General features: G+C 64.2%; 50 protein-coding genes and 1 pseudogene (1 of these 51 cut by a window edge). 27 read left to right on the forward strand and 24 right to left on the reverse strand.

The annotated features are described in order from the left end of the window. Together EHH60_RS15015 and EHH60_RS15020 are read right to left on the reverse strand one after the other, a co-directional pair. Positions 1-409, reverse strand: partial view of an HlyD family secretion protein gene (locus EHH60_RS15015; protein ID WP_124160237.1) — the beginning only. It extends 761 nt beyond the left edge of the window; 409 of the gene's 1,170 nt are visible here — the first part of the coding sequence; the start codon lies at positions 407-409; its stop codon lies off the left edge, out of view. Then, positions 402-884: a MarR family winged helix-turn-helix transcriptional regulator gene (locus EHH60_RS15020; RefSeq protein WP_124160238.1), complete on the reverse strand. Its 483-nt coding sequence runs from the start codon at positions 882-884 to the stop codon at positions 402-404. Before EHH60_RS15020 ends, EHH60_RS15015 begins: the two co-directional genes overlap by 8 nt. Before the next feature lie 157 nt (positions 885-1,041). On the opposite strand from EHH60_RS15020, the gene EHH60_RS15025 reads away from it, so the two are divergent. From EHH60_RS15025 to EHH60_RS15045, 5 genes are all read left to right on the forward strand, one after another. Then, positions 1,042-1,536 carry a Fur family transcriptional regulator gene (locus EHH60_RS15025; RefSeq protein WP_124160239.1) on the forward strand — a complete coding sequence of 165 codons (495 nt, stop codon included), beginning with the start codon at positions 1,042-1,044 and terminating at the stop codon, positions 1,534-1,536. 35 nt (positions 1,537-1,571) lie between these two features. After that, a complete protein-coding gene (locus EHH60_RS15030; RefSeq protein WP_124160240.1) occupies positions 1,572-2,525 on the forward strand; it encodes a DMT family transporter in 954 nt (317 codons plus the stop codon). Between the two features lie 12 nt (positions 2,526-2,537). Beyond that, a complete protein-coding gene (gene ispG, locus EHH60_RS15035; protein WP_124160241.1) occupies positions 2,538-3,821 on the forward strand; it encodes a flavodoxin-dependent (E)-4-hydroxy-3-methylbut-2-enyl-diphosphate synthase in 1,284 nt (427 codons plus the stop codon). Between the two features lie 284 nt (positions 3,822-4,105). Beyond that, positions 4,106-5,002: a TauD/TfdA dioxygenase family protein gene (locus EHH60_RS15040; RefSeq protein ID WP_124160242.1), complete on the forward strand. Its 897-nt coding sequence runs from the start codon at positions 4,106-4,108 to the stop codon at positions 5,000-5,002. A gap of 123 nt (positions 5,003-5,125) precedes the next feature. After that, positions 5,126-5,938 carry an N-acetylmuramoyl-L-alanine amidase gene (locus EHH60_RS15045; protein WP_199751474.1) on the forward strand — a complete coding sequence of 271 codons (813 nt, stop codon included), beginning with the start codon at positions 5,126-5,128 and terminating at the stop codon, positions 5,936-5,938. A 35-nt stretch (positions 5,939-5,973) separates the two neighbouring features. Here EHH60_RS15045 and EHH60_RS15050 read toward each other — a convergent pair whose 3' ends face one another. The 3 genes from EHH60_RS15050 to EHH60_RS15060 form a co-directional block, all read right to left on the reverse strand. Further along, positions 5,974-7,581 carry a Na+/H+ antiporter gene (locus tag EHH60_RS15050; protein ID WP_199751475.1) on the reverse strand — a complete coding sequence of 536 codons (1,608 nt, stop codon included), beginning with the start codon at positions 7,579-7,581 and terminating at the stop codon, positions 5,974-5,976. Between the two features lie 49 nt (positions 7,582-7,630). After that, positions 7,631-8,488 carry a class A beta-lactamase gene (bla, locus tag EHH60_RS15055; RefSeq protein WP_124160244.1) on the reverse strand — a complete coding sequence of 286 codons (858 nt, stop codon included), beginning with the start codon at positions 8,486-8,488 and terminating at the stop codon, positions 7,631-7,633. Between the two features lie 186 nt (positions 8,489-8,674). Beyond that, positions 8,675-9,049, reverse strand: a complete 375-nt coding sequence (locus tag EHH60_RS15060) for a nuclear transport factor 2 family protein (RefSeq protein ID WP_124160245.1) — start codon at positions 9,047-9,049, stop codon at positions 8,675-8,677. Positions 9,050-9,141: 92 nt separating this feature from the next. On the opposite strand from EHH60_RS15060, the gene EHH60_RS15065 reads away from it, so the two are divergent. Both EHH60_RS15065 and EHH60_RS15070 read left to right on the forward strand, forming a co-directional pair. Further along, positions 9,142-9,570 carry a GFA family protein gene (locus EHH60_RS15065; protein ID WP_124160339.1) on the forward strand — a complete coding sequence of 143 codons (429 nt, stop codon included), beginning with the start codon at positions 9,142-9,144 and terminating at the stop codon, positions 9,568-9,570. Between the two features lie 33 nt (positions 9,571-9,603). Next, positions 9,604-10,055, forward strand: a pseudogene (locus EHH60_RS15070) (caspase family protein); the annotation flags it as partial. Between the two features lie 77 nt (positions 10,056-10,132). Here EHH60_RS15070 and EHH60_RS15075 read toward each other — a convergent pair. Continuing rightward, positions 10,133-10,825, reverse strand: coding sequence for a DUF1345 domain-containing protein (locus EHH60_RS15075; protein ID WP_124160246.1), 693 nt, complete (start codon positions 10,823-10,825; stop codon positions 10,133-10,135). A gap of 9 nt (positions 10,826-10,834) precedes the next feature. After that, positions 10,835-11,758, reverse strand: coding sequence for a polyprenyl synthetase family protein (locus EHH60_RS15080; protein WP_124160247.1), 924 nt, complete (start codon positions 11,756-11,758; stop codon positions 10,835-10,837). A 161-nt stretch (positions 11,759-11,919) separates the two neighbouring features. On the opposite strand from EHH60_RS15080, the gene mtgA reads away from it, so the two are divergent. The 3 genes from mtgA (at position 11,920) to EHH60_RS15095 (ending at position 13,741) form a co-directional block, all read left to right on the forward strand. After that, positions 11,920-12,594: a monofunctional biosynthetic peptidoglycan transglycosylase gene (gene mtgA / locus EHH60_RS15085; protein ID WP_124160248.1), complete on the forward strand. Its 675-nt coding sequence runs from the start codon at positions 11,920-11,922 to the stop codon at positions 12,592-12,594. Between the two features lie 168 nt (positions 12,595-12,762). Then, the gene (gene rpmF / locus EHH60_RS15090; protein WP_007598106.1) at positions 12,763-12,945 is read left to right on the forward strand and encodes a 50S ribosomal protein L32; all 183 of its coding nucleotides are present in this window, start codon (positions 12,763-12,765) and stop codon (positions 12,943-12,945) included. A 142-nt stretch (positions 12,946-13,087) separates the two neighbouring features. Beyond that, on the forward strand, positions 13,088-13,741 hold the full coding sequence (locus tag EHH60_RS15095; RefSeq protein WP_199751476.1) for a hypothetical protein: 654 nt from the start codon (positions 13,088-13,090) through the stop codon (positions 13,739-13,741). Positions 13,742-13,817: 76 nt separating this feature from the next. Here EHH60_RS15095 and EHH60_RS15100 read toward each other — a convergent pair whose 3' ends face one another. Continuing rightward, complete coding sequence (locus EHH60_RS15100) at positions 13,818-14,078, reverse strand: hypothetical protein (protein ID WP_199751477.1); 261 nt, start codon at positions 14,076-14,078, stop codon at positions 13,818-13,820. Between the two features lie 221 nt (positions 14,079-14,299). On the opposite strand from EHH60_RS15100, the gene EHH60_RS15105 reads away from it, so the two are divergent. Continuing rightward, positions 14,300-15,991, forward strand: coding sequence for a bifunctional diguanylate cyclase/phosphodiesterase (locus tag EHH60_RS15105; protein ID WP_124160251.1), 1,692 nt, complete (start codon positions 14,300-14,302; stop codon positions 15,989-15,991). Between the two features lie 105 nt (positions 15,992-16,096). On the opposite strand, the gene EHH60_RS15110 is transcribed toward EHH60_RS15105, so the two are convergent. From EHH60_RS15110 to EHH60_RS15140, 7 genes are all read right to left on the reverse strand, one after another. Next, positions 16,097-17,605, reverse strand: a complete 1,509-nt coding sequence (locus EHH60_RS15110; protein WP_124160252.1) for a tripartite tricarboxylate transporter permease — start codon at positions 17,603-17,605, stop codon at positions 16,097-16,099. Positions 17,606-17,609: 4 nt separating this feature from the next. After that, the gene (locus tag EHH60_RS15115; RefSeq protein ID WP_124160253.1) at positions 17,610-18,095 is read right to left on the reverse strand and encodes a tripartite tricarboxylate transporter TctB family protein; all 486 of its coding nucleotides are present in this window, start codon (positions 18,093-18,095) and stop codon (positions 17,610-17,612) included. A gap of 175 nt (positions 18,096-18,270) precedes the next feature. Beyond that, on the reverse strand, positions 18,271-19,248 hold the full coding sequence (locus EHH60_RS15120; RefSeq protein WP_124160254.1) for a tripartite tricarboxylate transporter substrate binding protein: 978 nt from the start codon (positions 19,246-19,248) through the stop codon (positions 18,271-18,273). Between the two features lie 201 nt (positions 19,249-19,449). Then, complete coding sequence (locus tag EHH60_RS15125) at positions 19,450-22,317, reverse strand: PAS-domain containing protein (protein ID WP_124160255.1); 2,868 nt, start codon at positions 22,315-22,317, stop codon at positions 19,450-19,452. A 247-nt stretch (positions 22,318-22,564) separates the two neighbouring features. After that, complete coding sequence (locus EHH60_RS15130) at positions 22,565-23,440, reverse strand: GNAT family N-acetyltransferase (protein ID WP_124160256.1); 876 nt, start codon at positions 23,438-23,440, stop codon at positions 22,565-22,567. Positions 23,441-23,481: 41 nt separating this feature from the next. After that, entirely contained in the window at positions 23,482-24,462 is a 981-nt protein-coding gene (locus tag EHH60_RS15135; RefSeq protein WP_124160257.1) for an amino acid--[acyl-carrier-protein] ligase, read from the reverse strand. Between the two features lie 56 nt (positions 24,463-24,518). After that, entirely contained in the window at positions 24,519-25,736 is a 1,218-nt protein-coding gene (locus EHH60_RS15140; RefSeq protein ID WP_124160258.1) for an acyl-CoA dehydrogenase family protein, read from the reverse strand. Positions 25,737-26,092: 356 nt separating this feature from the next. On the opposite strand from EHH60_RS15140, the gene EHH60_RS15145 reads away from it, so the two are divergent. The 3 genes from EHH60_RS15145 (at position 26,093) to mtnA (ending at position 28,660) form a co-directional block, all read left to right on the forward strand. Next, positions 26,093-26,365 carry a phosphopantetheine-binding protein gene (locus EHH60_RS15145; RefSeq protein ID WP_124160259.1) on the forward strand — a complete coding sequence of 91 codons (273 nt, stop codon included), beginning with the start codon at positions 26,093-26,095 and terminating at the stop codon, positions 26,363-26,365. A 283-nt stretch (positions 26,366-26,648) separates the two neighbouring features. Continuing rightward, complete coding sequence (locus tag EHH60_RS15150) at positions 26,649-27,524, forward strand: S-methyl-5'-thioadenosine phosphorylase (protein WP_124160260.1); 876 nt, start codon at positions 26,649-26,651, stop codon at positions 27,522-27,524. Between the two features lie 29 nt (positions 27,525-27,553). Then, positions 27,554-28,660 (forward strand): S-methyl-5-thioribose-1-phosphate isomerase, encoded by a 1,107-nt coding sequence (gene mtnA / locus EHH60_RS15155; protein WP_124160261.1) that lies wholly within the window; start codon positions 27,554-27,556, stop codon positions 28,658-28,660. Between the two features lie 120 nt (positions 28,661-28,780). On the opposite strand, the gene EHH60_RS15165 is transcribed toward mtnA, so the two are convergent. Then, the gene (locus tag EHH60_RS15165; protein WP_199751478.1) at positions 28,781-29,416 is read right to left on the reverse strand and encodes an HAD-IA family hydrolase; all 636 of its coding nucleotides are present in this window, start codon (positions 29,414-29,416) and stop codon (positions 28,781-28,783) included. A 110-nt stretch (positions 29,417-29,526) separates the two neighbouring features. On the opposite strand from EHH60_RS15165, the gene EHH60_RS15170 reads away from it, so the two are divergent. Together EHH60_RS15170 and EHH60_RS15175 are read left to right on the forward strand one after the other, a co-directional pair. Next, positions 29,527-30,285: a S1 family peptidase gene (locus tag EHH60_RS15170; RefSeq protein WP_199751479.1), complete on the forward strand. Its 759-nt coding sequence runs from the start codon at positions 29,527-29,529 to the stop codon at positions 30,283-30,285. Between the two features lie 125 nt (positions 30,286-30,410). After that, positions 30,411-31,913 (forward strand): flavin-containing monooxygenase, encoded by a 1,503-nt coding sequence (locus tag EHH60_RS15175; protein WP_199751480.1) that lies wholly within the window; start codon positions 30,411-30,413, stop codon positions 31,911-31,913. A gap of 129 nt (positions 31,914-32,042) precedes the next feature. Here EHH60_RS15175 and EHH60_RS15180 read toward each other — a convergent pair whose 3' ends face one another. Further along, complete coding sequence (locus EHH60_RS15180; RefSeq protein WP_124160265.1) at positions 32,043-32,963, reverse strand: response regulator; 921 nt, start codon at positions 32,961-32,963, stop codon at positions 32,043-32,045. Then, a complete protein-coding gene (locus tag EHH60_RS15185; RefSeq protein WP_124160266.1) occupies positions 32,953-36,324 on the reverse strand; it encodes a hybrid sensor histidine kinase/response regulator in 3,372 nt (1,123 codons plus the stop codon). The genes EHH60_RS15180 and EHH60_RS15185 overlap by 11 nt, the downstream gene beginning before the upstream one ends. Before the next feature lie 171 nt (positions 36,325-36,495). On the opposite strand from EHH60_RS15185, the gene urtA reads away from it, so the two are divergent. The 9 genes from urtA (at position 36,496) to EHH60_RS15230 (ending at position 45,557) form a co-directional block, all read left to right on the forward strand. Then, positions 36,496-37,755 carry an urea ABC transporter substrate-binding protein gene (gene urtA, locus EHH60_RS15190; RefSeq protein ID WP_124160267.1) on the forward strand — a complete coding sequence of 420 codons (1,260 nt, stop codon included), beginning with the start codon at positions 36,496-36,498 and terminating at the stop codon, positions 37,753-37,755. Between the two features lie 130 nt (positions 37,756-37,885). After that, complete coding sequence (gene urtB, locus EHH60_RS15195; RefSeq protein ID WP_124160268.1) at positions 37,886-38,812, forward strand: urea ABC transporter permease subunit UrtB; 927 nt, start codon at positions 37,886-37,888, stop codon at positions 38,810-38,812. Positions 38,813-38,829: 17 nt separating this feature from the next. After that, on the forward strand, positions 38,830-39,969 hold the full coding sequence (urtC, locus tag EHH60_RS15200) for an urea ABC transporter permease subunit UrtC (protein WP_199751481.1): 1,140 nt from the start codon (positions 38,830-38,832) through the stop codon (positions 39,967-39,969). Between the two features lie 64 nt (positions 39,970-40,033). Beyond that, entirely contained in the window at positions 40,034-40,789 is a 756-nt protein-coding gene (urtD, locus tag EHH60_RS15205; RefSeq protein ID WP_124160269.1) for an urea ABC transporter ATP-binding protein UrtD, read from the forward strand. A gap of 11 nt (positions 40,790-40,800) precedes the next feature. Next, entirely contained in the window at positions 40,801-41,490 is a 690-nt protein-coding gene (urtE, locus tag EHH60_RS15210) for an urea ABC transporter ATP-binding subunit UrtE (RefSeq protein ID WP_124160270.1), read from the forward strand. A gap of 28 nt (positions 41,491-41,518) precedes the next feature. Then, a complete protein-coding gene (fmdA, locus tag EHH60_RS15215; protein ID WP_028133835.1) occupies positions 41,519-42,748 on the forward strand; it encodes a formamidase in 1,230 nt (409 codons plus the stop codon). 92 nt (positions 42,749-42,840) lie between these two features. After that, positions 42,841-43,218: an FmdB family zinc ribbon protein gene (locus EHH60_RS15220; RefSeq protein WP_124160271.1), complete on the forward strand. Its 378-nt coding sequence runs from the start codon at positions 42,841-42,843 to the stop codon at positions 43,216-43,218. A gap of 63 nt (positions 43,219-43,281) precedes the next feature. Then, positions 43,282-44,322: an aliphatic amidase gene (locus EHH60_RS15225; protein WP_124160272.1), complete on the forward strand. Its 1,041-nt coding sequence runs from the start codon at positions 43,282-43,284 to the stop codon at positions 44,320-44,322. Positions 44,323-44,453: 131 nt separating this feature from the next. After that, on the forward strand, positions 44,454-45,557 hold the full coding sequence (locus EHH60_RS15230; RefSeq protein WP_124160273.1) for an ISAs1 family transposase: 1,104 nt from the start codon (positions 44,454-44,456) through the stop codon (positions 45,555-45,557). Positions 45,558-45,589: 32 nt separating this feature from the next. Here the strand turns inward: EHH60_RS15230 and EHH60_RS15235 are convergent, their stop codons facing one another. From EHH60_RS15235 to EHH60_RS15250, 4 genes are all read right to left on the reverse strand, one after another. Continuing rightward, positions 45,590-46,411: an MlaD family protein gene (locus EHH60_RS15235; protein ID WP_124160274.1), complete on the reverse strand. Its 822-nt coding sequence runs from the start codon at positions 46,409-46,411 to the stop codon at positions 45,590-45,592. 182 nt (positions 46,412-46,593) lie between these two features. Beyond that, positions 46,594-48,810 (reverse strand): acetate--CoA ligase family protein, encoded by a 2,217-nt coding sequence (locus tag EHH60_RS15240; protein ID WP_124160275.1) that lies wholly within the window; start codon positions 48,808-48,810, stop codon positions 46,594-46,596. Between the two features lie 140 nt (positions 48,811-48,950). Then, positions 48,951-49,520 (reverse strand): class GN sortase, encoded by a 570-nt coding sequence (locus tag EHH60_RS15245; RefSeq protein ID WP_124160276.1) that lies wholly within the window; start codon positions 49,518-49,520, stop codon positions 48,951-48,953. A 143-nt stretch (positions 49,521-49,663) separates the two neighbouring features. Then, the gene (locus EHH60_RS15250) at positions 49,664-51,925 is read right to left on the reverse strand and encodes a marine proteobacterial sortase target protein (RefSeq protein WP_124160277.1); all 2,262 of its coding nucleotides are present in this window, start codon (positions 51,923-51,925) and stop codon (positions 49,664-49,666) included. Positions 51,926-52,112: 187 nt separating this feature from the next. Between EHH60_RS15250 and EHH60_RS15255 the strand changes: the two genes are divergently transcribed. After that, the gene (locus EHH60_RS15255; RefSeq protein ID WP_199751493.1) at positions 52,113-52,874 is read left to right on the forward strand and encodes a helix-turn-helix transcriptional regulator; all 762 of its coding nucleotides are present in this window, start codon (positions 52,113-52,115) and stop codon (positions 52,872-52,874) included. Positions 52,875-52,946: 72 nt separating this feature from the next. Here the strand turns inward: EHH60_RS15255 and EHH60_RS15260 are convergent, their stop codons facing one another. Beyond that, on the reverse strand, positions 52,947-54,170 hold the full coding sequence (locus tag EHH60_RS15260; RefSeq protein WP_124160279.1) for an ABC transporter substrate-binding protein: 1,224 nt from the start codon (positions 54,168-54,170) through the stop codon (positions 52,947-52,949). Positions 54,171-54,246: 76 nt separating this feature from the next. After that, complete coding sequence (locus EHH60_RS15265) at positions 54,247-55,797, reverse strand: acyl-CoA synthetase (protein ID WP_199751482.1); 1,551 nt, start codon at positions 55,795-55,797, stop codon at positions 54,247-54,249. Positions 55,798-56,061: 264 nt separating this feature from the next. On the opposite strand from EHH60_RS15265, the gene EHH60_RS15270 reads away from it, so the two are divergent. Continuing rightward, positions 56,062-57,198, forward strand: a complete 1,137-nt coding sequence (locus EHH60_RS15270) for an acyl-CoA dehydrogenase family protein (protein WP_124160342.1) — start codon at positions 56,062-56,064, stop codon at positions 57,196-57,198. Positions 57,199-57,293 lie beyond the last annotated feature (95 nt).

Below are 57,293 nucleotides of genomic sequence, written 5' to 3' on the forward strand. Positions count from 1 at the left end.
TGGCGCGGAGATTGTCATAGGTCGTCTGCGCCTGCGTCAGCTGTGCTCTGGCCTCGTCCACCGCGAGGCGGAACGGCACGGGGTCGATCTCGAACAGCACGTCGCCCTGCTTGACGAACTGGCCTTCCTTCACGACGACCTTCTGGATCTTGCCGGAGATGTCGGGCGTCACCAGCACCTTCTGCGCGCCGACATAGGCGTCGTCGGTTCCGACATAGCGTCCGCCATTGAGATAGAAGGTGAGGCCGCCGATGGCGACCACGACCGGCAGCACGACCAGGAGCAGGAAACGGCGATAGCGGCGCAGGCCCGCCACCAGGCGGCGGCGCGGATCGGTGCCCGCTTTCTTCGCCGGCTTGCCGCTCTCGCCCTTCTGCTCGGGCTGGAACTTGAGGACCTGATCAGCCATAGCGCTGCTCCTTACGCGCTTGTTCCGCGCCGCTGGCCTGGATCGCGGTCCGCACGTTTTCCTTGATGGTTTCGAGCTGGGCGAGGAGACGATGGGCATCCGCCGGATTGATGCCGTCGAGTGCGTTGGCGGTGATTTCGGACCTGAGCCCGCTCATCCGGCCGAGCAGCTGCCGGCCGGACTTCTTCAGGTAGAGGCGCTTGACACGGCGGTCCGAGGCGTCGCTGCGCCGTTCGAGCCAGTCATTGTCGCAGAGCTTGTCGATCAGGCGGGTCAGCGTGATCGGTTGCACCTCGAGCAGTTCGGCGAGTTCCGACTGCTTCATGCCCTCGCTGCGCTCGACCTTGGCCAGCACGGCCCATTGCGCGCGGGTGATGCCGAACCGCGAGGCCTCCTTGTCGGCATAGACGCGCAGCAGGCGGTAGAGCTCGGCGAGCGTGAACAGGAAATTCTGGTCGACAGACCCGCGGGTCATGAGCTTGGTCTCCAATAAGCAGGAGATATCATAAGCAAGCTTATGATTATTTCATGGCGGATTAACGGGTGGCTGTCCCGCAATGCCAGCATGGCTGGCAGCCGTTCGCAGCGTCGTGCTTTGGGTTCCCGGGCCAAAATGCTAAAAGATTTATCGCATGACCCTCGCTAAGCCGGCATTTCCCGCGCCAGATCACGATCACCGCCGCTGCGCCGCGGATGCGCTCGCGCATGCCGAGGCGGTCTGCGAGCAGCGTGCGCAGAAGTTCACGCCAATTCGCCGTCAGGTGCTGGGAGCCTTGCTTTCCAGCCACCGCCCGCTCGGTGCCTATGAGGTGATCGACGAACTGGCAAAATCGATGGCGCGGCCGGCGCCGATCACGGTCTATCGTGCCCTCGATTTCCTGATGGCCAACGGCCTCGTGCATCGCATCGAGAGCCGCAATGCCTATCTCGCCTGCGCCGCCCATGATCACGATGCGACCTCGGCTGTCGCGTTCCTGATCTGCGAGCGCTGTGGCCTCGTCGGTGAGATCCCGTCGGCGTCCTTTGCCGGGGATCTCAATGCGGCCGCGCGCTCCTCGGGCTTTGCCCCCAAATTGTCCGTGGTGGAGATCACGGGCGTCTGCACCCATTGTCAGAAGATTGCATAGACCAACGACGGCGCAAAGCCGGTATTCGGGAAGAGATGTCCTCAGCTCAAATCGTACCCTCCGCCGCACGCCCCCTCAGTGCCGGCGCCATCGCCCTCATGCTCATGCTGTGCCTGACCTGGGGGTTCAACCAGATCGCGGTGAAGCTGGTCCTGCCGGACATTCCGCCGATGCTCCAGGCCACGATCCGCTCGATGGGCGCACTGCCGGTGCTGTTCATCATCGGCACCTTTCGTGGCGTCAATTTCTTCGAACGTGACGGCACCTGGAAGCCCGGCCTGATCGCCGGGCTGATGTTCGGCATCGAATTCGTGCTGATCTTCCAGGGGCTGCGTCTCACATCTGCTTCGCGCGCGGTGGTCTTCCTCTATACGGCGCCGTTCTTCGTTGCGCTCGGCTCCTACCAGGTGCTTGGAGAGCGTCTTGGCAGCTCGCAATGGCTGGGCCTGGCCATCAGCTTTGCCGGCGTCGCCCTCGCGATCGGCGTGCCGCAGCCCAATGTCGATTCGCATGTTCTGCTCGGCGATCTCATGATCGTCGGCGGCGCTGCGCTGTGGGCCGCGACGACGCTGGTCGCCAAGGGCACGCGGCTGCGATTCGCCGCGCCCGAGAAGGCGCTGGGCTATCAGGTCGCCACCTCGATCCCGATTCTGGGGATGGCGGCCTGGCTGTTCGGCGAATCCATCACGCACATGCCGGCGCCGCTTTCGCTCGGCCTGATGGCGTTCCAGGCGATCTGGGTGGTGGGAACCACGTTCACGCTTTGGTTCGCGCTGGTGAAGACCTACTCAGCCAGCAAATTGTCCGCTTTTACCTTCATCACCCCTTTGTTTGGCGTGGTGGGTAGCTATTTCATCATGCACGACACCCTGAGCCTGACATTCGGGGCCGCCGCGGTCCTTGTAATTGCTGGGCTTTTCCTGGTTAACCGTCCGAGCCCATCGGCCGCGGCGCCGCGTGATGCATTGCTGAACGTCACCAAAACCTGATATTTGGACCCCATGAACAAGCTCGAAAACCCTCTCGATTCCGACCTCGCAGGCCCGGCGCCCCGGCACCGGACCACCCAGGTCAAGGTCGGCAACGTCGCCGTCGGTGGCGGTGCGCCGATCGTCGTGCAGTCGATGACCAACACCGACACCGCCGATGTCGACGGCACCATCGCCCAGGTCGCAGCGCTTGCGCGCGCCGGCTCCGAAATGGTCCGCATCACCGTGGACCGTGAGGAGGCTGCAGCCGCGGTTCCGCACATCCGCGACGGCCTCGCCAAGCGCGGCATCACCACGCCCCTGATCGGCGACTTCCATTATATCGGCCACAAGCTGCTCGCGGCCTACCCGGCCTGCGCCGAGGCGCTGGCCAAGTATCGCATCAATCCCGGCAATGTCGGCTTCAAGGACAAGCGCGATACCCAGTTCGCCGACATCATCGAGATCGCGAACAAGAACAACAAGCCGGTCCGCATCGGCGCCAATTGGGGCTCGCTCGACCAGGAGCTTTTGACCAGGCTGATGGACGAGAACGCCGCGTCTGCCAATCCGCGCGACGTGCGCGCGGTGACGCGCGAGGCCATGGTGCAATCGGCCCTCTTGTCCGCCGCGCGGGCCGAGGAGCTCGGCATGCCCAAGGACCGCATCATCCTGTCGGCCAAGGTGTCGGCGGTGCAGGATCTGATCGCGGTGTATCAGGATCTCGCGTCTCGTTCCGATTATGCCATCCATCTCGGTCTCACCGAGGCCGGCATGGGCTCGAAAGGCATCGTGGCGTCCTCGGCCGCGCTCGGCATCCTGCTGCAGCAGGGCATCGGCGACACCATCCGTATCTCGCTGACTCCGGAGCCCGGCGGCGACCGCACCCGTGAGGTGCAGGTCGGCCAGGAGCTCTTGCAGACCATGGGCTTCCGCACCTTCGTGCCGCTGGTTGCGGCCTGCCCCGGCTGCGGCCGCACCACCTCGACCACGTTCCAGGAGCTGGCGCGCTCGATCCAGGATTTCATCCGCGACGAGATGCCGACCTGGAAGACGAAATATCCCGGCGTGGAAGAGCTCAACGTCGCGGTGATGGGCTGCATCGTCAACGGCCCGGGCGAGTCCAAGCATGCCAATATCGGCATCTCCTTGCCCGGCACCGGCGAAGCGCCGGCCGCGCCTGTCTTCGTCGACGGCAAGAAGTTCCGCACGCTGCGCGGCCCGACTATCTCCGCCGACTTCAAGGCGCTGGTGATCGACTACATCGACCAGCGCTACGGCCAGGGCGCCAAGGTGCCGGCGCCTGCGGCGGAGTAGTTCTGCTCCGCCAGCGCTCCACACACGTCCGTCGTCCCGGACAAGCGCGCCTCAAGCGCGCGCCGATCCGGAGCCATAAACACAGGACTTTGTGGTTATGACGAGCCGTCACTCCGAGTCTTCGCCAAACCTGATCCTGTGGTTGTGGGTCCTCAGATGCGCAACTGCGCATCATGGCTCGCGCTCCTCGCGCCCCGGAACGACGGCCGTGTTTGCAGCGCAGATTGCGTATCTGCCACCGCGCGCTACGATGTCCCCAATCAACAAAGATCGGGAGACACGCCATGAGCTCACTCGCCGGCAAGCAGGGTCCGCGCTATCGCCACACGATGGACGACGGCGCGCCGTACGAAACTATCGCGGTCGAGAAGCTCACCCCGATCATCGGCGCGGAAATCAGTGGCGTCGATATCGGCAAGCTCGTCGATGGCGACGCGCGCTCCAACCGGCAGATGGACGAGATCCATCGCGCGCTCGCCGAAAACCTCGTCATCTTCTTCCGCGGCCAGCACATCACGCCGCAGCAGCATCTCGCTTTTGGCCGCAAGTTCGGCGAATTGCATGTCCATCCCGCGGCGCCCCACGAGGACGACGATCCGGCGCTGATGAAGATCTACGCCGACAAGAACTCGCCGCGCGCCAATGGCGAGGGCTGGCATTCCGACGTGTCCTGCGATCTCGATCCGCCGATGGGCTCGATCCTTTACATCAGGCAGTGCCCGCCGCGCGGCGGCGATACTCTGTTCGCCAACATGTATGCAGCCTATGAGGCGCTGTCGGACCGCATGAAGGCCTATCTCGATGGGCTCACCGCACTGCACGATGGCGAACCGATCTATCGCGGACTCTACGCCAATTACGGCGTCGCCGACCGTCCCTCGTATCCGCATGCCGAGCATCCCGTCGTGCGTACGCATCCGGTCACCGGCAGAAAGGCGCTCTACGTCAACCGCGGCTTCACCCGCCACATCAACGGCATCCCGCGCGACGAGAGCGATGCGATGCTGGCCTATCTCTACCAGCACGCCGAGAACCCGCTGTTCCAGTGTCGCTTCCGCTGGACCGAGAACGCCATCGCCTTCTGGGACAACCGCTGCACCCAGCACCGCGCGATGTGGGACTACTGGCCGCATACGCGGTCTGGCACGCGCGTGACGGTGAAGGGAGAGCGGCCGATCTGATCTCTCTCGTGCCCGGACACGAGCGTTATCTTGCGTTGACGCACTCCAATTCCCGCGCCAATCTTCCCGAAAACAACTCGCGGGCTTCGTCGCCGCCCGCGGGTCGCGGCAGCGGAGTATCGCTTGGGGCAATCGCGCAGCATCATCGCCGGGCTGGTCGCGTCGATCCTGCTGTCGTCGCTCGCCCTTGTCGATGCCGGCGAGGCTGCTGCCGCACGAAAGATTGCAAGACCCAGGCCGAAGCCGTCGCCACCGGCCAAATGCGAGATGCCGAGATTCAGGATCGTCGTGGACGTCGGGCACACCCCGGACTCCTACGGCGCGCTGAGTGCGCGCAATGATCCTGAGTTCGGCTTCAACTTCCGCCTCGCCAAGCTGATCACGGCGAAGCTCAGGTCCGAAGGCTTCGCCGCAACCCGCCTGCTCGTCACGGATGGCAAGGCACGGCCGAGCCTGTTCAAGCGCATCAGTGCCGCGAACGAAGGCCGCGCCGATCTGTTCCTGTCGGTCCATCATGATTCGGTGCCGGACAAGCTGCTCGAGACCTGGGAATTCGACGGCGCAAAGAGCTATTTCAGCGACCGTTTTTCGGGGCATTCGCTGTTCGTGTCGCGACAGAATCCGCACTTCGCCACCAGCCTGATGCTGGCCCAGATGATCGGCAGTCAGTTGAAGCAGCAGGGCCTGCACTATGCCAGCCAGTACACCTTGCCCTTAATGGGCCGCTACCGGCGCCAGCTGCTCGACAAGGACGTCGGCGTCTATCGCTATGACGGGCTCATTGTGCTGTCGCGGACGAGGAGCGCCGCCGTGCTGATCGAGGCCGGCTCGATCATCAATCGCGACGAGGAGATGGAGATGAACTCGGCGGAGCGGCACGAGGCCGTCGCGGGAGCCGTCGCGGCTGCAATGAGGGAGTTTTGCGACAGGCGCTAGCTTGCCTGGCCGCTTCAAGCGAAGACGATGCGAAGCTACAACGGCGCGCCCCGATACTCCCGGTTCGCCAGGCTCGCCTCCTCCAGGTCGAGATCCCGCTCGATCCGCCGTCGCGTCTCGTCGGTGATCTGGCCCTCGCGCAGGAGGCCGTGGATGAATTTGCGTTCGGCGGCAATCAGCTCGCGGGTCAGCGCGGTACCGGCGGCGGAGACGTCGTGGTGGTTGGGATCGAGCGAGTCGGGGAGCTGGTTGACGCGGATGTCGTGCCTTGCGCGCAGCAGCCGCATCACTTCTTCGGACACTTCCTTCTGCGCGGTCAGCGCGTCGAGCGATTCCAGTGCGGCATCGAGCGCCTGGCGCCGGGCGGCGATCTCGGCCTCGTGCTCCGTGGCATGCTCGTGGCGGCCGGCCTCGGCGACGCCGAGCCAGCGCACGACCGGCGGCAGCGTCAGGCCGACGCCGATCAGCGTCACGAAGATGACGCCGAAGGCGACGAACAGGATCAGGTCGCGATACGGAAAGGCCTCGCCATCCGGCAGCGTGAACGGCAGCGCCAGCGCGGCCGCCAGCGACACGGCGCCACGCACGCCGGTGAAAGCAAGCACGAACGGCCATTGCCATGGCGGCGACGGGTCGCGCTTGCGCAGAGACTTGCTGAGCATCCGCGGCAGGTAGGTCGCGGGGTAGAGCCAGGCGAAGCGCGCGATCACGACGATGACCAGGACCACGGCCGTCGCGATGAGAATGTCGTCGAGCGGGAAGGACTTCGACTTCTCGTAGAGCGCGCGCATCTGGAAGCCGGTGAGCAGGAACAGCATGCCCTCGATCAGGTAGATCACCAGATCCCAGAAGAAGATGCCTTGCAGGCGCGTTGCCGACGAGATCAGCAGCGGCCCGTTCCAGCTCACGTAGAGGCCGCAGGCGACGGTCGCGATCACGCCGGAGCCGCCGACATGTTCGGGCAGCCAGTAGGAGACGTAGGGTGTGATCAGCGACAACGTCAGCTCGACCTGCGGATCACCGGACCATTTGCGGAAGCGCAAGGAGAGCCAGCCGACGCCGATGCCGAAGGCGATCTCGCTGGCGACGATCAGGAGGAACTCGCCGGCCGCGAGCGGCAGCGAGAAATGTCCGACCATGATCGCGGCGAGCGCAAAGCGGTAGAGGATCAGCGCAGTGGCGTCATTGGCCAGCCCTTCACCCTCGAGGATGACCAGGAGCCGGCGCGGCATGTTGAGCCGGCGCGCGATCGCGAGCGGCGCCACCACGTCGGGCGGCGCCACGATGGCTCCCAGCAGGAAGGCGACGGTCCAGGGCAGGCCGATCATGTAGTGCGTGGCGGCCGCCACCATCGCCGCGGTGAAGATCACCGCGCCGACCGCGAGCAGCACGATCGGGCGCAAATTGTTCTTGAACTCGCGCCAGCTCATGGCGACGCTCGCCGAGTAGATCAGCGGCGGCAGCACCATCAAGAGCACCAGCTCCGGCGGCAGCTCGACCGGCGGCATGCCCGGCACGAAGGCCAGGCCGACGCCGGCCAGCATCAGCAGAATGGCCGGGGCGACGTTGAAACGGCGCGCAGCCAGCGCCACGCCGGCCAGAACGGCAAGCAGGATCAGAAAGGTCTGAAATTTCGCTTCCATGATGGTCTGTCTTGACCCTGAAGCGCCCTCAAGGTCAATGCGGCGCTGCTCACGCCAGCTGGCCGGCTACCATCCGTCCAATCCGCGCAAACAAAGCCGCGATCTGCGCCGCATTCGGCGTGCCGCCCTGGGTATAGGCCGCGATCAGGATCGGCGCATCCGGCTTCGGCCAGACGACCGCGATATCGCCCGATGCGTCCTTGCCGTTATTGCCGGTCTTGTCGCCGATCTTCCAGCCTGCCGGCAGTCCGCCGCGCAGCCGGTTCGCACCGGTCTTGCAATTCACCATCCAGTCGGTGAGCTGGAGGCGCGATTGCGCCGACAAGGCTTCGCCCAGCACCAGCCGCCGCAGATTGCCCGCCATTGCCGTGGGTGTCGTGGTGTCCCGGGGATCGCCGGGCGGTGAGCGGTTGAGCTCTGGCTCGTTGTGGTCGAGCCGCGACGTGGTATCACCGAGCGACCGCCAGAATGCGGTCAGCGCGGCGGGCCCGCCGATCCGCGCCAGCAGCAGATTGGCGCAGGTATTGTCGCTGAGCTCGACGATCGCCTTGCACATCTCGCCGACCGACATCTTGCCGGCCGCGAGATTTTGCCTGGCGACCGGTGCGTATTCCAGGAGATCGGCCTGACCGTAAGGGATCATGGCCGCGAGTTGCTCCTCACCGCGATCGACCCGCGCCAGCACGCAGGCGGCAAGCGAAGCCTTGAATGTCGAGCACATGACGAACCGCTCGTCGGCACGCCAGGCGAGTTTTCTGCCAGTCGCGAGATTCTCAGCATGGAGCCCGATGCGCCCGCCACTGTCGCGCTCATAGGCTTCGAGTTCGGCCGGCGCCTCCGCGGCGAGCGCGGGAGAAGCGGCGATCCAGCACAGGGAGGCGAGCAGGGAGCGGCGATCGACAAGCATGGGGACCTTTAGCGTGGGTCAGACGGTGTAGGGATGTAGCGGACGCTTTATCCGCACCGTCATTGCGAACGGAGCGAAGCAATCCAGTCGGCCTCCACGGCGAGATTCTGGATTGCTTCGCTTCGCTCGCTATGACGAATGGAGAACGAGTGCGACAGATTTCGGGCAGCGGAAGATCGGGAGGACTCACTCCCGCAGGTCGTACCTGTACGATTTCGACACGATTTGCCAGCCGTCGGCGAGCTTCATCGCCACGAGATAGTCGGTGAAATAGCGTGGCGGCAGCTGGCAGCGCACCTTGATGAAGGCGGTCTTGTCGTCCGAACGGTCGATGGTGACGATGAAATCCTCGCGCGGCTTGCCTTCGGCCTTGGCTGAGGCGCGCTTGCGGACGCGATCGAGCCAATCGGGTACGGTCAGAACCTGGAGCTCGCCCTTCTCGACCCAGCGCAGATCGGCGGAGGGATGGAAGATGGCGCCGAGTTTTTCGGCGTCGCCCTCATAGAGTCCGTCAAAATAGGATTGCACGACAGTTTCGACGCTCGACCGGTCCTGGTTCATGGGGCATTCCTTTGCGTGATGGCGGAGGCGAACTTAGTCGTACACGTCAAAATGCGCTATGGGTCTGTGAGCCGTTGCGCGAAGGCATCGTCATGACCGGATCAGACAATTCGAACGCTCGTATCCTCACCGGCGAATGCTGTTGCCGCGCTGTGCGCTATGAGGTGGCGGATGCGTTCTCCTATGCGATGAACTGCCACTGTTCGAACTGCCGTCGCACCACCGGAGCCGCCTTCAAGCCGTTCGCGGGCATCGCGCAAGACAAGCTCCGCATCGTCCAGGGAGAGGATCAGCGGATGATTTTCGGCGACGACACCACCCATGATGCGCGTTGCGCCCGCTGCGGCTCGTTGCTCTATTCCCGGGTGCGTGAAGGACAATGGGTCCATGTCGCCATGGGAACCCTGGTCGACGTCCCCACGATTCGGCCGAGCGCCCATATTTTCGTCGGCTCGAAGGCGCCCTGGCACGAGATTACGGACGATCTGCCGCAATATCGGGAGCACATCGGGGTTGTCTGAGGGAACCGGACCTCGCGGCCGTCGGCGAACCGCGACCCCGCTGGCGCGACGAATAAAGGGGGATTTTCGGCCCGTATCGGCCGGGGCCTGGCCCAGGTCGAGCCGCCCAGCCTCAACAGCTGATCGCCTATTAGGTCAAGGCCGGCTTCACGGCGCAGAACGGCGACGGCGCCAACAGCCCGTTCACGGTCGCGCTGTCGAAGCATTTGACGACGCCGGGCCTCGACGTCCGCCGCGCCTTCGGCTTCGTGCGTGACGACGTGCTCAAATCGACGGGCAACAAGCAGGAGCCGTTCGTCTACGGTTCGCTCGGCGGCGAGGACGTGCCGCTGGTGCCGGTCAAGGTGGCGGCCGTCGCGCCAGCGGCGAATCTCCAGGCTGATATCCGCCGTGACTATGAGCGCGCGCTCCAGGTCGGCAACAGGCCGGCGTGGGAAGCGTTCCTCGCCCAGCATCCCGACGGTTTCTATGCGAGCCTCGCCAAGCCTCTGCGACGCCACTGCCGAGGTGTGTTGCTGACCGCTGCTTTCTGGGGCCTCCCAACGAAGGCCGGGACGATAGACTATTTCGAGATCGCGCTCGCCGCGATGTTCACCGTCAGCGCCAGCAACGCCGTGTTGTAGATGAAGGACACGATGCCGTGCGCCGTCGCGGTGCGGCGAATGGCCTTGTCGGTGATGCCGACGTCGGAGACCTGCGCAGTCATGCCGATCACGAACGAGAAATAGACGAAGTCCCAATAGTCGGCGTGGTCTTCCTTGTCGCCGCTCGGAAACTGAAGGCCACCTGCCGTACCGCTGCGATAGTAATCATGCGCGTAGTGCAGCGCGAAGGTCGTGTGCACCGCAGCCCATGACAGTACGATGGTGATGATCGCGATCGTCAGCTCCAGGGTGCCGCGATGCGGCGTGCCCAGCTCGGAGACGATCGCCGCGATGCTGGCGAAGGCACCGGTCGCTGTGACGAGCAGGATCACGAATCGGCCGTCGTCCTGCATCGCGGCGGCGCGACGGATGTGCTGGTGGTTGTTGCAGAGCATCATCGCATAGACCAGCACGAGATAGACCGCGATGAGCGCGTCCCATCCGAACAGGAGCCGTGTCACCAGCCGATGCGTGCCCGACACAAGCAGGCAGACGAGGATGCCGACAGCGAGCGCAATGAACGTCCGCGGCCGTGCATAGAGCAGCCGCATCGGCCGCGACATCTGGCGGAAGCGGACAAGAACTGGATCCTCTTTGCCGCCGGCCGCCATCGGCGCGCGCTAGTTTTTCCGCTCGGCGACGAATCGCGCGGCGGCCTGCAGCACGGCGGCGCGGTCGCCGAAGATCGACACTGCGTTGTCCGCCCGCGCGAGCAAATCGCGCACGCGCTGCTTGGCGCCTTCGATGCCGAGTTGAGTGACGAAGGTGGTCTTGCCAAGGGCTGCATCGGCGCCGGCCGGCTTGCCGAGCGCGGCCGCGTCGCCTTCGACGTCGAGCAGATCGTCGGCGATCTGGAAGGCCTCGCCGAGCGCGCGGCCGTAATCGTCGAGCGCCTGATACTCCTTCTGCGAGGCCTGGCCGAGGATCGCGCCGGCAATGCAGCCGTAGCGCAGCAGCGCACCGGTCTTCATCTGCTGAATGCGGGCGACATCGATCGGCTCGTTGCCGCCGAAACGGCCTTCGCCGGCGAGGTCGAGGATCTGGCCGCCGACCATGCCGCCGATGCCGGCGCAGCGCGCCAAGGCGCGCGTCAGCAGCAGCCGCACATTGGCGTCGCGATGGATCTCGTCGCGCGTGATGATGTCGAAGGCGAGCGTCAGCAGGCCGTCGCCGGCGAGGATCGCGGTCGCGTCGTCGGTCTTCTTGTGCAGGGTGGGGCGGCCGCGGCGCAGGTCCGAATTGTCCATCGCCGGTAGGTCGTCATGGATGAGCGAATAGCAGTGGATGCATTCGAGTGCCGCGCCGGCGAGCAGGGCCGCCTCGCGCAAGACGCCGAACACGGCGGCGCTTTCGACCACCAGGAACGGCCGCAGACGCTTGCCGCCATTCAGGCTCGAATAGCGCATTGCGTCCATCAGTCGCTTGGGCCGGGCGATCTCGTCGTGCAGGATGTCATCCGACAATAGCCGCCCAAGCAGGGCCTCGGTATCATCAGCGGTCTTGTCCAGACGTTTGGCGAAATCGGACGGGGACGTACCGGTCATCAAGAAGGGCTCCAGAACTAAAATTCGGCCGGACAATCCTTTATGCGCCAGCGCCAGTCAATCGTTTGGAAGGGCTAAAAAGTGCCGGAAAAGACCCGAATTATCACAGACTTAATGGCTCAGCCGTGGGCCTCGTTTCATTTTGCGCCGGAAAGGTCGACTTGCGCATCGTCAAAATCCTTCTCCTGGTGCTCGTGGTCGCGGCTCTCGCGCCCTATGTGATCGCGCCATTTTACCGCACGGGCCATCCGGTTTCGACGTTGATGGCTTGGCGTTCGCTCCGGGGCGCGCCGATGCAGCGGACGTGGATCGATCTGGCTGACATGTCGCCTTATCTGCCGCGTGCCGTGGCGGCGGCCGAGGATGCCCATTTCTGTAAGCATCACGGCATCGATTGGGGTGCGTTGCGCGAGGCGATCGACGACGCACAGGAGGATGGCACGCCGTTCCGAGGCGCCTCCACGATCACCCAGCAGGTGGCGAAAAACCTGTTCCTCTGGCAGGGGCGGGATTTCGTTCGCAAGGCGCTGGAATTCCCGCTGGCACTCTGGATCGATCTCGTCCTGCCCAAGCCGCGGATCCTGGAGATTTACCTCAACATCGCCGAGTTCGGTCCGCAGGGCCAGTTTGGCGTCGAGGCGGGCAGCGCCTATGCCTTTGGCAAATCAGCCGCCAGCCTCTCCCCGCGGGAGGCAGCCCTTCTGGCCTCGATCCTGCCGAATCCGGTCAAACGGAGCGCCAGGACGCCGGGGCCGGGCGTCCGGCGACTGGCGGCAACCTACGTGGCGCGGGGGCAGGCGAGCTCGCTTGCGACCTGCTGGCGCGAAAATCGCTGATTTTGGCCCGTTCCGGGCGTATTTTCCGACCCAAGAGCCTAGCTTTACGGCCAGCCTTCCTCTATAAGCGCGGCCATGATCGGCATTCAGCTCGCCTCGTATTGCGGGTGCTGAGCCGTCCCTTCGCGGACGATGCCCTGATGACACCAATCCCTAGAGGATATTGAAATGGCCGTTCCGAGAAGAAAAACCTCGCCGTCGCGTCGTGGCATGCGCCGCTCGGCTGACGCCATCAAGAAGCCGACCTATGTGGAAGACAAGGACTCCGGCGAGCTCCGTCGTCCGCACCATCTCGACCTCAAGACCGGCATGTACAAGGGCCGTCAGGTCCTGAAGAAGAAAGAGTCCTGAAGGCAGGACCTTTCCTCAGGCGGGATAATTGAACCCGCGTGATTTCGGCCAACCCATGAGCTAGACGGTGACGGCGGCGGGGCAAATGCTTCGCCGCTGCATTGCTCTGTCCGGATATCTTGATCGAGAAGGCATCTCGCCGATGGTCGGTTTCCCGCTGCTTCTGATTCCGCTCGCGGTCTACAACATCATCGCCTTCCTGATGCCCAGCGTGTCCTTCTCGGACGTGCTGTTTAATGTGCCGATGATCACGGGCGAGAGCTGGCCGGTCACGCTCGCCGATCTGCTGCTCGCACTCGGTGTGGTGCTGCTGCTGCTCGAAGTGGTCAAGGGCGCGCGGCCGGGCTCGAAATTCCTGATGGATCATTTGCTGTCGCTGATCGTCTTCGGGGCGGCCGCAGCCGAATTCGTGATGTGGCCCAAATTCGGCAACTCTACCTATTTTCTGCTGGTGCTGCTGGCGATGGCCGACTTCCTTGCCGGCATTGCCCAGCGCACGCGTCGCCGCGTCACCTATGTCGCCGAGACGACGGTGCCGGCGCCACGCAAGGCCAAGCGCCGGGGTGAAGTGCCGGCGGATGATGCGGAGGCCGCCTCCAGGTTCGAGCCTGTGATTGCGCCGCAGCCGGCGCCGGTGGCGCCGCCCGCACCCTCAGCGCAATCCGTCGCCGAATCCGTATTGATGGATCATCCTGCGCCAAAACCGATGCAGGGCTCATCCTCCCCGGAAATTTCCTCGCCCCATCTTCAGCCGGGCAACGGCACGCCGTCGTCCCCTGACGCGCCGCCACGCTGACCGAGCGCGTCGACCTCTTCCGCAAGCGGGGAGCGGCGTAGCGCTCGTGAAGCAACCAATTGTCCTTTAAGCTGGGCTACGCCACCTGTCGCGTCCGGGCGCTGACGCTTCCCAAGGGCCGCTTGCTGCCATAGGCCGTCCGCGCATCTTCGGAAGAGACGCGGCGGAGCCGGCTGGTCTGGGACGGATGTTCGGCATTGGCGATGAGCTGGGTGACGAAGCTCGGATCGGGGCGCGGCAGCGGCGCCTTGTGAACCCACTGCAACGTCGGCATCAGCGGCACCAGGGCCGTGCCCATGCCGTTGTCCGCCGCGTCCGATCGATCGGTACTCAACATCGCAATCACCGTTGATCCGGCGAGATTGTCGCGTTTCGGGACGCAGGCGCCGGTGCGAGTCCTGTACTCGCAAGGCCTATGCCGACCGAGCCGGTTTGGTTCCCCACGCCCGGGAAACGTGGTTTCCAAATTGTTTATCAACTTTGCCTAGGGTCGGAGACGAATCTGGCTCTATCCTGTGCCGGATCAGGACTTCTCCACTGTCCCAGAACGAGGCGATCTTGACCCCCACACTGCCGCAAGCCTCCGACATCCTGGCTGCGCTCGGCCAAGCCGTGTTCGCCTGGGACATCGCCAGCGATGCCATCGTCTGGGGTGAGCAGGTCGCCGGCATCTTTCCCGGCATCCCGGCCGAGCGGCTCGCGACCGGCGCCGAATTCGCCAAGCTGATCGAGCCCGCGCAAACGCTGCGGACCGCAGCCCTGGCGCAAACCTCCGCAGTGCACGGCGCCGACGGTACCCCCTACCGGGTCGAGTACGGCGTGCGCATGAGCGCCTCCGATCCCGTGATCTGGGTCGAGGAGACCGGTCGCTGGTTCGCGGGCCCCGATGGCCGCCCCACACGCGCGATCGGCTCCGTCCGCATCAACAACGAGCGCCACGCCCGCGACGAGGAATTGGCCAAGCTGGCCCGGCTCGATCCACTGACCGGCGAGCTCAACCGCTCCCATCTGCTGGCGGCGCTGGCCGAGGCGATCGAGGAGACGAGCCGCTTCCGCTCGACCGCGGCCTTCATGCTGGTCGGCATCGACCATCTCGCCCGCGTCAACGACGCCTTCGGCTTCGACGTTGCCGACGCCGTGATCCTCGATGTCGCCAAGCGCATCCGCACCCGCCTGCGCGGCGGCGACGTGCTCGGGCGCTTCTCCGGCAACAAGTTCGGCCTGATCCTGAAGAACTGTACCGTCGACGACATGAACGTCGCCGCAGAGCGCTTTCTCATCGGCATCCGCGACGAGGTGGTGCCGACGAAATCCGGCCCGGTTTCGGTCACCGCCTCTATCGGCGCGGTCAGCCTGCCGCGCTATGCCCGCAACACCGATGAGGCGGTCAACCGCGCCCATGAAACGCTGGACGCCGCCAAGCGCCGCCGCTCCGGCTCGTTCGCCGCGTGGCGTCCGGATGCCGCGCGCGACGCGCAGCGCCGGGTCAACATCCGCGTCACCGACGAGATCGTCACCGCGCTGAACGAGCGCCGTATCAAGCTCGCCTATGAGCCGGTGGTCTCGGCCAGCTCGCGCGAACGCGCGTTCCATGAATGCCTGGTGCGGATGGACCAGGGCGACGGCCAGGTGCTGCTCGCGCCCGACATCGTGCCGGTCGCCGAGCGCCTCGGCCTGATCCGCCTGGTCGACCACCGCGTGCTCGAGCTCGTGGTCGCCGAGCTCGCCGCTGCGCCCGGCATTTGCCTCAGCCTCAACATCTCGCCTGATACGACGATGGATCCGGACTGGTGGGCGGGGATCGAATCGCTGATGTTGGCTCATCCCGGCGTTGCCGAGCGGCTGATCGTCGAGATCACGGAAACCGTGGCGATTCAGGACATCGATGACGTCCGCGGTTTCGTCACGCGGCTGAAGAATTTCGGCAGCCGCATCGCCATCGACGATTTCGGTGCCGGCTACACTTCGTTCCGAAACCTGCGCAAGCTCGGCGTGGATATCGTGAAGATCGACGGCGCCTTCGTGCAGAACATCACCCGCTCCGCCGACGACCGCGCCTTCGTGCAGACCCTGGTCGACCTCGCCCGCCGCCTCGACATCAAGACCGTCGCCGAATGGGTGCAGGACGAGGAAGCCGCGAGCATGCTGCGTGAGTGGGGCTGCGACTATATCCAGGGCCGCCTGATCGGGCTCGCCTCAGCCGAGCGGCCGTGGGGCGTGGCCGACAGTGTCTTGCCGGCGGCAAGCTGATGAAGCGTAGGTTGGGTTGGCCGAAGGCGTAACCCACCACTTTACTATCCGCGTCGAGAGAGAAGCGGTGGATTGCGCCTTCGGCTAATCCATCCTGCAGAACCTTCACGCCCCCTCATCCAATGCCACCAGCTCGCGCTTCTTGCGCAGCGACGGCAGCAGCGGTGCGATCAGCAGCACGAGCGCCAGCGTCAGGCACACCCCCGAGATCGGCCGCTGCACGAAGGTCCAGAGATCGCCCTGCGACAGGATCAGCGATTTGCGCAGATTGTTCTCCATCATCGGCCCCAGCACGAAGGCGAGCACCAGTGGCGCCGGCTCATAGCCGAACTTGCGCATGAAATAGCCGATGATCCCGAACGCGATCATCACATAGACGTCGAACACGTTGTTGCTCGAGCAGTAGACGCCGAGGATCGTGAACAGGATGATCAGGGGAAACAGGATGTTGTAGGGCAGCTTGAGCAGCTGCACCCACATGCCGATCATCGGCAGGTTCAGGATCAGCAGCATGACGTTGCCGATATACATGCTGGCGACGATGCCCCAGAACAGGCCGGGGTTCTGCGTGATCAGCAGCGGTCCCGGCTGCAGCCCGTGAATGACGAATGCCCCCAGCAGCAGCGCCATCACCACGTTTGGCGGGATGCCGAGCGTCATCAGCGGAATGAAGGCGCCGCCCGCCGCGGCGTTGTTGGCCGACTCGGGTCCCGCGACGCCTTCGATCGCGCCATGGCCGAAACGCTCGGGCGTCTTCGATAGCCGCTTCTCCAGCGCGTAGGAGGCGAATGACGCCACCACCGCGCCGCCGCCCGGCAGGATGCCGAGGAAAAAGCCCAGGATCGTGCCGCGGCCAACCGGACCTGCGCTCGCCTTCCAGTCCTCTTTGCTGGGCAGGAGATGCGTGATCTTGGTGTTGATGATGTCGCGCTTGATCGCCTGCTCGGTGTTGAGCAGCACCTCGGCAACGCCGAACAGGCCCATCACGACGGGCACGAGGCCGATGCCGTCGATCAGCTCCATACGGCCAAAGGTCAGCCGCGGCTGCGCGGTGATGCTGTCGAGCCCGACCAGCCCGAGCACGACGCCGATGCACGCCATCAGCAGTGCCTTCGGCATCGATCCCTGGGTGAGGAAGGTGAGGACGACGAGGCCGAGCACCATCAGGCTGAAATACTCGGCCGGGCCGAACGCGATCGCGACGCTGGCGAGCTTCGGCGCCACCAGCATCAAGGCGACCAGCGCAAACGTGCCGGCGGCGAAAGAGCCGAAGGCGGAGATGCCGAGCGCGGGGCCCGCACGGCCCTGTTTCGCCATCTGGTGGCCGTCGATGCAGGTGACGACGGAGGCTGCTTCGCCGGGGATGTTGACCAGGATCGAGGTGGTCGAGCCGCCATACATCGAGCCGTAGTAGATGCCGGCCATCATGATGATGCCGGATTCCGGCGTCCCCGACAGTGTCACGGGCAGCAGCAGCGACATCGCCGAGATCGGCCCGATGCCCGGCAGCACGCCGACCAGCGTGCCAATGAAGACGCCGATGAAGCAGTAGAGCAAGTTGATCGGCAGCAGCGCGACGCCGAATCCATGCGCGACGTTGACAAGCGTATCCATGCGGTCAACCGATCCCGAACAGGCCTGAGGGCAGTTGGATCAAGAGCAGGCGCTTGAGCACCCACCACATGCCTGAGGGCACCAGCACCGCGATCGGAATCGCAAGGGTCCATCGCACCGGATCGATCAGCCGTAACAGCAGCAGCATCAGCGGGATCGACGATAGCAGGAAGCCCAGCGGCTCCAGCGCAAAGGCGAATGCCGTGAGGCAGGCGATGAGGAGAAGCGGCTTGCTCCATCGCACGTTCTCCCAGCGCGAGGCCAGCGTCGGCCCGCCCTCGGTGATCGCCGAGACGATGATGGCGCCTGCGAACACGCACATCAGGATGCCTGTATAGAACAGAACGTAGCCCGAGCCGGGATCGTTGATGGTGCCGAGCCTGAGCTTCAAGCCCGACCAGATCACGAAGCCGCCAAGCGCGAGCCCGATCAGACCGCCCCAGAGCTCGGAGTTGTTGAGGCGGAGTTTGACGGGGGTGTCGTTGTTCATGTGAAACGCCTTGAGATCACCGTCTTCCTCTGCGCAACGGCGGAGCCGTTGTCGCTGAGGTGGCGGAGCGCAGGGTAGCCCTCGAAGGGCGACGGTGCCCCGATCCATCCTTCGAGGCGAGCCGCAAGTGCGGCTCGCACCTCAGGATGACGACAGCATTTTGTGGCGAGGCCAGCTATTTCTTCGCAAGCCCGAGCGTCTCGATCACCTTGCGCTCGGACGCCGTGACCTCGACGACGAACTTCTTGTAGTCCTCCGTGTTCTTGTAGTTCGGAACCATGTCGTATTTGGCGAGCGTCGCCACCACTGCCGGGTCTTCGATCGCCTTCTTGAAGGCATCGTGCAGCTTGGCGACGATCTTGGGATCCATGCCCTTCGGACCAGCGATGCCGAACGGGGAATCATAGACCATGGGATAGCCGAGCTCCTTCAGCGTCGGCACATCCGGGTAGTTTGGCGAGCGTGCGCCGGTCCACACCATCAAGAGCCGCAGCTTGCCGGCGTCGACCAGTGGTCGCCATCCCGTTGAGTCGGCCTGCAGCATCGTGTGCTGTCCCAGCACGGCTGCGTTGGTCTCCGCGCCGCCCTTGAAAGGGACTTGCGTCAGCTTGATGCCGGACATCCCCGCGATCTGCTCCATGCCGATATGCAGCGAAGTGCCGGCGCCCGGCGTGGCGTAGGTCACTTTGCCCGGGTTTGCCTTGGCGAACTCCACCACGTCCTTCCAGCTCTTGAACTGCGACTCCGCACTGGTCGTCACACCAAAGGTGTAGCCGGTGAGATGGACGATATAGCTGAAGTCCTTCGCCGGATCCCATGATACCTCCTGCATCAGCGGCAGGCGGAAGACGGTGATCGGGATCTGCGAGATGGTGTAGCCATCAGGCTTCGCTGCCGCGGCCATGGTCGCAGGTCCCACCGTGCCGCCGCCGCCGGCCTTGTTGTCGACCACGATCGGCTGACCCAGGATCTTCGAGGCGCTGTCGGCGATCGCGCGCATCGAGATATCGGTCGATCCGCCGGCCGGCCATGGCACGATCAAGGTGATCGGCTTGCTGGGATAGTCCTGCGCATTCGCAGCAGTAGAGAGCAATGCGCCCATGACAGCGTGCACCGCGGCAAATGCGATCGTCTTCAGCCCGTATCCTGACATCGAAACGCCTCCCTCGCAGCGGCCCCTTTGGGCCGCGGCCTCTTGTTCTTGAGACGATTGTTCCTGAAATCGAGGGAGAAGAAAAGCGCATTGCGCGGACCGCGCACGGCGGTCGGTCGGTCAATGCCGGCGGAGCCGGCACATGCGACAATTCGTCGTTCGGTCGCGTGCCGAGAGACGGAATTTGAGGAGGCGAAGCCGTTAAGCCACGCGCCGGACCATGTTCAGCCTCTCGATGGTGCGGCCGACCTCCGATGCGAGACAGGGCTTGCCGAAATAATAGCCTTGCACAGCAGTGCAGCCGCATTCGCGGACGAAATCGAGTTGCTCCTCGGTCTCCACCCCCTCCGCGGTCGTCTCGACGCCGAGCACGGAGCCGAGGCTTGCGATCGTTCGGACGATGGCAACGCTTTCCGGGCTTTCGCCGAGCGTGCCGACGAAGGAGCGGTCGATCTTGATGCGGTCGAAGGGAAACTTGCGCAAATAGCTCAGCGAGGAATAGCCAACGCCAAAATCGTCGAGGCTGACGCGCACCCCTAACGTGCGGAGCTGGTGCAGGATCTCGATCGTCGCCTCGCTGTCATCGAGCAGCGCCGTCTCCGTGACCTCGAGCTCGAGCCGCTGCGGCGGCAGGCCGGCTTCCGCAAGTGCACTCGTGACCATCGCCACCAGCCCGCGCGAGCGGAACTGCACCGGAGACAGGTTCACCGCGACGGTGATATCGGGCCACGACGCAGCGGCCGCGCAGGCCGTGCGCAGCACCCATTCGCCGATGGGTACGATCAGCCCGTTTTCCTCCGCAATCGGAATGAACTCGGCTGGAGAGACGAAGCCACGCGAGGGGTGTTTCCAGCGCAGCAGTGCCTCGAAGCCGGTGAGCTCGGAGGAATCGAGCCGCATCTGCGGCTGAAACACCAGGTGGAATTCACGTCCTTCGAGCGCGCCGCCCAGATCCTGCTCCAGCGCGTGTCGGCTGCGTGCCTCTTCCTCCATCTCGGGCTCGAACAGCTGATAGGCTCCGCGCCCGTTGGCCTTGGCCTGGTACAGCGCGAGGTCGGCGCATTTCATCAGCTCGTCGGCATCGAGCCCATGGTCGGGTGCGATCGCGATGCCGACAGAGACGCCGACATGGATCGACTGGCTCTCCAGCGGCGGCGGATGACCGATGATGTCGACAAGGCGGCGGGCAAGCTCCTCGGCCGATTGCGGCTGCGGTCCGCGCTGGAGGATGGCGAACTCGTCGCCGCCGAGGCGGGCGACGGTATCGTGCTCTCCGACATTCTCCTTCAGGCGTGCTGCGACCCAGCGCAGCAGGCGGTCGCCTGCGGCATGGCCGAGACGATCGTTGACGGTCTTGAAGTTGTCGAGGTCGAAGCACAGCACGGCCATCGCGCCGCCGGCGATCGCGACCTGGTTCAGTCCTTCGCCCATCTTCTCGCGGAACAGCGTGCGGTTGGGCAGGTCGGTGAGCGAATCGTGCTGCGCCATATGCGCCACCCGGGCCTGGGCCTTGTGACGCTCGGTGACGTCCTCGTAGGTGACGACCCAGCCGCCGTGCTCCATCCGCTTGTGATTGAGCTTGATGATGCGGCCGTCGCTCAAATGGCGGTGCAGCGTGTGCTCGCCCTCGCGCAGCCTCTCGACGTAGTCGGCATAGAGCTTGGCGCCGGTCATGTTCGGATGAATGCCGAGCTCGCAGCTTTGCTCCATGATCTCCCGCATCGAGACGCCTGGCTTCACGATCTCCGGCGACAATCCGTACATCTCGATGTAGCGGCGGTTGCAAACGATCACGCGCAGGCTGGCGTCGAGCATGCACAGGCCCTGGCTCATGTTGTTCAGGGCTGCGTCGAACCGGCGGTACTGTTCGCTCAGCTGCTCGATCGCGCGCTCGCGCTCGGTAATGTCCTCGTAGGTGGCGACGAAGCCGCCTTCGGCCAGCGCGCAATAGCGCACCGAGACCACGGTGCCGTTCGCCATGCGCCGGCGCATCGGCGATGAATCGCGGTTCGCAATGCTCGTGCTGGCAGCTTCGAGAAGCTGTTGCGGACTGTATTCGGAGGCGAATGCGCCCTTCGCCATCGAACGCTCTATCAGCTCGGCGAGATGCGTGCCGGGCCTGGTCTCCTCCGGCGACAGCCGGTAGATCTTGCGGTAGGTGGTGTTGCAGACGCGAAGGCGCATGTCGCTGTCGTAGAAGGCGAGCCCGTGCGCCATGTTCTCCAGCGCCGCATCGAGGATGAAGTTCTGCTGCCTCAGCGCTTCCTCGTATTGCAGCCGCTCCGTGACGTCCTCGTGCACCGTCACCCAGCCGCCGTCGGGCAGGAAACGGGAGACCGCCTGGACCATCCTTCCGTCGTAACGCATCACCAGCAGGGTTTTCGCCTTCCTGCGGCGCACATCTTCCAGCCGGCTCTCGTGAAATTCGTCGCTCGACATGCCCGGCAGGTTGCCCCGCGACATCCAGTGCTCGATCACCGTGCAATGCGGAACGCCCGGCTTCACGATCTCGGGATCGAGGTCGTAGAGCTTCAGGAACCTTTCGTTGCAGACGACGACGCGGCTGTCGACGTCGTACATGATGAGGCCGTGGGACATGTTGGCGAGCGCGTGCTGGCTCCGTTCGGTCTGCACGTGCAATTCCGCTTCGAGCCGGGCGAGGCGGCTGACATCGTCGCATATCGTCATCCAGCCGCCGCCGGGCAGCGGCTTCAGCTCGAGCGACATGACGAGGCCGCTCGCCAGCCGCTGCTCGGTTCGGAACGGCTTGCCCGCGGCGATCTGCGCGATCCGCGCCGAATACAACGCGTCGAGCTCACCTTGCGGAAAGTTGCCGCGCCTCGCGCTATGCGCGAGCACCTCGCGGTAGCTCGTGCCAATGCGTACGATGTCGGCCGACATGTCGAACAGCGTGAGGTACCGCTGGTTCACCAGCACGATCCGGTTGTCGGCATCGTAGACGCAGACGCCCTGCTCCATGTGGTCGAGCGCAAGCTGGCTCAGCGCGACCAGGGCGTCCGGGCCCCGCTCGCGGCGTGCATCAGGCTCGTTGTCGCGGGTCGACATCATGGGGTCGGCGGGACCTTGGCGGGCAATAGACTTGACGCAACCTATTTCAGCGGCCGAGGGTAGCGAAGAGGCCGGAAAATTCCCTTAAGCGCAGTAGTTTACGGAGGGTGACCGGCGGTGGTGAGAGAGCGCGCAAATGGCCAGCTGACAAGGCGATAGCCTGCAGCTGGATGCGCGGAGCCAGATTTGCGGGCGACCGTTCCCGCATGTCGCTGCGCTCATGCGAGCTGCAGGGCCAAGCGCTGCCCTAGGGCCCGTACAGTACGAGTTCCGTGTCGGTGAGGTCGGCGAGCTGCGGCCGGTGCGGGCCCTTGAAGTATTTGCGCCCGCGCCGCTCGGTGTAGATACCGACGAGGCCGGGAACCGGACCATTGGCGTCCACGGCGACCGAGACCTTGCCGAGCCGCAGCAGCAGCCGGCCGATGCGGCCTGCGCATTCGACGTATTCCGTGGCGTTCCGGCAATAGATCAGCTTCATTGCCGGCGGCGCAATGAAGCCGCGGCGGATGCGCACCGGTTGCAGGATGAAGGGGAACGTTCCTTTCGGCGTGCGGCAGACGAGGCTGAGGCAATTGTAGCGCGCATGCCGCGTCAAGAGCTCGGTCTCGGCTTCGGAAAGCCCCATGATCTCCTTGGCGTGTGGCGGGATCACCTCGATCTCGCTCCAGCGCGGAGCGCGCGCCAGCACAGGAACCGAGAAGAATATGCCGCGGCAATAGGCGCCAAAGCCCTGCGTTTCGATGATCGGCCAGGTCCACGGCGCCGGGCTGATGTTGAAATAGGTGACGTCCTTGTGCCGCTGGGCGATCTTGGTCAACAGCGGGGCGTAGTTGCGGTAGGCCGGGTCGACATACCAGCTCGACAGGTTGCACCGGATGGCGGTCGCTTCGCCATCCTTGCGTGCCGTATAGATCAAGAGCAGCACGCCGACCGGCGTGCCGTCGTCGTCCAGCATGTAGCCGAAGCGCGGATAACCCTCCGGCACCGGCCGGAAGGCCTGCCGGCGCAGGCCCTGAATCCAGTATTCGCGTGAACGCCCCACGAAGCCGCGCGTCAGCAAGTCCGCGATCTTCTCGACGTCGGACTCGGTGATTTCGCGGCATCGAACCTTGGTGTGGATCACGCTCGTCTTGCCCGTAGAAATGATCGGCCTCGTGAGTTGCGTTAGCGCCAGCCTTCGCCGTGGGCACCGGCCGCAACATGCGGCTGCAAGCCCAGGACGTCCTGTACCTTGGCGGGCCAGGCGGAGAGATCGGTGCCGTGGGTGTGGAACATGGCGACGGCCAGACGGTCCATGCCGAAGGCGACGCAGCCGGTATGGGCCGGCTCGCCATCGGCGTCCTGGATTCCCCAGGTCGTGCCGAAATGCTCGCGATGATAGTTGAAGCTCATGCAGGCGGTCGGCTGCTCTTCGGAACGCAGCGGAATCAGGAGCTCGAACTTGAGCTGTTGCTGTTTCTGGCTCACCGCCTTCATCTGGCCGACCCGGCCGAAGAAAGGATCGCTGGCATAGTCGAGACGGAAGGTGAGGCCGAGGTCGCGGGCGATCGCCTGCGCGCGCACCATCCAGCGCTCGCGGAAATCGGCGACGTCGTCGGGGCTGCCGATGCAGACATATTCGCGCATCCGGAACGATTGCAGCCGGTCGAGATGTCTCGACGGCTCGCGGCGGAAGCAATCCGCGGCGACGTCGAAGCGCAGGCCGCCCTTCGGCATTTGGCCACGGCTCGCCGCGATCGGGTAGACCGGATAGCAGGCGGCCGGTGACAGCACGAGATCGGCGGGGGACAGCGAGGTCGTCCAGTCGCCGCCAGCATCGAAGCGGCTCACCGCGGCATTGATCTCGCGCTCGGTGCCATGCAGGCCGCAAACGCAGCCGAGTAGGTTCGGAAAGCTCTTGAGATAGCCGGATTTTTCCAGCTGGGCGCGGCTCATCACCGGCGGGAAGCGCATCACCTCGGTGCCGGTCTCGCGATGGCCAGTGATCAGCGCGGCAAGCTTCTCGACGATGCCCTCATAGAGTGCGGTGCGGGCATAGACGCCGTCGGCACCCATGCGGTGAAACAGCTTGTCGGTGAGATGATCGAGCCGATCGATCATCTGCGGCGCGGTAGCGGGCGAGTCGGGGAGGACGGCAATATTCATGGTCGATGTCCTGCTATGTCAAAATTGTTCTTGTTGATTCAGTCGCTAGGGGCGTGTCAGTCGCGAAGGCTTGTCGGCACCCCGCTCATCAGCGTCGATGTCGCGGCGTTGGCCATGATGCGGTCATTGTTGATCATGATCGGCGACGACAGCACGTCGCGGAGGTGACGCCCCATGGTGAACTCGCCGTCGTTGCGGTAGCCGGAAAGACCCGCTGTGCGCATCGCATGCATCACGGTCTCGACTGCAAGCTCGGAGGCCTGCACCTTCAGCAGGGTGATCGAGGACTGGAAGTCGAGCGAGGCGAGCGCACGCTCGTCATGCTCGGCGCGGGCGAAAGCGTCGATGTTGGCGGCGATCAGCGCGCGCAGCTTGGCCAGCGACATCTTGGCGGCGGTGAAATGCGCCGCGGCCGGAGGCATCTGGCCGCCGGAAGAGCGCGCCGCCTTGCGGATGAAGGCCTGCGCGCGGGTCACGGCCGCAGCGGCGATGCCGGCCCAGACCGACGACCAGCACAGATGCGCGAACGGTGTCATGGTCTGGGCGTGGATCTTGTCGTAGGCTTCAGGGAAGACGCGGTCGGCAGGGCAGTCGACCTTCAGCTCGAATCCGGTCGAGCAGGTGCCGCGCATGCCGAGCGTCTCCCAGCCGAGCGTCTGCTTCAGCGAATAATCGTCCTTGGCGAGCGCCAGCAGCACCTGATCGGAGGCGGCGGCATCGGTGGCGCGGCGGGCGATGGTGACGAGACCGTCGGCTTCGGCGCCGTAGGAGATCACGGTGGCGTCGCGCACCAGCGAAACGGTGTCGCCGGCGTGGTCGACCGCGGCGGCGCTGGCGCGGATGTTGCCGCCATTCTGGCCCTCGGTGGTGGAGGAGGCGAGCAGCCACTGGTCGCGGGCGACCCGGCGCATCATGGTCTCCATCCAGGGAATGCCATGGCCGTGCCTGATGATGCAGGCGACCTTGGTCTGGTGCATCGCGTAGATCATCGCGGTGGAAGCGCAGGCGCGTCCGAGCGTGTAGCAGATGTCGGTGACGTCGTAGATCGAGGCGCCGAAGCCACCGAACTCGACCGGGATCATCACGCCGAGCAGCTTCTGCTCACGCGCGACCTCGAACGCCCTGTGCGGGAAACGCGCTTCGCGATCGACCCCGTCTGCGTCGGCCGCTGCAGCGGCGGCGGTCCGGGCGGCGCGCTCGACCAGGGAGGGGCCCTGCTCGAGGAAGCTCGTCTGCGTTTCGTCGACAGTAAGGACCGCTTCACGCACGTTCATGCTCGTCCGCCTCCGTTTTGCCGTTCAAGATCGCCGGCATCATTCGCGATGCCGCCGGTGATCCTCCGGCCATCTTTGCTTGTGAGACGAGGCTACGGATTTAATTCAAATACGTCGATGAAATAGAGGGTAAACAAAGCCCGATTCCGAATGAACAGTTAAGGCCGGGTTGTTTGCATCACTGGATTTCCCGGCATCGCGTTAGGACTCTGGAACAAGCATGAATTCCGGACAATCTGAGTCACCGTTTACTAACAAACGCGAAGTATTGGTGCCGCCCATTGCAGGACAGGCAGGCCGTGCCCATCGTAGCCGGCAGTCCGATCCGACTCCGATAGACAGATGGGAATTTGCCGATGCAGGCCTTCGATACCGAATTGCGCGACCGCATCATCAAGCTGGTTAAGGGCATCCTCGAACAGAATTCACTCAACGCAGACGTCACGCCTTCGGCCAAGCTCGTCGATGTCGGCCTGACGTCGATGGACATGGTCAATCTGATGCTCGGCGTCGAAGCCGAGTTCGATTTCACCATCCCGCAATCCGAGATCACGCCGGAGAATTTCCAGTCCGTCGAGACGCTGGAGCGCATGGTCGCCACCCAGCTGCAGCCGGCGACCGCGGCTTAACTCGGGGGCGCCGCGCCCTCCAAGAGGGCTTCCCTGCGAACGCAGGGACCCATACCGCGGTATCTATCGATCGTTTACGGTCGCCGTACTGGAACTGCTAGTCTTCGCCAAACGACCGCCTGTGGCTATGGGTCCCTGCGTGCGCAAGGGACGACACTGAGCGTGAGGCGAGCGCTCACCGCTCCTCACGCTACCGGCATCGCCCCTCCAGCCCCGTTCCAAATTCGCCGCAAAACTGGCATAGCTTAACCATGTCACACGTGGCGGACATGGTGGAGCAGGAATGACGCAGGCGATATTGGGTATCATCGGCGGCTCGGGCATCTATGACCTGCCCGGCCTCGAAGGTGCGCGCGAAGAGGTAATCAAAAGTCCCTGGGGCGAGCCGTCTGCGCCGTTGCGGCGCGGCTCCATCGCCGGCCTGCCGATCGTGTTCCTGCCGCGGCATGACAAGGGCCACCGGCTGTCTCCCTCCGACATCAACTATCGCGCCAATATCGACGTGCTGAAGCGCGCCGGCGTCACCGATCTGATCTCGCTCTCGGCCTGCGGCTCCTTCAAAGAGGAACTGCCGCCCGGGACCTTCGTTCTCGTCGACCAGTTCGTCGACCGCACCCACAAGCGGGAGAGCTCGTTCTTCGGCCGCGGCTGCGTCGCGCATGTGTCGATGGCGCATCCGGTCTCGCCGCGGCTGCGCATCCATCTCGCGGCGGCGGCTGAGGCCGAGGGCATCGCGATCGCGCGCGGCGGCACTTATGTCTGCATGGAAGGGCCGCAATTCTCCACTTATGCGGAGAGCATGACCTACAAGACCCTTGGTTATTCCGTGATCGGCATGACCAACATGCCGGAGGCCAAGCTCGCGCGCGAGGCGGAGATCTGCTACGCCACCGTCGCGATGGTGACGGATTTCGATTGCTGGCATCCCGATCACGACGCCGTCACCGTCCAGGACATCATCCGCGTGCTGACGTCGAACGCCGATAAGGCGAAGGCGCTGGTGGCGCGGCTGGCAAAGGATTTTCCGCGCGTGCACGAGCCGTGCCCGATTGGTTCGGACCGTGCGCTCGACACTGCGCTGATCACGGCGCCCGAGGCACGCGATCCGGAGCTTCTGAAGAGGCTCGATGCTGTGGCCGGCCGCATCCTGCGGGCGTGAGACGCAAGAAGAACGAAAGGCAGAATGCCATGAAGGTCGACGGCAAGCATTTCCGCAGCATCTGGCGCGAGCGTGACGGCTGGTCGGTCGGCGCGATCGACCAGCGCAGGCTGCCGCATGAGTTCATCATCGCGCGCCTGACCTCCTGCGAAGACGCGGCCGTCGCGATCCGCGACATGCTGGTGCGCGGCGCGCCTTTGATCGGCGCGACTGCCGCTTATGGAATGGCGCTCGCAATGCGCGAGGATGCCTCGGATGCAGGCCTGAAGCGTGCCTATGACACGCTCGTCGTGGCGCGGCCGACCGCGATCAATCTGAAATGGGCCCTGGACGAGATGCGCGCGACGCTCGCGCCGATCGACCCCCTTGAAAGGGCAGAAGCGGCCTATGCGCGCGCCGACGAGATCGTCGAGCAGGACGTCGAGATCAACCGCGGCATCGCCGGCAACGGTCTGAAGCTGATCGAGGCGATCGCGGCGAAGAAGCCGGGCGAGACGGTCAATGTCCTCACTCATTGCAACGCCGGCTGGCTCGCCACCGTCGATTGGGGTACGGCGACGGCGCCGGTCTATCTCGCGCATGAGCGCGGCCTCAAGATCCATGTCTGGGTCGACGAGACCCGGCCGCGCAACCAGGGCGCCTCGCTCACGGCGTGGGAGCTCGGCCATCACGGCGTGCCGCACACGGTGGTCCCGGACAATACCGGCGGACACCTGATGCAGCACGGCATGGTCGATCTCGCCATCGTCGGCACCGACCGCGTCGCCGCCAACGGCGACGTCTGCAACAAGATCGGCACCTATCTGAAGGCACTCGCCGCGCATGACAATGGCGTGCCGTTCTACGTCGCGCTGCCGTCGCCGACGATCGACTTCGCCGTCCATGACGGCATTCGCGACATCCCGATCGAGCAGCGCAGCGGCGTGGAGGTCACCGACATGACCGGTCGCACGGCCGATGGCCGGCTCGAGACGGTGCGCATCGTGCCGGAGGGCTCGCCGGTCGTGAATTACGCTTTCGATGTGACGCCCGCACGGCTCGTCACCGGTCTCATCACCGAGCGCGGCGTGGTGAAGCCGGATCGCGCTGCGCTGGCGGCGGCGTTCCCCGAGCGGGTCGCTGCTGCGGCGGAGTAGATTTGGTCGGGCGATATCCCGCCACAACCGTCATTGCGAGCGCAGCGAAGCAATCCAGAGTCTTTCCGGGGAGGCAGTCTGGATTGCTTCGCTGCGCTCGCAATGACGGAGTCTGACGCGCTACCCGAGCTTCAGCCCCGTCGCCTCCTCGAGCTCGGCGATCGCCTGTGCGCCGCTCGTCACCTTGATCGTGGTCATGCCCATTTCGCGCGCGGGCTTCAGGTTGACGCCGAGATCGTCGAGATAGACGCACTTGTTCGGATCGACCTTCAGCGTCTCGACCATCAGCCTGTAGATGCGCGGGTCGGGCTTGCGCAGGCCGATCTTCGCGGATTCGATGACGTGATCGAACAGCACCATCACTTCGGCGATGTAGAGGGAGCGTCCCGTCATGCTGCCGATGGCGTTCGCCGGCAAATTGTTGGTGATGCAGCCGGTCGTGAACTGCGCCTTGATGCGCTTCAGAGCCTCGACCATCTCCGGGCGCAGATCGCCCTGCAGCAACGGCAGCACGTCACGGCCGCGCACTTCCGCACCAAGCGCGAGCGATTCGGCGGCGAACAATTCGTCGAACGTGTCGATGTCGACCTCGGCCCGCTCGAACTTGGCCCAGGCGTTTTCCAGGTGATTGGCGGCGTTGGTGCGCCGGATGATGTCGATGGGCAGGCCGCGCTCGGTCTCGAACCGCGTGAACGCCTCGAATGGTGAGCTCGTCAGCACGCCGCCAAAATCAAAGATCACAGCCTCGATCGTCAATGTCCTGCCCTCGTCAATTCCTTTCCAAGAGGGCTAGCATGCGGTATCGGCAAGAGCCAGTCCGAAGCCGTCCCCCTCCATCACCGATGCTGACGCCAAACCGTGTTCCCATGAAGAAGCTCGCCACGTTCATCGCTGCCGCGCTGCTGCTCGCCGCGCCCGCCCACGCCATCGTCGGTGGCGGCACGCCGCAGGCCGATGGTGTCGCGCGTGCGGTCGTCACCATCGTCGGATCTCGCGGCAATTTCTGTACCGGCAGCCTGATTGCACCACGCGTGGTCCTGACGGTCGCGCACTGTGTGCAGCCTGGCGCGGACTACAAGATCGTCGATCGCGGTGCCGACGGCGCACCGCAATTGCTGAATGTGCGCACCGTTGCCATCCATCCAAACTTCAACATGCAGGCGATGCAGGCGCACCGCGCCACCGCCGACGTCGCGCTGCTGCAATTGGAAATTCCACCCAAGGGAAAATCCACGGTGACGGTCGGCACGCCGACGATTCCAATTCAGGTCGGGAGTCGCTTCGTCGTCGCCGGCATCGGCGTCACCGTTCGCGGTGACGGCAAGAGCGGCGGCACAACGCGCGCGGCGGGCCTCGTTGCGACCGGGCAGCCCGGCACGCTCCAGATCCGCCTGGTCGATCCCGTAACCAACGGCGTTCGCGACGGAATTGGTGCTTGCACCGGCGATTCCGGCGGCCCCGTGTTCGAGGATAAGCCGAACGGTCCCGTGCTCGTCGGCCTCATCAGCTGGTCCACCGGGCCGAACGGCGCAGCCGGTTGCGGCGGGTTGACCGGCGTCACGCCGCTGACGCTTTATCGCGACTGGATCCTGCAGACCGCGCGGAGCTGGGGTGCGGGCCTGTGATTTGACGTCGATTTGATCTATGTCATTTTGAAGCGAAAGCGCGGCGGGCGAAACTGCCCGTCGCGGAGGAAACGCGCCGTCCGGTCAAGGGCGGCCACAAAAACAAGCAAGGCATAGAAGCAACAATGAATGTCGCTGTTCGCAGTCACGCCACGGCCAAACAGGCTTCTGGACATTTCGACGTGCTGATCGTCGGCGCCGGTATCTCCGGCATCGGCAGCGCCTATCACATCCAGAAGCAGCTTCCGGGCACGAGCTACGTCATCCTGGAGACGCAGGAAACATTCGGCGGCACCTGGAGCACACATCGCTATCCCGGCATTCGCTCCGACAGTGATCTGCATACCTTTGGCTACAGCTTCAAGCCGTGGGTCGGCCCGCCGATCGCGACCGCCGAGGAAATCCTCTCCTATATGAAAGAGGTGATCGACGACAACGATATCGCGCGGCACATCCGCTACAAGCACAAGATCAATTCCGCCAGCTGGTCCAGCGAGCAGAATCTCTGGACCATTGAGGCGGTGACGACCGACACCGGCGAGCCTAGGACCTTCACCGCCAACTTCCTCTGGATGTGCCAGGGCTATTATCGCCATTCGGAAGGCTACACGCCGCAATGGAAGGGCATGGACCGCTTCAAGGGCCGCATCGTCCATCCCCAGACCTGGCCCGATGATATCGACCTCGCCAACAAGAAGGTCGTCGTGATCGGCTCGGGCGCGACGGCGGCAACGCTGGTGCCGAACATCGCGGACCAATGCGCGCATGTCACCATGCTGCAGCGCTCGCCGACTTACTTCCGCCTGGGCCGCAACGCCATCGAGATCGCGGAAGAATTGCGGCGGCTTCAGGTCGACGAAGCCTGGATCCATGAGATCGTGCGACGCAAGATCCTGTTCGAGCAGGATGCGTTCACGAAGCTCTGCGTGTCCAAGCCCGAGCAGGTCAAGAAGGAGCTGATCGGCCAGATCAGCGCCGTGCTCGGCCCGGACTACGACGTCGAGACCCACTTCACGCCAAAATACCGGCCGTGGCGGCAGCGCATCGCTTTCGTGCCGGATGCCGACCTGTTTAAGGGCATTGCCAGCGGCAAGGCCTCGGTCGTGACCGACGAGATCGAGTGCTTCGTCGAGAACGGCATCCAGCTCAAATCGGGCAAGGTGCTCGAGGCCGACATCATCGTCACCGCGACCGGGTTCAATCTCGCCGCGCTCGGCGACATCGCCTTCGAGATCGACGGCAGGCCGCTCGCTTTCGGCGACACCGTCACCTATCGCGGCATGATGTTCACGGGCGTGCCGAACATGGTCTGGGTATTCGGCTATTTCCGCGCCAGCTGGACGCTGCGCGTCGATCTCGTCGCCGATTTCGTCTGCCGGCTGCTCGGACACATGAAGGCGAAGGGTGCAAAGAAGGTCGAAGTCAAGCTGCGTCCTGAAGACCACAACATGCCGATCCTGCCCTGGATCGATCCGGAAAACTTCAACCCCGGCTACATGATGCGCAACATGGACCTCCTGCCCAGGCGCGGCGACAAGCCGGAATGGCAGCACAGCCAGGACTACTGGACCGAGAAGGACGAGATTCCGAAGACGGAGCTGGACGACAAGGCGTTTGTGTACGGGTGAGGGGCGTCGTCGGTGGAAGGGGCGGTAGACGGCGCTACACACCCCGCTGTCGTCCCGGATCGGCGCTGCGCTTGTCCGGGACGACGCCGTTGATCGGGTGAGCGGCATCCCAACTCATTTGCAGCACATTCACGAATTCCGCCTTGTCGCATTCGCCGCAATGGCCGCCGCGGCCGTCCGGTTCTCCACGCCGAGCTTGGCGTAGATCTGCTCGAGATGCTTGTCGACCGTGCGCGGGCTGAGACCCAAGATTTGCGCGATGTCGCGGTTGGTCTTGCCCTTGCTGAGCCAGGCCAGAACCTCTCCCTCGCGGGTGGTGAGGCCGAGCTCGCTGGTGAATTCGGGCGGCAGCGCGGTGCCGGAGTCCCTGGAGAGCCGCAGCAGGAACTCGTTCGGCGCGGTTTCGCCCATGTAATAGAGCCGAAGTTGCGGATTGTCGGGCAAGGAAGCTCCTTGCGACTTCGAGCTGCCCTTGGCCTTGGCCTGCTCCAGCCACTGCAGCAGCGCTGGCGGCAGGACGAAATCGTCGGCCTGCGCGCCGTGATGGTCGGACAGCAGTTTCTGCGCCTGCGGCGTCGCCCAGAGCACGTTGCCTTGGCGATTGACCGCGAACAGGAAGCGGCCGGAGACGTCGAGCGCCGCGCGCGCGCTCTGGGTCAGCCGGGCATTTCCGAGATGGACGCGGATGCGTGCCAGCATCTCCTCGATCACGATCGGCTTGGTCACGTAGTCGACGCCGCCGGCTTCAAGTCCACGCACGATATGCTCGGTCTCGGCAAGGCCCGTCATGAAGATCACGGGGACGTTGGCAAGACCGGCATCGCGCTTGAGCCGGCGGCAGGTCTCGAAGCCGTCGATGCCGGGCATCACCGCATCGAGCAGAATGATGTCGGGCGTGAGCTGCTCGATGATGCGCATCGCCGCGGCGCCGTCGAGCGCCACCATGACCGTCATGCCGGCGCCGTCGAGCGCGTCGGTGAGCAGCCGGAGCGTCTCCGGAGAATCATCGACAACGAGCGCAACGTCGCGCTTCTTCGACTCAATGTTCATACGCGTGCAACGTCTTCAATGTGGCCATGTACTGGTCGAGATCGAAGCGATCGACCAGCGACCGCATCTGCGCGACGAAGTCGGCATGCTCAGGATGATCGTTGCCGATCTCGTCCAGCTTCAACTGGATACCCCTGACGTAGCCGATCTGGCCGAGCCCGATCAGGGCCTCGATGTGCCGCGCCGGTGGCTTTGATCCGGTCTCGGGACGCCAGAGCGGCACCGCGACCTCGCCCGAACCGTATTGCCATTCGATCTTGAGGAGCTGACGGATCGTCTCCAGCAGCCGCGGGATGTCGATCGGCTTCATCAGGTAGCCGTCGTGGAAGGGTTGAGCCAGCGGCGCGCCGTGGGCCTCCAACGCGCTTGCCGACACCATCAGGATGCGCGCCTGGTGATGGCCGCTCGCGCGCAAGGCCTCGGCCACGGTCCAGCCGTCCATGGCGGGCATCGAGATATCGAGCAGGAACAGATCGGGCCGGCAATGCTGCGCCAGCGCGAGGCAGCCGGCGCCGTCGGGCGCGCTGAGCAGGATGAAACCGAGCGGCGTCAGCACCTCGCGCAGGAGGTCGCGATGCACGGGATCATCGTCGGTGATGAGGATGGTCTTGCGGGCACCGTGATAGCCGGAGACCGGGGCCTCAACCGGTGCGATGCGCTGGGGATTGGTGACCTCCGAGAGCAGGATCTTGACCTTGAACGTTGAGCCGGCGCCGACCGCGCTTACGACCTTGATATCGCCGCCCATCACGCCGGCGAGCAGGCGGCTGATGGTGAGGCCGAGGCCGGTGCCGGTCTGCGGCTGCGAGACGCCAAGCGCACCGCGCTCGAAAGGCGCGAAGATGCGTTCGAGATCGTCGCTCCGGATGCCCGGGCCGGTGTCGATCACCTCGAATTCGGCAACGGGGCTGCGATAGTGCACGACGAATTGCACACTGCCGGACTGGGTGAACTTGATGGCGTTCGAGAGCAAATTGATCAGCACCTGGCGCAGCCGCTTCTCGTCCGCATAGACCACGAGCGGCAGCGACGCCGGCCGCCTGAACACGAAATCGATGCCTTTGGCCGCAGCCTGAAGGCGGAACATGCCGACGAGCTGCTCGAGGAATTCGCCGAGGCGCACCTCGTCGCGCGACAGATACAGCCGCCCCGCCTCGATCTTGGAAATGTCCAGGATGCCGTCGATCAGGCCGGACAGATGGTCGGCGCTGCGGCGGACGACGCGGACCTGGTCGCGCGGCTTCGGGCCCAGTGTCGTATCCTGCTCGAGCAGCTGGGCATAGCCGCTGATCGCGTTCAGCGGCGAGCGCAGCTCATGGCTCAGGCCCACCACGTAGCGGCTCTTGGCGAGGTTGGCGGATTCGGCGACTTCCTTGGCACGTTGGAGCTCGGCGTCGGTGCGCTTGTGCGCGTCGATCTCCTGGATCAGCAGCGCGGTCTGCCGCCGCGTCTCGGCCTCGGCGGCGCGGCGGCTCTGCTGCGCCAGCACGAACAGCCAGGCAACCACGCCGATGATGATGCTGAGCGAGAAGAACACCTTCCAGAGCACGTCGGACACGAGCTCGTTTTCCCCACGGACGCTCGCCGACGTCTGCAGATAGATCAGTCCCAGCACCAGGGCGACCAGGCCGGCTGAGACCGCGAACACGCCTATATAGTGGCCGAGTTGAGAGTTGATCCGGGCATAGATCGATTGCGGCATCAGCTTGCCCAGCGTCTCTGCCACCTGTATCTGGATTCGTGCGTGCGGCTTGCAGAGATCGTGGCAGCGCGCGTCCAGCGAACAGCACAGCGAGCAGATCGGCCCGGCATAGGCAGGGCAGGAGGCCATGTCCTCCGGCTCGAACGAGTGCTCGCAGATGCAGCACTGGATCGCTTCGATGTTCTGCCAGCTCCGCTTCGGCTTGCGCGCGATGTAGTACTTGCCGTCGGTGGCCCAGGCAATCAACGGTGCGGTGAGGAAGGCCACCGCGAGCGCTATGAAGGCTGACAGCGCCTTCGCGGTCGGCCCGAACAGGCCGTAAAAGGCGCTGATGGAAACGATGGTCGCGATCGTCATCGCACCCACGCCGACCGGGTTGATGTCGTAGAGATGCGCGCGCTTGAACTCGATCTGCTGCGGTCGCAAACCAAGCGGCTTGTTGACGACGAGATCGGCGACCAGCGCGCCGACCCAGGCGATCGCGACGTTCGAATAGAGCGCCAGCGTCTGCTCCAGGGCCTTGTAGACGCCGATCTCCATCAACAGCAGCGCCACGATGACGTTGAAGACCAGCCAGACCACGCGCCCGGGATGGCTGTGGGTCAAACGCGAGAAGAAGTTCGACCAGGCGATCGAGCCGGCATAGGCGTTGGTGACGTTGATCTTGACTTGCGACAGGATCACGAAAGTGCCGGTCAACGCCAGCGCGAGGTCAGGCTGCGACAGCACATAGCGGAACGCTTCGAGATACATGTGCGCCGGCTCGGCGGCCTCCTCGGGCGGCACGCCGTGGCTGAGCGCGAAGAAGGCAAGAAACGAGCCGGCCAGCAGCTTCAGCGCGCCGAGCACGATCCAGCCCGGTCCTGCGCTCATCAGCGCCATCCACCAGGAGGCCCTCGAGGCGCGGCGGTCGCGCGGCAGAAATCGCAGGAAGTCGACCTGCTCGCCGATCTGCGCCACCAGCGAGAACACGACCGAGGCGGCAACGCCGAACAGCAGCAGATCGAAATGTCCGTTGAGATCGCCGTGCTCGCCCGAGAACTTGCGCCACTCCGTGAAGGAGTGCGGGTTGTGCCAGGCGATCGCCGCGAACGGAATGATGTGAAGGATCACCCATAGCGGCTGCGTCCACAATTGGAAGCGGCTGATCAGCGTGATGCCGTAGGCAACCAGCGGGATGATGACGACGGCGCTGATGAGGTAGCCGATCGGTCGCGGAATCCCGAAGCACATCTCGAGCGCGGACGCGAGGATCACGGCTTCGATCGCAAAGAAGATGAAGGTGAAGGACGCGTAGATCAGCGACGTGACGGTCGAGCCGATGTAACCGAAGCCGGCTCCTCGCGTCAGCAGGTCGATGTCGATGCCGCACTTCGCCGCATAATACGCAATGGGCACCCCGCAGCAGAAGATGATGATCGAGACCACCAGGATGGCGGCAGTCGCGTTGGTGACGCCATAGTTCAGCGTGATTGTGCCGCCGATCGCTTCCATCGCCAGGAATGAGATCGCGCCCAGGGCAGTGTTGGCGACGCGGGCGGCGGACCAGCGGCGTGCGCTCTTGGCGGTGAAGCGCAGGGCGTAGTCTTCCAGCGTCTGGTTGGCGACCCATTGGTTGTACTGGCGCCTGACGCGGTCTATTCGCTGCCGCCCTGCCACGTAACCCCCACTCCCTGATACGGACCCGGACCCCTCGCAAATTCCGTACCAGAAGCCTACGTCGGCATTTTGCGGTGCAGTATACGCGATCTTGCGTATGCTTGTGCTGCACAAATTCGAGCCATCCTCCCGGCACCGATAGCGTGTTCTCGAACAAAAGTGGGGGTGCTCATGTCAGACGAAGCAAACAAGGGCCTGTTGTCGCCGCTCCGGCGCAAATTGCTGATGGGGATGGCCGCCGTGCCTGTTGTCACGATGCTGCCGCGGGCGTCCTTTGCGCAGGCCCCGGCGACATCGGCGGTCAACACCACGGGTCTTGCGGTCACCGACACCGAGGTCACGGTCGGCATCCTGCATTCGGCGACCGGCACCATGGCGATCTCCGAGACCGGCTCGATCGAGGCCGAAAAGCTCGCGATCGAGCAGATCAACGCGGCCGGTGGCGTGCTCGGGCGCAAGATCAAGTTCATCCAGGAGGACGGCGCCTCCGATTGGCCGACCTTCGCGGAAAAGGCCAAGAAGCTGCTGGTCAACGACAAGGTCGCGGCCATCATGGGCTGCTGGACCTCGGCTTCCCGCAAGGCGGTGCTGCCGGTCGTCGAGCAGTATAACGGCATGCTCTATTATCCGACCTTCTACGAAGGCCTCGAGCAGTCCAAGAATGTGATCTACACCGGCCAGGAAGCGACCCAGCAGATTCTCGCCGGCCTGAACTGGATCGCCAAGGAGAAGGGCGCGAAGACCTTCTTCTTCATCGGTTCCGACTACATCTGGCCGCGCACCTCGAACAAGATCGCGCGCAAGCACGTCGAAAACGTCCTGAAGGGCAAGGTCGTCGGCGAGGAGTACTACGCGCTCGGCAGCACGCAGTTCAACTCGGTCATCAACAAGATCAAGCTGACCAAGCCCGACGTGATCTTCACCGACGTCGTCGGTGGCTCCAACGTCGCGTTCTACAAGCAGCTCAAGGCCGCCGGCATCGATCTCGCCAAGCAGCCGCTGCTGACGATTTCGGTGACCGAGGACGAAATCGACGGCATCGGTGGCGAGAACATTGCTGGCGCGTACGCCTGCATGAAGTACTTCCAGTCGCTGGACAATCCCAACAACAAGGCCTTCGTGCCCGCCTTCAAGAAGATGTGGGGCGAGAAGACCGTGATCGGAGACGTCACCCAGGCTGCGTATCTCGGCCCGTGGCTGTGGAAGTTGACCGTCGAGAAGGCCGGCTCCTTCGACGTCGACAAGATCGCGGCAGCGTCGCCCGGCGTCGAATTCAAGGGGGCCCCGGAAGGTTACGTGCGCATCCACGAAAACCATCATCTCTGGTCGAAGACCCGGGTGGGTCGGGCCAAGCTCGATGGCCAGTTCGAGCTGATCTACGAGACCGCCGATCTCGTCGAGCCGGATCCGTTCCCGAAGGGCTACCAGTAAGCGACGGCATCCCTCGCGCCTTCTCGCAGACACCAAGCCGCTCCCTGGCGTGGATCGCAAGTCCATGCCTCAAGACCCCGCGTCGCGAACCTGCTCGCGACGCGGGACCCTTTCCCGACGGAGGACATAGATGTTCGGCGACTATTCGATTGGCGACCTTGGCTCGATCTTCGTCATGCAGGGTTTTGCCGGACTGATCCTGTTCTCCGTCTATGTCCTGATGGCGCTCGGACTTGCCATCATCTTCGGCCAGATGGGCGTCATCAACATGGCCCATGGCGAGTTCATGATCCTCGGGGCCTACGTCACCTGGATGACCTCGAACGTCTTCCAAGCCTACATGCCGAGCCTGTTCGGCGGCTACTTCTTCCTTGCGATGATCCTGGCATTCGTCGCATCCGGCGCGCTCGGCATGCTGGTGGAGTGGGTGCTGATACGGCACCTCTACAAGCGACCGCTCGATACGCTGCTTGCCACCTGGGGCCTCAGCCTGATGCTTCAGCAGGCCTATCGCTCCGTGTTCGGCGCGCGCGAGGTCGGCGTCGAGCTGCCGCAATGGATGCTGGGCTCGCTGCACGTGACCGACAGCATCGAGGTGCCGATCAACGGCGTCTTCGTGATGGGTCTCACCGTGCTGATCACCGTTTCCGTTGCCTACGTTCTCTACCTGTCGCGCTGGGGGCGCCAGGTGCGTGCGGTCGTGCAGAACCGCATCATGGCCGGCGCGGTCGGCATCAACACCGAAAAGGTCGATCGCTACACTTTCGGCCTCGGCTGCGGCATCGCGGGCGTCGCCGGCAGCGCCTTCACCATGATCGGGTCGACCGGGCCGACCTCCGGTCAGCTCTACATCGTCGATACCTTCCTTGTGGTCGTGTTCGGCGGCGCCGCCAGCCTGCTCGGCACCATCGCCTCGGCCTTCTCGATCTCGCAGACGCAATCGACGCTCGAGTTCTTCATGTCGGGCTCGATGGCCAAGGTGCTCACGCTGCTCGCTGTCGTCGGCATCCTGATGCTGCGGCCGCAGGGTCTCTTCGCCCTCAAAGTCCGCAAATAACGAGAAGCAGGCAAGCCATGATCATCAACTCACGCTTCTTCAATCGTTCCGAACTCACGGGCTTTATCGTCCTCGCCGCCGTGCTGTTCGTGATCCTGCCGCTGTCGCTCGATGTGTTCCGCCTCAATCTCGTCGCGAAGTACCTGACCTACGCCTTCGTTGCGCTCGGCCTCGTACTGTGCTGGGGCTATGGCGGCATCCTGAGCCTGGGGCAGGGCGTGTTCTTCGGCCTCGGCGGCTACTGCATGGCGATGTTCCTCAAGCTCGAGGCCTCGAGCGTCGAGAACACGAAGATCCAGTCGACGCCCGGCATTCCTGATTTCATGGACTGGAATCAGATCACGTCACTGCCGCTGTTCTGGCAGCCGTTTCACAGCCTCACCTTCACCATTCTCGCCATCATCTTCGTCCCCGGCCTGTTCGCGCTGATCATCGGCACCGCGATGTTCAAGCGCCGCGTCGGCGGCACCTACTTCGCGATCATCACCCAGGCGGTCGCCGCCATCCTGACCATCCTGATCGTCGGGCAGCAGGGCTACACCGGCGGCATCAACGGCATGACTGACTTGCGCACGCTCAAGGGTTGGGACATCCGGCCCGACCACGCCAAGATCATCCTGTACTTCGTCGAGGTGGTGCTGCTGTTCACCTGCATCGGCATCGCGCAGTTCATCCGCCTGACCAAGCTCGGTCGCATCCTGGTTGCGATGCGCGAGCAGGAAGACCGCGTCCGCTTCTCCGGCTACAGCGTCGCCAATTTCAAGATCTTCGCCTTCTGCATGGCCGCGATCTTCGCCGCGATCGGCGGCGCCATGTTCGCGCTCAATGTCGGTTTCATGTCGCCGTCCTTCGTCGGCATCGTGCCGTCGATCGAGATGGTGATCTACACAGCCGTTGGCGGGCGGACGTCGATTTTCGGCGCGATCTGGGGCGCCATCCTGGTGAATTTCGCAAAGACGAGCCTGTCGGAATCCTTTCCGCAGCTCTGGCTGTTCAGCCTCGGCGCTCTGTTCATCGCGGTCGTGCTTGCCTTCCCGAACGGCCTGTCCGGACTCTGGGCCGATTACGTGCAGCCGCGCATCGACCGGCTGTTCGCACGCAAGCCGAAGTCGGGCTGGAACGGCAATTCGGTCGCCGACGGCGCACCGGCAGAGTGAGGAGGCGATCATGCTCGTCGGTCATCACGATGCCGATGCCACGCTGGCGGTAAGGAGATAGATCATGCTCGTCGGTCATCAGCCCAAGGAATTCCTGCTCGCGGTTTCAGGCCTGACCGTCTCGTTCGACGGGTTCAAGGCGGTCAACGACCTCTCCTTCTACATCGAGGAGAACGAGATTCGCGTCATCATCGGTCCCAACGGCGCCGGCAAGACCACGGTGCTCGACCTGATCTGCGGCAAGACCAAGGCGACGTCGGGCTCGATCCAGTTTCGTGGCAAGGAGCTCACGAAGATGAAGGAGAACGAGATCGTGCAGACCGGCGTCGGGCGCAAATTCCAGACGCCGTCGGTGTTCGAGGATCTCACCGTGTTCGAGAACCTCGAGATCTCGTTTCCCCGCGGCCGCACCGTGTTCGGCTCGCTGACCTTTCAGCGCGATCAACTCGTCAAGGACCGGGTCGAGGACGTCGCGGAGATGATCTTCCTCAAGGACAAGCTCAACACCTATGCCGACGAGCTCAGCCACGGCCAGAAGCAGTGGCTCGAGATCGGCATGCTGCTGATCCAGGACCCGGACCTGCTGATGCTCGACGAGCCCGTCGCCGGCATGAGCGTGTCCGAGCGCGTCAAGACTGCCGAACTGCTCAACCGCATCATCAAGAACCGTTCGGTGCTGGTGATCGAGCACGACATGAAATTCGTCGAGGACATCGCACACAAAGTCACCGTGCTGCACCAGGGCCAGATCCTTTCGGAAGGCGCCATGGAGAAGGTGAAGAACGATCCCAAGGTCATCGAAGTGTACCTCGGTCACTAAGGAGCACGCTGATGCTGGCTATTTCGGATCTCCACGTCGCCTACGGCCAGAGCGAGGTGCTGCATGGCCTCAACGTCAAGGTCGCGCCCAACGAGATCGTCGCGATCATGGGTCGCAACGGCATGGGCAAGACCACCCTGATGAAGTCGCTGATGGGGATCCTGCCGGCCAAAAGCGGCTCGGTGACCATGGACGGCGCTGAGCTCGGCAGCCTCAAGAGCTACGAGCGCGTCGCCAAGGGGCTCGCCTATGTGCCGCAGGGCCGCATGATCTTCTCCACCATGACGGTGAAGGAGAACATCGAGACCGGACTCGTCGTCTCCGGCGGTTCCGAGGTGCCCCGCGATATCTACGAATTGTTTCCGGTGCTGCTGGAGATGAAAGGCCGCCGCGGCGGCAACCTGTCCGGCGGCCAGCAGCAGCAGCTCGCCATCGCCCGCGCGCTCGCGACCAAGCCGAAAGTGCTGCTGCTGGACGAGCCGACCGAAGGCATCCAGCCGTCCATCATCAAGGAGATGGCGCGTACCCTCAAGCGCATCCGCGACGAGAAGGGCCTTTCGATCGTCGTCTCCGAACAGGTGCTGAGCTTCGCGCTCGACATCGCCGACCGCGTGCTGGTGATCGAGAACGGCGAGATCGTGCGCGATGATCCGCGCGATGCCGTCGATGCCGCGCAGGTCTCGAAATATCTGTCCGTCTAACCAACCGTAGTCAAAGGGGAGCCTCTCGATGCCAGAGACACTGATCAAGGTCGATCTCACCAAGTCGGCCTATGAAAACGACATGGTGCACAACCGCTGGCATCCCGACATCCCGATCGTGGCCTGGGTCAATCCCGGCGACGATTTCATCATCGAGACCTATGACTGGACCGGCGGCTTCATCAAGAACAACGACTCCGCCGACGACGTGCGCGACATCGATCTGTCGATCGTGCACTTCCTGTCCGGCCCGATCGGCGTCAAGGGCGCCGAGCCCGGCGATCTCCTCGTCGTCGACCTGCTCGACGTCGGCCCGCTCAAAGAGAGCCTGTGGGGCTTCAACGGCTTCTTCTCCAAGCAGAACGGCGGCGGCTTCCTCACCGACCACTTCCCGCTGGCGCAGAAGTCGATCTGGGACATCAAGGGTCTCTACACCTCGTCGCGTCACGTGCCCGGCGTCAACTTTGCAGGTCTCATCCATCCCGGCCTGATCGGCTGCCTGCCCGATCCGAAGATGCTGGACACCTGGAACAAGCGCGAGGCCGAGCTGATCTCGACCAATCCGACCCGCGTGCCCGGCCTTGCAAACCCGCCCTTTGCACCGACCGCCCATGGCGGCCGCGCCAAGGGCGATGTGAAAGCCAAGATCGGCGCGGAGGGCGCGCGCACCGTGCCGCCTCGCGAGCATGGCGGCAATTGCGACATCAAGGATCTCTCGCGCGGCTCCAAGATCTACTTCCCGGTCTACGTGCCCGGCGCCGGTCTTTCGATGGGCGATCTGCACTTCAGCCAGGGCGACGGCGAGATCACCTTCTGCGGCGCCATCGAGATGGCCGGCTGGCTGCACCTGAAGGTCGAGGTGATCAAGGACGGCATGTCGAAATACGGCATCAAGAACCCGATCTTCAAGCCGTCGCCGATCACGCCCAACTACAAGGATTATCTGATCTTCGAAGGCATCTCGGTGGATGAAGCCGGCAAGCAGCACTATCTCGACGTCCACATCGCCTATCGCCAGGCCTGCCTCAACGCCATCGAGTATCTGAAGAAGTTCGGCTATTCCGGCGCCCAGGCCTATTCGATCCTCGGCACCGCGCCGTGCCAGGGCCACATCTCCGGCGTCGTCGACGTGCCCAACGCCTGCGCCACGCTGTGGCTGCCGACCGAGATCTTCGACTTCGACGTGATGCCGTCGGCGGCCGGCCCCATCAAGCACATTACCGGCGATATCCAGATGCCGATCTCGCCGGACAAGTAATCCATGTGCGACGGAATGCGGGACGGCGTCTGCTTGCCGTCTCGCATCCGCCGCCAGGTAAGTTGAACAAACTACAGCGTGGGGACGATGCGATGCCAGTCTACGAATATCTCTGTGACGACTGCGGTCCATTCAAGGACCTTCGCCCCATGGCGGAATGCGACGATCCGCAAAGCTGCCCGCACTGCGAGACGCTGGCGCCCCGCGTCATCCTGACCGCGCCGAACTTCTTCTGCATGCCGGCGGACAAGCGCAAGGCGCACGCCGTCAACGAGCGCAGCTCACACGCGCCGCAGACGCTCGCACAGTACAAGGCCTCGCACGGCCCCGGCTGCGGCTGCTGCTCCTCGGGCAAGACCGTGAAGGACAAGAGTGCGACGGACAGGAAAAAGCCGGCGCGTCTGATGAACAAGACCAGGAGCGGCGCCAAGGGCTTTCCGACGGCGCGGCCCTGGATGATCAGTCACTAACCCACGCGATCGCCTGATCGGCGAGCGACCCGGACCAACGAGTCAAGTACAGGAGCGATCGACATGCTTCACGGCGATATCTCAAGCAGCAACGACACGGTCGGCGTTGCAGTGGTCAACTACAAGATGCCCCGGCTGCATACCAAGGCCGAGGTGCTCGATAACGCCCGCAAGATCGCCGACATGGTCGTTGGCATGAAGCTCGGCCTCCCCGGCATGGACCTCGTGATCTTTCCCGAGTATTCCACCCACGGCATCATGTACGATTCCAAGGAGATGTACGAGACGGCTTCCATGGTGCCGGGCGACGAAACCGCGATCTTCGCCGAGGCCTGCCGCAAGGCCAAGGTTTGGGGCGTGTTCTCGCTCACTGGCGAGCGCCACGAGGAGCATCCGCACAAGGCACCCTACAACACCCTGATCCTGATGAACGACAAGGGCGAGATCGTGCAGAAGTACCGCAAGATCATGCCCTGGGTGCCGATCGAGGGCTGGTATCCCGGCAATTGCACCTACGTCTCCGAAGGGCCGAAAGGCCTCAAGGTCAGCCTGATCATCTGCGATGATGGCAACTATCCCGAGATCTGGCGTGACTGCGCCATGAAGGGCGCCGAGCTGATCGTGCGCTGCCAGGGCTACATGTATCCGGCCAAAGAGCAGCAGGTTCTGATTTCGAAGGCAATGGCGTGGGCCAACAACGTCTATGTCGCGGTCGCCAATGCCGCCGGCTTCGACGGTGTCTATTCCTATTTCGGCCACTCCGCGATCATCGGCTTCGATGGCCGCACCCTGGGCGAGTGCGGCGAGGAGGATTACGGCGTCCAATACGCCCAGCTGTCGAAACATCTGATCCGCGATGCGCGCCGCAACGGCCAGTCGCAGAACCATCTCTACAAGCTGGTCCACCGCGGCTACACCGGCATGATCAATTCCGGCGACAGCCCGCGCGGCGTCGCGGCGTGCCCGTATGATTTCTACAAGAACTGGATCAAGGACCCCGAAGGCACGCGCGATATGGTAGAAGCGATGACCCGCTCGACCCCGGGTACGGACGAATGCCCGATCGAGGGGATCCCGAATGGAGCGGCGGCCAGCAATTACTGAGCCGTTGCAGGTTCCGCGTTACCCTCCCCTGCCCTCTAGGGCAGGGGAATCGCATGTGGATTTGCGGACGGCATTGCGCGAGCTGACGATATCGATTCTGAAGGGGACTCCCGATTCGCAGAGGGGGCCCTATGCACAAGATCCGCAACATTTTCAGCACGATGCCCGACCCACGCGCGCCCAACGCGCTGCACGATTTGCTGGACATCATCGTCATTGCGCTGGCCACGATCCTGTGCGGCGGACAGGCGGCGACGGACATGGAGGTGTTCGCGTCTTCCAAAGAAGAGCTGTTGCGGCAATTCCTTCGACTGGAGCATGGAGTTCCCAGTCACGACACGTTCAGCCGCGTGCTCAACGCGCTCGATCCGGGGGCTTTCGAGCAAGCCTTCCGATGCTTTATGGCAGCCTTCGCCGAGGCCAATGGGATCAAGCTCACCGGTGTGGTGGCGGTCGATGGCAAGGCGATGCGAGGAGCCTACGAGCGAGGTCGCAGCGCTACGCCGCTGCACATGGTCAATGTCTTCGCCACCGAAGCGCGCATGGCGCTTGCTTCGCGTATGGCGCCGGGCCGCAACGAGGCCCAAGGGGCACTGGAGGCATTGCAGATGCTCTCGCTCGAAGGCTGCATCGTTACCGCCGACGCCCTGCATTGCAATCGCCCCTTCGCCAACAAGGTGCTCGCACGCGGCGCCCACTACGTGCTGGCCCTCAAGGAGAATCAAAGCAAATTGTTTGCGGAGGTCGAGCGCTGCTTTGGCCGCTCGGGCAAGCGCGGCGTGGCGCAACAGCTCGAGCCGAGCACCCACGATCGATCCGAATCCAGGCGTGCTACAGTCATGCGCAACAGCAGCCTGGGGATCGCAAACCGCTTTCCCGGAGTGGCGGCTATCGGTCGCATCACCTCGCGCCGACGGCTGCATGGCAAACCCGCAGGCAAACCGGCCGTGCGGTATTACGTGTTGTCCAAGTACATGCCTGCAAAGCGATTTTTGCAGGTCGTCCGCAGCCATTGGCGTATCGAGAACCAGTTGCACTGGGTGCTCGACGTCGTCTTCGGCGAGGATGCCTGCCGAACCAGAACCAACAACGGTCCAGAGAACTTTGCGACCCTGCGGCGGAACGCGATCAATCTCATTCGCGCCCACCCCGCCCGCATCTCCATGCGCCAAAAGGTCAAGCGCGCCGGCTGGGAAGATGCCTTCCTTCTTCAGCTCATCAGCCACATGCGATAGCCCTGCCTTGCGGGGGAGGGTAAGAAAGAGCACTACCGCTTCTGCTCCGTGGGCCTGCGCGGTGGACGCGGAGGCGCGGGTGTCCCACTCATCTTGTTGGCGGCCTCGCTGACGTCGAGCAACGACCGGCGGATGTCTTCGAGGTAGGTCGCCGACTTCTTCTGCATGATGCCGGCAAGCTCGTGCAGTCCCTTGATCTTCTCGAGCAGCTCGTTGGCCTTGCCATCGACGAAGCCTGGCACCGCGCCCTCGATCTTCGCGACCGCCTTGTCGAATCCCGCAAAGGCGCTGTCGACCTTGACCATGGCCGAATCGATCTCCGCGCCCTTGCTCCTGAGGTCGGCAGTGTGGCTCTCGAACGTGCGCAGGCCTTCCTTGATCGCAGGCGCGTTGTTCACGATGGTGCGGTCGACGCTGTGCAGGGTTTCGACGATGGATTCGGCGTCGCTGAGATCGGCCGTCAGCACGGGAATGCCGTCCCTGTCCAGCGGCACCGGCGGCGCAGAGGGAGCGCCGCCGATCAGCGAGATCGCGGCAATGCCGGTGAGGCCCTGGAACTCGATGCCTGCCACGGTGTCCTTGCGGATCGGCGCTGTGTTGTCGAGCATCACCAGCGCCACGATCCTGCGGGGGTTGTCGAGCTTGATCGACAGGATCTGGCCAGCGGGCACGCCGTCGAAATTGACCGGGCCGCCGCGGCGCAGCCCGCTGGCGGAACCACCCTCGAATACCACGCGCAACTGGCTGCGACTCTGGATGGTGCGCCATTTCTGCACGCCGAGCAGGCCGCCGAACGCCACGGCGATCGCCGCCAGCGTTGCCGTTCCGATCACAAGATTGCTCGCGCGCGCCATGGGGCTGAGTTTAGGGCCAAAGCGGGATGGTTGGAAGCAGGCCGCGATGCTAACTGAGACGGGTTAACGACTTGTCCGCCGAAGCTCGAAGAGCGAAGGCGGAAGCGTAACCCGCCAACGCCTCGCACGTGGATGCACCGAATTGGCAGATTGCACTGCCGCCAATCCGCCCTACGACATCCTCAATGTTCGGCCGCGCGCTTTGCCGCGGCATTGTTCAACACGATCAGCGCATCGACGGCCACGCCCGTCCTGGGGTTGATCAGGAACGGGTTGATGTCGATCGAGGCGATCCGGTTGCCGGCATCCGCGATCAGGTTGGAGAGGCCGACCAGCGCCTTCACCGCCGAGGCCTCGTGCAGGGCCGGCTTGCCGCGATAGCCGCGCATCTTGATGCCCGCCTTGGTGCGGCCGATCAAAGCACGGGCCTCGGCCTCGTCCAGCGGCGCGCCGGCGAGGGCGACGTCCTTCATCAACTCGATGTCGATGCCGCCGGTGCCGAACAGCACGACCGGCCCCATCTCGGCATCGAGCGAGGCGCCGACCACGAGCTCGAGATCGGCCTTGACCTGCTGTGCGATCAGGATGCCGTCGAGCTTCGGCTTTCCCTTCAGCTTGCTGACCCGCGCGGTGATGTCGGCGAACGCCTTCTTCACCTCGGCCGCGTTGCTGAGATTCAGCACCACGCCGCCGATGTCGGACTTGTGCAGGATCTCTGCGCTGACGACCTTTGCCACGACCGGAAAGCCGATCTGCTTCGCAATCTTCACCGCTTCGGCCGCCGTCTGCGCGATCGCCTCCTTCGAGATCGGGATGCCGTAAGCCTTGAGGAGCTTCTTCGAGGCGACCTCGTCGAGCGCGGCACCAGTCGCCGATCTCAATGTCTTCTCCAGCATGGCGCGGGCGGCGGGCTTCGAGCTCGAGACGATGTCGGGCACCTCTTTGCGCAGCTTCGCGTAGTCGAGCAGCGACTTGATCGCGGTCACCGCACGGTCCATGCCCTGCATGACCGCAAGATGCGGCAGCGACTTGCGCAAGTCCTTGGTGTACTCGGTGAAGCCGATCGACATCGCGCTGATATAGATCACCGGCTTGCCGGCCTGGCCTGCCATCTCGTTGACGATGCGCAAGTTGCGCTCGCGCAGCTCGTGCGGTGCCTTCGGCAGTTCGGCATCGACGATGACGATGTCGATATCCGGGTCGTCGATCATCAGCTTGATCGACTTCATATAGACGGAGGGATCGACGACCGCGGCAAAGCCGGCGTCGAGCGGATTGCCGACGATCGAGCCGGGACCGAGCATCTTCGCCAGCTCCGAGCTGACATGCGGGCTCAGCGGCGCGAAGTTCAGTCCCGCGGCGTCGAAGGCGTCGATCAGCATGCCGCGCTTGCCGCCCGACAGCGTGACGGCGGCAAGCCGGTCGCCCTTGGGTACGGCAGCGTGAACGAAGCATTCGGTGGTTTCGATCAGTTCGTCGAGCCCGCCGACCCGGATCACGCCTTCACGCGTTGCGATCGCGTCGAACGTTTCGATCGAGCCAGCGAGCGCTCCGGTATGCGCCATCGCCGCGGCGCGGCCGCCCTCGGATGCGCCGAGCTTGAGCGCGATCACGGGCTTGCTCGCGGCGCGCGCCGCCTTGCACGCATCGCGAAACGCCTTGGTGTTGCGCACGCCTTCGAGGTAGACGACGATCGCCTTGATGCTCGGGTCCTCGGCGAAATAGCGCATCAGGTCCGGCGTCTCGAGGCCGGCCTCGTTGCCGGTGGTCACCATATAGCCGACACCGACACCCCGATCCTCCAGCGCCTGGCGGATCGCCATGACGATGGCGCCGGATTGCCCGGCGATCGCCACCGCGCCCTGTTCCATGGTGACGATTCGATCGTCGATGTTGGTGAAGAGCTTTTCGCCGGCGCTCAAATTGCCGAGGCAGTTCGGGCCGGTGACGGCAAGGCACGTCTCGCGCACGGCCGCCTGCAGTTCGGCGGCAAGCCTCTGGCTTTCTTCATCCTGCAACTCGCTGAATCCCGAGGTGACGATGGTGGCCGAACGCGCGCCGGCCGCGGCGGCGTCGCGGATCACCTGCACGGCGAAGCGCGCGGGCACAAGCACCAGAACGTGATCGGGCTTTTCGGGAAGGCTCGCAAAATCCTTGTAGCACGGGACGCCCCAAATGGCGTCGCGCTTGGCGTTGACCGGATAGAGGCCGCCCTCGTAACCGTATTTCACGAGATTGTTCCAGATGCGCTCGGCATAATTGCCGGGCTTGTCGGTCGCACCCACCAGCACGATGTTGCGCGGGTGCAGCATGGCGTGGACGCCCTTGACGATGTCGCTGGCATCGGGCGGCGGAGACCATGGACGAAATGCGGACGCAGCAGACACCTGGGCTTCCATGGAGTGATCTCACCTGTTGTTCTTCTTGGTTGAGCGTCACTCCGTTCTATGGCGACTCCTTCGGAGTGGCAACCATGCCGGTGGTATGCCGCGCGGTGGAATGAGCGACGCCGGTACATGTCGTCGACTCGGCGAGCGATCTATCTGTCGCCTCCAATCAATGTTGCATGCAGGATGTAGCGCTCGGGGCCGGAGGTGACGGCGTCGAATGGCCAGCAGGTCGCGAGAACAAGCTCGAAACCCCGTGTCATGGCGTCGATGCCCGATGCATCGAAGCGGACCACGGCCGAGGAATCCGCGCGATAGCGAAAATGTCGACCGTCGCTACGTGTGATGTCGATGACGTCGCCAATGGCAACATCCCGCAAAAAGCGGAAATGAGTGTCGCGATGGGCGGCATAGACGGCTATCCCGCGTTGGCCCGCATCGGCCGTGTGCTGGAGATGGCCGGGTCCGAAAGCAAGCGCCTGTCCGCTCGCGCCTTCCAGCACGATGGCGCTGGCGCCGATCCGCTTGACCTCGATCCGCGCGACCGGCCAGGTGTCGGCCCAGGACCACGGCTTCACCGCCTGTCCCGTCGCAATGCTTCGGTCGAACGCCCGCTCCAGCAGCACCTGCGCCAGCCAGCCCTTGGCATGGATGTAGACGCCGTCTCCGAACAGGATGAGGCCGACGAGTGCCAGGACCAGAGGGGAGATGAGGCGGTGCATTGTGTCCACACCCGTCATTGCGAGCGAAGCGAAGCAATCCAGAGACTTTCCGCGGAGGCAGGCTGGATTGCTTTGCTGCGCGCGCGCGGCCATTTGTAGGGACGGGCAGCCGCGCGCTAACAGAGGAGTTCGGGGCTCCTCTCTCAAGCGGCATCAGTGAGCAAGCGCCGACGCCGGTTGAGCACGAACAGGATCAGGGCGAGCACGAGCAGGGCCAGGCCCGCGATCATCTTCAGCTCGGCCGAGGTTGCAGTCTTGGGCAGGCGGATCGCATCGGGCGCGGCAGGCGTCGGCCGCCTCAGCTCCGACTGGTTGCGCGCATCGGCATGACGTTCGCGCAACTGCGTCGGCACCTGCGGCCGCTCGCCGAACACCCTCTCGAAATCCCAGCCGGCCGGAAGATTGATCGGCAGGTCGCTGAGCTTGAGCGGCTCGCCTTCGGGCCGGCTCGGCGTCCTGTCGACCGCGACGAGGCTGGTCACCCGGGTGACGATCTGATGATCGAGCGCCAGCGCCAGAATCGCCTTGTCGGATTCCTCGGGCGACATCTCGCGCATGGTGCGCGCCACTTCGGCGTCGCCGATCTTGCGCTTGGCCCAGAGCTTTGAGAGGCCCTTGCCTTCAGCGGCGCTTTGCAGCGGCAGCGTCACCGACCACGGTCGATCGCCGACGCGTCCCTTGATTTCGAGGGAGCCCGCGAGCTTGTCGAGCCTCGCCGCCAGCACCAGCGGCTCGTCACGATAGACGTCCGGAATGATCGCCGGGGTGATGTCGGCCCTGGCGTCGGAAAATCTCGCGGTGAGGCCGGTCACGGCCGGATTCTCCAGCTTGGCGAACAGGCCGCGCATGCGCTCCTCGACCTGCTCAACCGATCCGATATGGGTGAAGGCGCCCCGGCCGAGCTCGGCGGCGCGCGTCATCAGGTAGGTGTTGGGCGCGGAGCCGATGCCGACCATGAACACGCGCGAACGGCCGCGCATTGCCGTGATCGTCTCGAACAATTGCTGCTCGTTGCCGATGGCGCCGTCGGTTAGGAACACGACCTGACGGACCATGCTGCTGTCACTGATCTTGTCGGAGAGCGCAGCGCGCATCGCCGGCACCATCTCGGTGCCGCCCCTCGCCTGCAAAGCGCTGACGAACGAGGTCGCCTCGCCGACATGCGCGGCATCGGCCGGCACCGAGGCTGGAAACAGCACGTCCATGGTGTCATCGAAGCGGATCACGTTGAAGCGGTCATTCGGCTGGAGGCGGCCGAGCGCATAGAGCAGGCTCGCCTTGGCCTGAACGATGGAGGTGCCGCCCATCGAGCCCGAATTGTCGATCACGAACACGACCTCGCGGGGCAGCGGCTTCTGCGTTGCCTGCTCGGCGCTGGGCGGAGTGACGAAGGCAAGGAGATAATCGGCATCCCCGACATGCTCGCGGAACAGGCCGACCGACGGCGCCATCCCGGCGGCCGGCTTCCAGGTCAGCTCGAAATCACGGTCGGCGGGGACAGCGCCATCAGCGAGCGTGACAATACGCGTCGTGTTGTCCGGACTCTCGACCTTGACGTTATGTTGGTGGCTCCTGACCTCGCCCAGCGCAAAGCCGGCCTTCAGCCGCACTGTGATGCTGGTCGGGTTGACCGGCGCATTTCTGGCGGGATCCAGCACAGGCGGCGAGATGTGGTCGCGATCCGGAACCGGATCAGTCGTCATTGCGCCCCAGCCGGAGCCGTCCTTGCGGAAGTCGACGCTCTGCACGATCGGCGCCGGATTGTAGCGCGGGGCGACCACCAGCGGCACGCGGAGCGAATATTCGTCGCCGGCCTGATGTACCGGCTCCTGGTACTCGATCTGCACCAGCACGGTCTCGCCAGGACCGATATTGGCGACCGAGTTGGTGAAGACGTTCGGCCGCTCCTGCTCAGTGAGCGCGACCTTATGGCCGGCGCTTCGCGCCTGCTCGTAGATCACGCGGGCTTGCTGCCGCTCCTTGATGTCACCAACGATGACATGGTCGCCGACCACCATCTTGAGCGTGTCGACGGCACCATTGGTTGCGAGCGGATAGACATAGGTGGCCGCGACCCAGTCCTTGGTCGGATTGCGGAACAGTTGCGTGACGCGGGCGCGTAGCGTCGGGCCCGATACGGTGATGTCGATGTCGGTGCCGAGACGGATTGCCTCGGTGGTGACGCCGTCTTCCTTCAGGAGCAGGCTGCCCGACCGTGCCTCGCCAGGTTGGAGGAGGCTGGCCTGCTCGGCCGTTGCCGACCAACCCGTCCCGAAGCTCACCAGCAGGGCCACGAAGGCCACCAGCATCACCGCGACGCCCTGCGCGAGAAGGAATAATCCGAGCTTGATCAGCCGGCCCAGTACGGGGTGTTCGTCGCTGTCGGCTGTGTCGTAGGTATCCATTTGGCCTGCTCCCGATGGCTGTTGGCTGGTCCTCAGGATCGGCCTGGAGAGGCTGAATTCGCGAGCAGAATGATCGGCAATGTTCCGCCGCGGCCAGCCCGGGGCAGGCCGCCGCCGGGCGGCCATGTGCGGTTTTGTGCTGGTTTGTCCGCCCTGCTAGAATGGCACTTCCAGGGCAGGGTTGATGATGCAAATGCAGGCTGACAAGCAGCTTTCGGACGAGCAGAGCCGCGAGATCGCGGAGACCATTCGCGAAGAGCTGGCCAGACGCCGGATCTCCCGGCAAGCCCTGGCCGAGCAGGCGAAGCTGAGCCTGTCGACGTTGGAGAAGGTGCTCGGCGGCCGCCGGCCATTCACGCTGGCGACGACGGTCCGGCTCGAGCAGGCGCTAGGCGTCTCCTTGCGCAAAAGTGCCATCGTGGTGACGCCTCCGGCCGCAAACGACGTCGCGCCCGACAGCCTCGGCTCCTATGCTCATCGCGCGGTGACCTGGCTCGAGGACGTCTACATCACCCTGCGCCCGTCCTTCGGCGACAAGGACGCAATCTTTGCCTATCGCACCGAGATCGTCTGGGAGCCAAAGGTCTCAGCGCTGGTCTTTCGCGAGGGCGAGCGGACCGACGCAGCCTATGAACACACCGGCGAGGTTGCCGTACCCCATCAGTCCGGCTTCATCTATCTCGTCATCATCAAGCACGGCCAGCATCGCGTGATCACGGTGTCGCGACCGACGGTTTCCGGCGAGATGTACGGCATCATCTCGACGCTCCGTGCCGGCCCCGGCTCGCAGCTGACGCCGATCGCTGCACCCATCGCCTATGTGCCGCTCGTGAATATTCCGAAGCCGTCCCTGGGGCGGGTTGCGCCCGAGGACGGTAACTACGCCTTGTATCGAAAGCATCTGCGCCGCACGGTGGAAGAGCCCTTTGCGCTTTTCCTGCCGGCATAGCCCTGCTTCGACCTCGTTCACACAAAGCGATAGCGGCCTTTCGGCCGCTATCTGGGTTCAGCTGGATGCCGGCTAGCCCCCGGTTTCGGCGCTGATGATGTCGCCGAACAGCTCCCACTGACCAGCCTTGAAGCGGATCATCTTGAGCTGCTCGATCGGCGCGAAGTCGTTGGCGCCGGTGTTGATCTTGATGCCGGGGATCAATGTGTCGGGCGCAAAATCCTTCAGGTTCGCGGCCTGCTTCATCACGTTCTCCCGCGTCAGGTTGTCCCCACACTGCTTCAATGTCTGAACCAGGGTCTGCGCGGCGGCATAGCCGTAGACGATGTTGGTGTCGGAGACGTTGGCGCCCGGCATGTACTTGTCGATGAAGGCGAGAAACTTTTTCATGCCCTCGTCGTCCTTCCATTGCGGGTCCGATGCGTCCTTCAGATAGCTCGCCGACAGCACGCCTTCCGACGCATCGAGCCCGGCAGGCTTCATCACCGCGCCGATCGAGATCGACACGTCGGTCATCACATGCATCGGCCTCCATTCGAGCTCGGCGATCTTCTTGATCGCCTGCGCCGCGAATTTCGGGGTCGAGATGTTGACGAAGACGTTGGCGCCGGTGCCCTTCAGCTTGACGATGTGGGAATCGATCGACGGCTCGGAGGTCTCGTAGCTCTCCTCCGCGACGATCAGCGAAGAGGCCTTTTCGCCAAAGATCTCCTTGATGCCGGCGACGTAGTCCTTGCCGAAATCGTCATTGGCATAGAAGATCGCGACCTTGGCATCGGGCTTGGCCTGCAGGATGTACTTGGCGAAGATCCGCGCCTCAACCCGGTAGCTCGGCTGGAAGCCCATAGTCCAGGGAAAACCCTTCGGGTCGTTCCATTTGCTGGCGCCGGTGGCGAGGAAGAGCTGCGGGACCTTCTTGGCGTTGTGATATTTCTGCACCGCGGTCTGGGTCGGCGTGCCCAGCGAGTTGAAGACCAGAAACACCTCGTCGCTCTCGATCAGCTTGCGGACCTGCTCCACGGTCTTGGGCGGGGAGTAGCCGTCATCGTAGGAGATCCAGTTGATCTTGCGGCCGTTGATGCCGCCCTGGTCGTTGATCATCTTGAAATAGGCCTCCTCGGTCTTGCCAATGATGCCGTAGGCGGAAGCGGGACCCGAATAGGCCTCGACGTTGCCGATCTTGATCTCGGTGTCGCTGGCACCCGTGTCGTATTTCTTTTGCGCGTAAGCGCCTTGAACCGAAAGCAAGGTCAGGGCTGCTGCGGCGGCGAGTAACGAGATTTTCTTGTTCTTCATGGAAATTCCCTGGAGTTTCTTGTTGGTAGGGCAGGCACTTCAAAAAAAGGAAAAGCGCCCGCGAGGGGCGCTTTGGTCAGGCATTGGCGACCTTCTTGTCGACTTCGGAAGCCACCGAGAATTCCTTGCGCAAGGTCGGTTTGTGGATCTTGCCGGTGGCGTTGCGTGGCAGCGCATCGACGAAGCGGATTTGGCGCGGGCATTTGAAGCGCGCCAGATTGGCCGCGCAATGCGCGAAGACCTCGGTCTCCGTGAGCTCCTGTCCCGGCTTGACGGCGACGATGGCGAGGCCAACCTCGCCCCATTGCGCATCAGGGATGCCGATCACGGCGGCTTCCGAAATGGCGGCGAGCTGGTGCAGCACGTTCTCGACCTCGGCCGGGTAGACGTTCTCGCCGCCGGAAATGTACATGTCTTTCCAGCGATCGACGATGTAGTAGAAGCCCTCCTCGTCGACGCGGGTCGCATCGCCGGTGTGCAGCCAGCCGTCGGTGAAGGATGTCTTGTTCGCCTCCGGCCGGTTCCAGTAGCCCGGCGTGATGTTGGGGCCCTTGACCCAGAGCTCGCCGAGTTCGCCGACATCGGCTTCGCTGCCGTCGGGACGCACGATGCGCACCTCCGTGTGCAGCACCGGCTTGCCGGCGGAGCCGGCCTTGCGCGCGGCATCCTCGCGATCGAGCACCAGCACGGCCGGTGAGGTCTCGGTCATGCCGTAGCCCTGCTGAAGCGCGACGCCGCGCGCTTCCCAGACCTTCAACAATGGCACCGGCATCGGAGCGCCGCCGACACCGCCGACGATCAGCCGGCTGAGATCGGTCGTCGCGAAGGCCGGGTGCTGCGCCATGAACTGGTAGATCGCGGGCACGCCGAAGAACACGTTGATGCCCTGCGCGGGGTCGTTGATCAGGCCGAGCGCCGTGCCGGGATCGAAGGCGCGCATGATCATCACGGTGCCGCCGGCATGCAGCACCGGATTGGTGTAGCAATTCAGACCGCCGGTGTGGAATAACGGCAGCACGGTGAGCAGCACCGAGGCCGGCCCGATGCAGGCGGGGCCGCCGAGATTGACGCAATTCCAGAAGGTCATGCCATGGGTGATGGTCGCGCCCTTGGGATGGCCCGTCGTGCCCGACGTGTACATGATGGTCGAGACGTCATCGAGCGTGACTTCTTCGGCGCGGTCGAGCGGCTTCGCTGCGGCGACACCGGCTTCATAAGTGCCGCCCGGGCCGAGCAGCAGGCTGGTCGCAACGTTGCAGAGCTTTGCGACGGCGAGCGCCGTTTCGGCCAAGTCTGTGTCGTGGATCATCACCTTCGGTGCACAGTCGGCAGTGATGAACTGGAGCTCGGGGACGGTGAGGCGGGTGTTCAGCGGCACGAAGATGGCGCCTAACCGCCCGCACGCGAATTGCACCTCAAGCGTATCGGTCGTGTTCAGCGCCAGCACGGCGACGCGGTCGCCGCGCGAGACCTTGAGCGTGTGGCGCAGGAGCGAGGCGAGGCGCGAGACGCGGGCGTCGAGCTGCGAGTAGCTGAAGCGGCGCTCGCTCGCGAGGTCGATCACCGCAACCTTGTGCGGTGTGCGGCGGCCATGATGGGCGATCCAGTCGTAATAACGAACGGCCAAGAATTCCTCCCTCGGCGGTCGGGGCCGCCCTTCTTCTTGCTGCCCGTGCACCATGCCCGGCGTGGCCCTGGGGCCAGCCGGAGTCTGTGCAGCAACTTTTTTTGAGCCAGAGTTGGCCTGTGAGCGGCGAAAATCGTCTTGCGTTGAGTTGCTAGGTTGCCGCCTTGCCCGGAGCGTCGGCTCCAGTCAGCCACTCCGCGCAAGTGAACCGCCGAGGTTCCGGCCATGGTGTCCGAGCGAATCCGCCAGCAGGGCGAGACTGCAATGAAGAGCCCGTTCTATACCGCCGAGCATGACGCCTTCCGCGACGTGATGCGCCGCTTCGTCGAGAAGGAGATCACCTCGTTCGCCCATGAGTGGGACGAGGCCGGTGAATTCCCGCGCGCGCTCTATCGCAAGGCCGCCGAGATCGGCCTCCTGGGCCTCGGCTTCCCCGAGGAATATGGCGGGATCGCCGCCGACCAGTTCATGAAGATCGTGGCCAGCCAGGAGCTGGCGCGGGCGGGCGCCGGCGGTGTCAGTGCCAGCCTGATGAGCCACACCATCGGCTCGCCGCCGATCGCGCGCGCGGCGCGGCCCGAGGTGAAGGCGCGTGTGCTGCCGCAGGTGTTGTCAGGCGAGAAGATCTCCGCGCTCGCGATCACGGAGCCGGGCGGCGGCTCTGATGTCGCGAACCTGCGCACCCGCGCGCGGCGTGAGGGCGATCACTACGTCGTGACCGGGGAGAAGACCTTCATCACCTCAGGCATGCGTGCGGACTATCTGACGGTCGCGGTGCGGACCGGCGGCGAGGGCGCCGGCGGTGTCAGCCTGCTCCTGATCGAGGGGGAGACGCCGGGCCTGTCGCGGACCAAGCTGAAGAAGATGGGCTGGTGGGCCTCGGACACCGCGACCCTGCATTTCGACGAATGCCGCGTGCCGGTCGAAAATCTGATCGGCGAGGAGGGCCAGGGCTTCAAGATCATCATGCAGAACTTCAACAGCGAGCGCATGGGCATGGCTGCGAGCTGCACCGCCTTCGCCCGGGTCTGCCTCGACGAGGCGATCGCCTACGCCAGGGAGCGCAAGACCTTCGGCAAGCCGCTCGCGCAGCACCAGGTCATCCGCCACAAGCTCGTCGACATGGCGCAGAAGGTCGCGGCCTCGCAAGCGATGCTGGAGATGCTGGCCTGGCGGCTCGAGCAGGGCGAAAGCCCGGTCGCCGAGATCTGCATGATGAAGAACCAGGCGACGCAGACCATGGCCTTCTGCGCCTCCGAAGCCGTGCAGATCTTCGGCGGCGCCGGCTTCATGCGCGGCATCAAGGCCGAGCGCATCTACCGCGAGGTCAAGGTCAACGCCATCGGCGGCGGCACCGAGGAGATCATGAAGGATCTGGCGTCGCGGCAGATGGGTCTATGAGCGCTCTCTCCTCGCGTCATTCCGGGGCGCGAGCGAAGCGGAGCGAGCTATGGTGCGCCCCTGCGCACCCGAGAATCCATACTCACGATCGTGGT

This window comes from Bradyrhizobium sp. RP6 (genome assembly GCF_003837805.1).
Classification (GTDB): Bacteria; Pseudomonadota; Alphaproteobacteria; order Rhizobiales; family Xanthobacteraceae; genus Bradyrhizobium.

Excerpts from the sequence above, each read along its gene's own strand:
- EHH60_RS15110 (WP_124160252.1), bottom strand. The coding sequence starts at position 17,605 with ATGGATACGCTTGTCAACGTCGCGCATGGATTCGGCGTCGCGCTGCTG.
- urtA (WP_124160267.1), top strand. The coding sequence starts at position 36,496 with ATGTCAGACGAAGCAAACAAGGGCCTGTTGTCGCCGCTCCGGCGCAAA.
- EHH60_RS15075 (WP_124160246.1), bottom strand. The coding sequence starts at position 10,825 with ATGGCGGCCGGCGGCAAAGAGGATCCAGTTCTTGTCCGCTTCCGCCAG.
- EHH60_RS15095 (WP_199751476.1), top strand. The coding sequence starts at position 13,088 with ATGGTCGGTTTCCCGCTGCTTCTGATTCCGCTCGCGGTCTACAACATC.
- EHH60_RS15240 (WP_124160275.1), bottom strand. The coding sequence starts at position 48,810 with ATGGAAGCCCAGGTGTCTGCTGCGTCCGCATTTCGTCCATGGTCTCCG.
- EHH60_RS15150 (WP_124160260.1), top strand. The coding sequence starts at position 26,649 with ATGACGCAGGCGATATTGGGTATCATCGGCGGCTCGGGCATCTATGAC.
- EHH60_RS15030 (WP_124160240.1), top strand. The coding sequence starts at position 1,572 with ATGTCCTCAGCTCAAATCGTACCCTCCGCCGCACGCCCCCTCAGTGCC.
- EHH60_RS15060 (WP_124160245.1), bottom strand. The coding sequence starts at position 9,049 with ATGAACCAGGACCGGTCGAGCGTCGAAACTGTCGTGCAATCCTATTTT.
- rpmF (WP_007598106.1), top strand. The coding sequence starts at position 12,763 with ATGGCCGTTCCGAGAAGAAAAACCTCGCCGTCGCGTCGTGGCATGCGC.
- EHH60_RS15225 (WP_124160272.1), top strand. The coding sequence starts at position 43,282 with ATGCTTCACGGCGATATCTCAAGCAGCAACGACACGGTCGGCGTTGCA.
- EHH60_RS15115 (WP_124160253.1), bottom strand. The coding sequence starts at position 18,095 with ATGAACAACGACACCCCCGTCAAACTCCGCCTCAACAACTCCGAGCTC.
- EHH60_RS15080 (WP_124160247.1), bottom strand. The coding sequence starts at position 11,758 with ATGACCGGTACGTCCCCGTCCGATTTCGCCAAACGTCTGGACAAGACC.
- EHH60_RS15140 (WP_124160258.1), bottom strand. The coding sequence starts at position 25,736 with ATGAACGTGCGTGAAGCGGTCCTTACTGTCGACGAAACGCAGACGAGC.
- EHH60_RS15260 (WP_124160279.1), bottom strand. The coding sequence starts at position 54,170 with ATGAAGAACAAGAAAATCTCGTTACTCGCCGCCGCAGCAGCCCTGACC.
- urtC (WP_199751481.1), top strand. The coding sequence starts at position 38,830 with ATGATCATCAACTCACGCTTCTTCAATCGTTCCGAACTCACGGGCTTT.
- EHH60_RS15145 (WP_124160259.1), top strand. The coding sequence starts at position 26,093 with ATGCAGGCCTTCGATACCGAATTGCGCGACCGCATCATCAAGCTGGTT.
- EHH60_RS15065 (WP_124160339.1), top strand. The coding sequence starts at position 9,142 with ATGACCGGATCAGACAATTCGAACGCTCGTATCCTCACCGGCGAATGC.
- urtD (WP_124160269.1), top strand. The coding sequence starts at position 40,034 with ATGCTCGTCGGTCATCAGCCCAAGGAATTCCTGCTCGCGGTTTCAGGC.
- EHH60_RS15135 (WP_124160257.1), bottom strand. The coding sequence starts at position 24,462 with ATGAATATTGCCGTCCTCCCCGACTCGCCCGCTACCGCGCCGCAGATG.
- EHH60_RS15040 (WP_124160242.1), top strand. The coding sequence starts at position 4,106 with ATGAGCTCACTCGCCGGCAAGCAGGGTCCGCGCTATCGCCACACGATG.
- ispG (WP_124160241.1), top strand. The coding sequence starts at position 2,538 with ATGAACAAGCTCGAAAACCCTCTCGATTCCGACCTCGCAGGCCCGGCG.
- EHH60_RS15050 (WP_199751475.1), bottom strand. The coding sequence starts at position 7,581 with ATGGAAGCGAAATTTCAGACCTTTCTGATCCTGCTTGCCGTTCTGGCC.
- EHH60_RS15270 (WP_124160342.1), top strand. The coding sequence starts at position 56,062 with ATGAAGAGCCCGTTCTATACCGCCGAGCATGACGCCTTCCGCGACGTG.
- EHH60_RS15250 (WP_124160277.1), bottom strand. The coding sequence starts at position 51,925 with ATGGATACCTACGACACAGCCGACAGCGACGAACACCCCGTACTGGGC.
- EHH60_RS15025 (WP_124160239.1), top strand. The coding sequence starts at position 1,042 with ATGACCCTCGCTAAGCCGGCATTTCCCGCGCCAGATCACGATCACCGC.
- EHH60_RS15255 (WP_199751493.1), top strand. The coding sequence starts at position 52,113 with ATGCAAATGCAGGCTGACAAGCAGCTTTCGGACGAGCAGAGCCGCGAG.
- EHH60_RS15230 (WP_124160273.1), top strand. The coding sequence starts at position 44,454 with ATGCACAAGATCCGCAACATTTTCAGCACGATGCCCGACCCACGCGCG.
- EHH60_RS15175 (WP_199751480.1), top strand. The coding sequence starts at position 30,411 with ATGAATGTCGCTGTTCGCAGTCACGCCACGGCCAAACAGGCTTCTGGA.
- EHH60_RS15170 (WP_199751479.1), top strand. The coding sequence starts at position 29,527 with ATGAAGAAGCTCGCCACGTTCATCGCTGCCGCGCTGCTGCTCGCCGCG.
- EHH60_RS15125 (WP_124160255.1), bottom strand. The coding sequence starts at position 22,317 with ATGATGTCGACCCGCGACAACGAGCCTGATGCACGCCGCGAGCGGGGC.
- EHH60_RS15120 (WP_124160254.1), bottom strand. The coding sequence starts at position 19,248 with ATGTCAGGATACGGGCTGAAGACGATCGCATTTGCCGCGGTGCACGCT.
- fmdA (WP_028133835.1), top strand. The coding sequence starts at position 41,519 with ATGCCAGAGACACTGATCAAGGTCGATCTCACCAAGTCGGCCTATGAA.
- urtB (WP_124160268.1), top strand. The coding sequence starts at position 37,886 with ATGTTCGGCGACTATTCGATTGGCGACCTTGGCTCGATCTTCGTCATG.
- EHH60_RS15180 (WP_124160265.1), bottom strand. The coding sequence starts at position 32,963 with ATGAACATTGAGTCGAAGAAGCGCGACGTTGCGCTCGTTGTCGATGAT.
- mtnA (WP_124160261.1), top strand. The coding sequence starts at position 27,554 with ATGAAGGTCGACGGCAAGCATTTCCGCAGCATCTGGCGCGAGCGTGAC.
- EHH60_RS15020 (WP_124160238.1), bottom strand. The coding sequence starts at position 884 with ATGACCCGCGGGTCTGTCGACCAGAATTTCCTGTTCACGCTCGCCGAG.
- EHH60_RS15245 (WP_124160276.1), bottom strand. The coding sequence starts at position 49,520 with ATGCACCGCCTCATCTCCCCTCTGGTCCTGGCACTCGTCGGCCTCATC.
- urtE (WP_124160270.1), top strand. The coding sequence starts at position 40,801 with ATGCTGGCTATTTCGGATCTCCACGTCGCCTACGGCCAGAGCGAGGTG.
- EHH60_RS15235 (WP_124160274.1), bottom strand. The coding sequence starts at position 46,411 with ATGGCGCGCGCGAGCAATCTTGTGATCGGAACGGCAACGCTGGCGGCG.
- EHH60_RS15100 (WP_199751477.1), bottom strand. The coding sequence starts at position 14,078 with ATGTTGAGTACCGATCGATCGGACGCGGCGGACAACGGCATGGGCACG.
- EHH60_RS15220 (WP_124160271.1), top strand. The coding sequence starts at position 42,841 with ATGCCAGTCTACGAATATCTCTGTGACGACTGCGGTCCATTCAAGGAC.
- bla (WP_124160244.1), bottom strand. The coding sequence starts at position 8,488 with ATGCTTGTCGATCGCCGCTCCCTGCTCGCCTCCCTGTGCTGGATCGCC.